A 57,671-nucleotide genomic window follows, 5' to 3' on the forward strand; every position below is an offset into this window, starting at 1 on the left:
AGAGGGTGAGAGTCCCGTAGACGAAAGAGAAGACTGACAGCGAGTATCCAGAGTACCGCCGGACACGTGAAACCCGGTGGGAACATGGGAGGACCACCTTCCAAGCCTAAATACTACCTGATGACCGATAGAGAAGCAGTACCGTGAGGGAAAGGTGAAAAGAACCCCGGGAGGGGAGTGAAATAGTACCTGAAACCTTGTGCTTACAAGCAGTCAGAGCACGTTAAAGTGTGATGGCGTACCTTTTGTAGAATGGTCCGGCGAGTTATAGTCACTGGCGAGGTTAAGCAATTCAGTTGTGGAGCCGAAGGGAAACCGAGTCTTAATAGGGCGTCGAGTCAGTGGCCATAGACCTGAAACCGGGTGACCTATCCATGAGCAGGTTGAAGTTGGTGTAAAAGCCAATGGAGGACCGAACCCACGTTCGTTGCAATGACCGGGGATGACTTGTGGATAGCGGAGAAATTCCAATCGAACTCGGAGATAGCTGGTTCTCCCCGAAATAGCTTTAGGGCTAGCGTTGTGTTAGTTTACCGGAGGTAGAGCACTGAATTGGCTAAGGGGCGATGAGCTTACTGAACCTTATCAAACTTCGAATGCCGGATAAATGGTGCACAGCAGTCAGACAGTGTGAGATAAGTTTCATTGTCAAGAGGGAAACAGCCCAGACCCACAGCTAAGGTCCCAAATGAACGCTAAGTGGAAAACGATGTGGGGTTGCAAAAACAACCAGGATGTTGGCTTAGAGGCAGCCACTCATTAAAAGAGTGCGTAATAGCTCACTGGTCGAGTGACCCTGCGCGGAAAATATAACGGGGCTAAGCGTCCAACCGAAGCTTGGGATGTCTAAGGACATGGTAGGGGAGCGTCGTGTATAGGGAGAAGCATGAGCGAGAGCACATGTGGACAGTACACGAGTGAGAATGCCGGAATGAGTAGCGAGAATTATGTGGGAATCATAATGGCCGAAAATCTAAGGTTTCTTGGGGAAGGTTCGTCCGCCCAAGGTAAGCCGGGAGCTAAGGCGAGGCCGAAAGGCGTAGTCGATGCACATACGGTTGAAATTCCGTAGCCGCCGAAATTGTTAAGCACAGGGACACATAGAGATATCCGAACCCGGGCGTTGGTTGACCCGGGCGCAAGGGACCGAACATCAGTAGGGAAGTCGGAGATGCTCTGTGGCGAGAAAAGCTGTGTGTATTGATTAGGCGCCCGTACCGCAAACCGACACAGGTAGATGAGGAGAGAATCCTAAGGCCAACGGGAGAAGGGTTGTTAAGGAACTCGGCAAATTGACCCCGTAACTTCGGGATAAGGGGAGCCTCCTACGGGAGGCCGCAGTGAATAGGCCCAAGCAACTGTTTACCAAAAACACAGGTCTCTGCTAAATCGAAAGATGACGTATAGGGGCTGACGCCTGCCCGGTGCCGGAAGGTTAAGAGGAGAGCTTAGCGCAAGCGAAGGTTCGAATTGAAGCCCCGGTAAACGGCGGCCGTAACTATAACGGTCCTAAGGTAGCGAAATTCCTTGTCAGGTAAGTTCTGACCCGCACGAATGGCGTAATGATTTGGGCACTGTCTCAACAGCCCGCCCGGCGAAATTGTAGTACTGGTGAAGATGCCAGTTACCCGCAACTAGACGGAAAGACCCCATGGAGCTTTACTGTAGCCTAATACTGAAGATCGGTAATGCATGTACAGGATAGGTGGGAGCCAGCGAAACCCGGGCGTCAGCTCGGATGGAGGCAACCTTGGAATACCACCCTTGTATTGCTGGTTTTCTAACCTGCGGCCATGAATCTGGTCGGGGGACACTGTTAGGTGGGCAGTTTGACTGGGGCGGTCGCCTCCAAAAGCGTAACGGAGGCGCTCAAAGGTTGGCTCAGCACGGACGGAAATCGTGCATAGAGTGCAAACGCATAAGCCAACTTGACTGCGAGACCGACGGGTCGAGCAGGTACGAAAGTAGGAGTTAGTGATCCGGTGGTATGTGAGTGGAAATGCCATCGCTCAACGGATAAAAGCTACCCTGGGGATAACAGGCTGATCTCCCCCAAGCGTCCACAGCGACGGGGAGGTTTGGCACCTCGATGTCGGCTCGTCACATCCTGGGGCTGTATTCGGTCCCAAGGGTTCGGCTGTTCGCCGATTAAAGTGGCACGCGAGCTGGGTTCAGAACGTCGTGAGACAGTTCGGTCCCTATCTGTTGCGGGCGCAGGAGATTTGAAGGGAGCTGTCCTTAGTACGAGAGGACCGGGATGGACAGACCTCTGGTGCACCAGTTGTCGTGCCAACGGCACAGCTGGGTAGCTACGTCTGGACGAGATAAACGCTGAAAGCATCTAAGTGTGAAACTCCCCCTAAGATAAGATCTCCCATCCATTAGGAGTAAGGGACGACAGAGACTATGTCGTTGATAGGTCGGAAGTGTAAGTGCAGTAATGCATTGAGCTGACCGATACTAATAACCCGAGGGCTTGACCTACAAGAACATTGCAGGCAAACCGCCTTGTGAATTCTTCATCCTCTGTTCGGTTTTGAAGGTGCAGACAAACCTTGAGCACCATTAGCTCAGCTGGTAGAGCACCTGACTCTTAATCAGGGTGTCCAGGGTTCGAGTCCCTGATGGTGTACCACCCTTGTGGTGTGCCACGAGGGTTCATAGTTGGTGTTTTTAACGGTGAGGGTTCACCCGTTCCCATTCCGAACACGGAAGTTAAGCTCACCAGTGCCGACAATACTTGTCTGGAGACGGACCGGGAAGATAGGTCAATGCCAACACAGAAGACCGCAGTCATTTGACTGCGGTCTTTTGCTATATTTGCACCGTTTTCCGCGCTGCTGTGATACAATGGCCCTGCCGTGGGATTTCAGACACGGCAGAAGAAAAATGCAGATCCGCTGTAACCTTTTGCATGCAGCGGACTCTTATAGACAGAACATCAAGATGGGAGGGGCAAGGATGGACACGTTCGACGTCATATTTACAACCTACAGTCCGCTCGTGTTCCGTTACCTGCGCTCCCTGTGCGGAGATGCGGCCGTCGCCGAAGAGCTCACGGCGGAGACCTTTTACCGCGCCTACACCCATTTTGATTCGTTTCGCGGCGACAGCAAGCTTGAGACGTGGCTGTGCGCCATTGCGAAAAACGCATACCTCAAGGACTGCCGGCGCAGCGCGCGCACGGTCGGCGCGGACGCGCTTGAGCCCCTGCCGGCGGAGACGGACTTCGTCGAGCGCTTTCTTGACCGCGAGCAGGCGCGGCAGATCTACCGCTACGTGCACGAGCTGGGCGCGCAGTATAAGGAAGTGTTTTTGCTGCGCACGCTCGGCGAGCTGAGCTTCCGCGACATTGCGGACATCTTCGGCAAGTCCGAATCGTGGGCGAAGGTCACGTACTTTCGCGCCAAAAACAAAATCATCGAACGAATGGAGGGATCGACATGAACCCGATTACCTGCGGCATGGCTGCGGATCTGCTGCCGCTCTATCTGGACGGCTGCTGCAGCGCCGACAGCCGTGCGGCGCTCGAGGCGCACATGGACGCCTGCCCGGCCTGCCGGGCGCAATATGCGCAGCTGCGGCGCGACCTGACGCCCGCTGCGCCCGCGGCGGAGGATCCCGGTACGGACGGGATCGCACGCGCTCTGGCGCGAAAAATGCGCCGCCGCAAGCGCTGCCTGCGCGCGCTCTGCGCGGTGCTGGGCGTGCTGCTGGCCGTGCTTCTTGTGTTCATCGGCAAGACCTTCGTGATCCTCGGCCAGCCGGGCGGCGCTGTGTCCGCCGCGCTCCCGGCCGGTGCGACCGATCTTGTCGCGCGTGAGGTCAGCGGCACGGCGGAGGAGGTCGGCGAGCATGTGTTTGCGACCGGAACGGCGCGGCTCGTCGTCTCGGCGGATGCGCTGCCGGATGCGCCCGTGACGGTGCGGCTCTGGCAGGTGCGCGAGACGCGCGAAAATACCATGGTCGCAACGCTCGACGCAAGGCACCGGTCGTGCATCTTTACGAATCTGCCGCCGCAGACGCTCTACGCCGTCACGGTGGACGGCGCGCCGGATGTGCAGCTCACCGTGCGCAGCCGGCTCACGTTCCGGGAGGCGTTTTCCCTCATGCTGCAGGAGCTGTGAGCAGGGGTAGAAATCGGACAGAAATCGCGAAAGCCCCGCCGGAAAACCGGCGGGGCTTTTGGGGTGCTGCGAAAAGAAAGGAATCGGATCAGTATTTCTGCAGCGGGGCGTATTTCTCGTGCAGCGCTTCCTCGCGCTCGAGGTCGGACTCGATGCGTCTGTGGCGTGCGCGGATCTGCTCGTGGGTGTGCATATGCGGCACCTTGTACATGTGGTTCTCCTCGACAGCCTTGAACAGGTACGGGCCGACGAAGGCGGGGTTCATGCCCTTGACGGTGATGTTGCTGTCGAACAGGCGGCGGTAATCCGCAGTCTGCTGTTTATTGCCGAGCTGAAAGACAGTCCGACAACGAGGGTGCTTATCCATGAGAAAAGCTCCCTTCGCCGCCCGGACAGTCCCTAGCCTTTTCTCTGGGAGACGACAAAGGCTTTGAGTGGATAGGGGCTTATGACATTACCGGACGAGCTTCTTGCCGGGACGGACACCGCCAAGACCGAAAGCAAGACCTGACAGGCGCAAATGCCCCCCGAGAGAATTTGAACACCCAACACCTGCGGGTCAAAGATATAGCAGGCCCAGAGTCGAAATTCCGACTCTGAGCCTGTTGAATTCTTGTTGTAATAGATGAAGCGGTGCTAAGGATGCGCAAAACAGATAATAGCACGCATCAGACGATTATGTACTTCAGATTGCTTTGCTCAAAGAGGCTAATCCAGTTTCCGCCTATATCGCTGTCTGTAATTACCATGTCGAAATCTGAAAGATTTGAGAACATGCAGGGACGCATTTTGCCGAACTTCGATGAGTCGACCAGTAGAATTCTTGTGGATGATGAGTTGATAGCCGCCTTCTTGTACATAAATTCATACGGCTCGATGCATGAAAGGTTTCCTTTTGAAGTTACTCCAGCTGCTGCCATAAAGCACTTGTTGATATTCAGTCTGGATATAAGCGCGACTCCTTCGGGAGAATCGAAAAGCTCGGTGTTCCTGTGGTAAAATCCGCCGCCGCAAATGAGAGAGATGTTGCTTCTGTTCTGGCAGGCAACCATAGTGTTCAGAGTGTAGCCCACTACCGTGATGGGAAAGTCCAGATTTAAGTGCTTGAGCATACACTCTGTGGTGGAACCCGTATCTATCAGAACGATATCATTCGGCTCAATGAGCTTGCAGGCCTCCAGACCGATTGCCTCCTTGCTGCCGGACATGCTCTGTCTCTCGTCGTGAATGAAATAGTCCTTCTTTATCTTCGAGCCATCCTGGTTATCATTCAGAATTGCAACGCCATTGATAACGGTGGTATATCCCTGCGCGGACAGCTCGTGCAAGTCTCGGCGTATGGTCATATCCGAGACTCCGATTTCCGAGGCAAGCGCGCTTATGGATTCACCTACTCTGTTTGCCAGGATGGAGAGAATACAGCTGATACGCTCGGGCTTGTTCTTCATATAAGCCTTCTCCTTTTCTGAACGGTATTTAACAAAATGCTCGTAATATTTTTAATTTATAACAAATTTATCACAGCGACAGAGAAAATTCAATAGCAACAAAGGGGAAATGCACCTTGGTTTTAACAAAATTTGCAGATTTGCTGGGATACAGAGGCGCGGTAATACGATTATAAGCCGGATATTTCATCTGAAATGCGCCGAATTTCGCATTATTCTGAGAAAATGTGCGTATTGGCAATCAGATAAATGACTTTTGTTATACAGCAAAGCAAAATGTTAACATGTCAACAAAATGTGTTAACAATTGCTGCCGATTAACAGCTAAAAAGAGCGGATGTTAAAAAAGTGTTGGTTTTATACAAACAAAGAGATGGATATTATGAACTATTCACAAAAAAGTTTTGAAATATTGACGCAAATTTTTCTTTATGTTAACATATGTTACAGGATGAACAAAACTTGTGATAAATAAATATTTTCACAAAAGCTGAAAGGATATATAACATTGAAGAAAGAAGAAGTATACGGACACATTGACCATACGCTCCTCAAGGCGTTTAGCACAACAGAGCAGATTGAAGCCATTGCAGAGGAGGCGCTGAAATACGGCACTGCATCTATATGCATTCCGGCAAGCTTTGTAAATTACATTCACAACAAATATAAGGATGTCAATATATGCACCGTAATTGGCTTTCCCCTCGGATATTCCACCACTTCAATCAAGGTTGCAGAGGCAAAGCAGGCAATTGAAGACGGCGCAAATGAAATCGATATGGTAATCAACATCGGCTGGGCAAAGGAGCATAAGTTTGATGCTGTTACCGAAGAGATCAAGGCCGTCAAAGCGGCGTGCGGGGACAAGATTCTGAAGGTTATCATTGAGACCTGCTATCTGACTGACGAGGAAAAAATCGCACTTTGCAAGTGCGTTTCGGATGCAAAGGCCGACTATATTAAGACCTCAACCGGATTTGGCACCGGTGGCGCAACGCTGGAGGATGTAAAGCTTTTGAAGGCCAATGTTGCACCTTATGTAAAAGTAAAGGCAGCAGGCGGTATGAAGACCAAGGCAGACCTTTTTGCACTCCTTGAGGCCGGTGCAGACAGACTCGGCACAAGCTCGGGCATAAAGCTTCTCAACGAATAATTTGTTGATGGTGATAACTGATGAGTACCCGTTTTCTTCTTGAAGCTAAAAACATAATTAAGACTTTCCCGCCTACTGTGGCATTGAATGATGTTCACTTTTGCCTGAGGCCCGGCGAAATCCACGGCCTGATGGGCGAGAACGGCTCAGGCAAGAGCACGATGTGTTCAATCGTTTCGGGCATTTATCCCTATGATTCAGGTGAACTCTTCCTGGATGGTGAGCCGTATTGCCCTAAGAATATGATTGACGCAGCAGCTAAGGGCGTTTGCATGATTGTTCAGGAGCAGGGGACCTTTGCGAGCACAACCGTTGCGGAAAACATATTCATCGGAAAAGAAAAGCAGTTTCATAACGGCATCAGGCTGGATACGAAAAAAATGGCGAATGCCGCACAGAAGATTCTTGATGAGCTTCAGATGCAGCACATTGACGCCAGAATGACCTGCGGCAGACTTTCCTTTGAGGACAGAAAGCTTGTAGAGATAGCAAGAGCAATGTATTCAGACCCAAAGGTTCTGATAATAGATGAGACGACCAGCGCACTTTCCAAGAACGGCCGCGATATTCTCTACGGCTTGATGGAAAAGATGAAGTCAGAGGGCAAGTCCGTAATCTTCATCTCACATGACATAGATGAGCTTATGGAAAAATGCGACTATCTGACGGTTTTCAGAGACGGCATTTACATTGACGAGGTGCCGAAGGAGAAATTCAATGCCGATCTGATCAAGCAGCTGATGGTTGGCAGAGAAATGGTCGGAGCCTACTATCGCGAGGATTTCAAGCCGAGCCACGAGGACGAGGTTGTCCTCTCGGTTGAGCATATTACGCAGGGAATTGTTACCGATGTCTCGTTCGATGCGTATAAGGGCGAGATACTCGGCATAGGCGGCCTGAACGAGTGCGGTATGCACGAGTTGGGCAAGCTGATATTCGGTCTTGAACCGCGTACGATCGGCGTTACCAGGTATCATGGCGGCGTTGAGTTCAAAAATCCGACTGATGCAATGAAGCTGGGCATCGGCTACATTTCCAAGGACCGCGACAAAGAAGCAATTCTCACAGCAGCAAGCATTCGTGATAACATCTGCCTTCCGTCCCTGAGTAAGCTGCAGAAGGGCATATTCATCACGGATAAGAGAGAGAAGGAGTTTACGAATTCCTACATAAATACGCTCGAAATCAAAACCAGCGGAATGGAACAGCTTTGTATGCATCTGTCCGGCGGCAATAAGCAGAAGGTCGTTATTGCGAAATGGGTGGGCTTCGATGCCTCCGTTCTGATAATGGACTGTCCCACCAGAGGCATAGACATCGGCGTTAAAGCGGAGATTTACCGCATCATGGAAAAAATGAAAGCGGACGGCAGGACCATAATACTGATTTCCGAGGAGCTGCCTGAGCTGATAGGTATGAGCGACAGACTGCTTATCATGAAGGACGGCAAAATCACAAAAGAGTTTCAGAGAAGCAAAGAGTTGTCCGACAGAGATATTATTAATTACATGATATAGGTGATAGGTGCTTTCTAATGAAAACGGATATAAAAAAGCATGAAAACGGCGGGGCAAAAAGCTGGATCAAGGCGCACCTGTCTGACATTATTCCCGTATTAGGCCTCATATTAGTGTTGGTATTCTTCAATGCGGTCAGCGGCGGAAAAGTATTTACAAAGACAAACTTCAACACGCTGTTCAACGAGGCTTTCAGCCTTCTGATTGTTACATACGCATTGATTTTTGTTATGGCGCAGGGCAAAAACGATATGTCCCTGGGCGGCGTTGTGGCACTTGCGGCGGCACTTGCGGCACACGCATCATCTATAAGCGGCAATTTGGTCCTGCCGGTTGCGCTGCTGGTCGGACTGCTGTGCGGCCTGCTGAACGGCTTGATTGTTACGGAGTTTAGAATTGACTCGTTTATTGCTACAATAGCAATGTCCTTCATCCTGAAGGGCTTTGTTGAATTGCTGCTCCAGTCGGGTGTTCAGTCCATACCCATCAAGATGATGATGCTCGATTCTCAGCAGCTTAAAATCACAGTTGCGCTGGTATTCGGTATTATTAGCTTCATACTGTTTAAGTACACCATGTTCGGCAAGCATTGCCGCGCAATAGGCTCAAGGCTGGAAGTCTGCAGACAGTCCGGCGTAAGAGTAAAGCTCGTTCAGTACGGAAGCTATGTGTTCACGGGTTTGGCCTCCGGTCTTGTTGCATTCTTCTTCCTCATCCGCTCCGGTGCTGCTAATATCGGCACGGCAAGCAATTTGGAATTCAATGCGCTGCAGGCGCTGATGCTCGGCGGCGTGCTGATCACAGGCGGCTCGTCCGTTAAGTTCAGAAGTGCGGTAATCGGCAGCATCACGATGGCGGCACTTGCAAATGGTATGACCCTGTGGGGCGTTGAGACACTGACTCAGCAACTTATCAAGGGATTTATATTCCTTATTGTAATTGCGCTTACATTTGAAAGAAAGAGCGTAGAGGTAATCAAGTGAATTTTGTAATTCTCATTACCGGCAGAGTAATGAAAAGAAAAAGGAGAAAAAATATGAAGAAAGTCATCGCCCTCTTGCTGGCGGCAGTTATGGTGTTTGCACTTTGTGCATGCGGCCAGCAAGGCGCTGAGGGGAAAGATCCCGCAGCAAAACTTCCCGAGTTCAAGCTCGGCATCCCCATGGAAAACACCGCAAACCCTGCACAGTATTCCTACCTTGAGAACATGGTTTACCTGTGCGGCAACTTCCCCAACGGCGGCACCGCAGTTGCAGAAGCTGACGACCTGACCGACCCCGATCATATGATTTCCAGCGTTGAGAAACTTATCTCTGCAGGCTGCAATATGATCACCATCTGCCCCTGCAACGACACTATGCTCATCAAGGTTGCAAAGCTTTGCGAAGAGAACAAGGTTTACTGGGCAGTTGCATGGCGCGACATCCTCGACCCCGAGGTACGTGATGTTGTATACGCATCTCCCTACTTCTGCGGCACCGCAGTTCAGTCCGACCTGAACGCAGGCTATGCAGCAGTTAAGGCAATGGGCGAAGCAGGCATGAAGAAGATCGGCCTCATCTCTTTGGACAAGAGCAGCTCCTGCGCAGCACTTCGTGAAAAGGGCATGCAGAAGGCGCTTGACGAGTACGGCATGCAAGTTGTTGCTGAGGCAAGAGACCTCCAGCAGGCAGCTGACGCAGCACAGGCAGTTGAAAGCTTCATCGTTGCAAATCCCGACCTCGACGGTGTTTACATCGCTTGCTCCATGGGCATGAACATCCTCGACGGCACGCTCTCCGCGCTTGAGCAGTACGACCCCGACAACCACATCAAGATCAGCGTTATTGACTTCCTGACCGGACTCGACACCTGCTTCGAGAAGGATAGAATCATTTGCGCACAGGGCGGTATTTACATCCCCGTTCAGATTGCCTGCGGTATGCTCGAGATGAACGCAATCCTCAATGGCGGCCGCCTCGGTGGACAGGCATGGGATGTTCCCATCTCCTTCGGTGCAGTCGGCTCCGCTGAAGAGTTCAAGGATTACAGCAAGTTCTGCGAAGGAGCACTTCCTACTTACACCTTTGAAGAGCTGCAGAACCTGTTCATCACCTACAATCCCGATGTAACCGGTGAAGACATCATCGCTTGGGGTAATGCATTCAACCTCGCCGACATTTATGCTGCACATGCAGACCTCGCAGCACCCGTAAAGGGACCCAACGGCGTTGAATATGTTCCCTTTGCAAAGTAATTGTGTTCAATTAGCCTGAACTTAACACCACACAAATTCCGGGGGGAGGTTTATTCTCCCCCCGGCACTGAAAAAACCGTCACCCATCTCTGCGTTTTTGCTTTATATGTGTTATGAATGACGCACGTTTTCCCCTTATGAAAAGTAATGCAGCAGCTGCATTATTACTGACAATAATCGTTGTTAAAGGTTTACTGTTATGAAGGAAAAAAAGAACAATATATTTATCGTACTTGCCGTACCGGTGGTCATCTTTTTAATTCTGACTGCCTGCATAGATAATTACGGCTTCCATTCTCTGAAGATTGTTCTGTCTCAAGCCATTATCCCTACAACTCTGGGATATGCAATGTGCTTTACCAACGCAATTGGTATGTTCGATCTCAGCTGCGCATCTGCTATGATCATTGCTGCAATGATAGGAGGTTCTCTCGGAAACACAATGGGAATTCCCGGCCTCATCATCGGCTGCATAGCCGTTGGCGTTGTGCTGGGTGTAATTAACGGCACTGTGTACAAGCTGCTGAAGATTCCCTGTCTCATTGTATCTCTGGGCCTGCTGCTCATCTACGAGATACTTGCACAGAAAATCGGTCTCGGCGTCAGCAAGACAATTCCCGCTGATGTCGGCATTATCGGCAAATTCCCCTATAGTTTGATTATATTGGGAGCAAGCGCACTCTTGTTCTATTACATATACAATAAAACCTGCATTGCCTGCCACATTCGCGCGGTAGGTAATGAGGAGCTTCTCGCCAACGCACTTGGCGTCAATGCAATGAATACCAAGTATATGACCTTTGTGCTTGCCGGTATCTTTATCGGCATTACCGCAATCCTGCAGATTTCTTATGCAAACAGCATTACCACGGTTTCTTCCCTGAGGAGTATCTCGATGATATTCCAGCCTCTTATGGGCGTGCTGATTGCATTTGCAATTCAGGAATGGTGCAATCTGACGCTTGGTGTATTCATAAGCCAGTTCACCCTTTCCATGATGTTCAATGCATTGATTGCTCTGGGTGTCCCGAGCAAGATGCAGGATGTTGTGCTGGGTGTTATGCTCATAATCGTAATGGGTATTGCGCTGAACAACAAGCGTATCAGCGGATTCTTTGAAAGAAAAGCAAGAAGAAAAGAATTAATGAAAAGAGCCTAATTGAGTTCAATTAGGCTCTTTCAAAAACATGCGCAAATTGAAAAGAGCATAAAAAGACATAGCTTACAGGCTTTGGCAGAATGAAGCCACGACACACCATCATTTGTAAAGAAGTATGTGCTTACGAAATGTTCGATATTCAGATATAAAATAAAGGAGCGCGATCATGGCATTCAGATATTCTGATAAATATAAGAAATACTCTCTTGATATGCATGTAAATGTAACGAGAGACGAATTCCTTAAGCAGTTTGACCCGGAGGCTCTTGCTAAGGACATTATCTCAACAGGTGCTGAGGCGGGAATGATGTACATTCAGTCCCATTACGGCTATTCCTACTGGCCTACAAAGGTTGGCGAAATGCACCCGGGTCTCATCGGAAATGAAGATGCATTCAAAAGGCTGTACGATGAAATGCACAAGGGCGGAATGGATGTTGATGTATACTTCAGCATGATTTATAACAACTGGGCATATGACCACCATCCCGAGTGGAGAATTAAAGACATAGACGGCCACTATTCGCGCGACAAGGGCAGAAGATTCGGCCTTTGCTGCCCGAACAGCGAGGGCTACAAAAAGTTCTGCAGAGACCAGATTGCAGATTTCACTGAATATGTAGGTCCCTATGAGGCGTTTTTTGCGGATATGACCTTCTGGCCCACAGTATGCTACTGCGACAATTGCAGAGCAAGATGGGAAAAGGAAGTCGGCGGAGAAATGCCGAGAATTGTCAATTGGAAGGACGAACGTTGGAAGCTTTTCCAGCGCAAGCGCGAGGAGTGGCTGCAGGACTATATGCAGTACATCTACGATTCCGTCAAGATGGTCAATCCCGGCGCAGTTGTCGAAATGCAGAACTCCACCATGCCGGGAAGCTGGATGATGGGCGTAACCGAGAATGCCACGATTGCAAGCGATGCAGTTTCCGGCGATTTGTATGGCGGTTTTTCTCAGCAGACCTTTGCCTGCAAAATGTACTACAATATGACGCCCAATCTGCCGTTCAACTATACTACCTCAAGGTGCGAGCCGTCTCTTGACGAGCATACCACTATTAAATCCGAGGTAATGATGAAGCTCCATGCAATGCTGTCATTTATCAATCACGGCAGCAACATATTTGTTGACGCAGTGGATATGACCGGCACATATGAACCGTTGGTGTACAGCCGCCTTAAGAATGTATATGATGATGCGGCAAAATTTGAAAAGTATTTCTCAAAGGGCAAGCCCTGCACGGATATAGGCATATACTTCAATCTGCATGGCAAGTACGACGAGGAGATGCCGCCTATGGACATCTCTGAGAGCAAGAACATCAGCAGGGCAATACCGCATCTTGACAGCAGCATCAATGTCAGCGAAACGCTGCAGAGAGCGCATATACCCTACAGCGTGTATACCAGCTTCCACCCTGAGCAGTGGGGCAAAGCAAAAATGCTTATCGTGAGCGATGCGCCCAATATGAGCAAGGAAAATATGTCTGAGCTGAAGGCTTATGTCGAAGACGGCGGCATAGCGTATATCAGCGGTCACAGCGCACAGCCTCTGGTTGAGGAGATTTTCGGCGGAAAGATCACGGGACGTACCGACGAAACAATCACCTATATTGCCCCCGAGGATGAGGTGGCATCGCTGTTTGGTGAGTACAGCAGAAAATATCCTTTGACAGTGTACGACAGTGCGTATATTCTTGAAGGAGCAACGAACGGCAAGGTGCTTGCAAAGCTGACGCTGCCGTATTCACTGCAGGCAAGCTCATTCCTGGTATGTGCAGACCTCGAGCTTCAGGTGGAAGCGGATCCGAATGACCCGCGCAATGAGAGTGCATCCATGCACTCAGACCCACCCGGAATCGCAACAGACTACCCTGCAATGATGGAAGCAGAGGTCGGCAAGGGCAAGATAATATGGGTATGTGCACCCTTTGAGAACACAAGCCTGACACAGCCCAGAAAGGTATTCACATCATTTGTAAAGAAGTATGTGCCTGAGATGCGCTTCGCTTCAGACGATACGCCGTATGTGGTTGAGTATCAGCTGTGGGAGGATGAAGAGGGCAAATATCTGTCTGCAATCAACCTGCAGTACGCAGATGAGGTTCTGCCGGTATTTGACTTCAATATCTGCATAAGGACGGAAAAGCCTGCAAAGATCACCCGCGTATCAGACGGCAGGGAAATGGGCTTTGAGTATTCAGACGGCAAGCTTGTTCTGCACATTGACAGACTTGACCTTTACGAAATGTTCGATATTCAGATATAATTGTGATAGCTGCAGCGTGTCAGCAAAAGGAGAAAAGCAATGGAAAACAAAAAGATAGTAGTATTTGGCAGCTATGTAACTGACCTTACCGGCAGAACCCCTAAGTTTCCCACAGAGGGCGAAACGGTAATGGGTGTGTCCTTCAAAAGCGGACCGGGAGGAAAGGGCTCCAACCAGGCGGTAGCTGCAAAGCGAGCCGGAGGCGATGTAACACTTGTAACCAGACTCGGTGAGGACGACTTCGGAAAGCTGGCACTTAATTTCTATGACAAAGAGGGAATCGATTCCTCAAAAATCATTGTTGATAAAAATTCTGACACAGGTGCTGCACTGATAATCGTAAACGAAGCGACTGGACAGAACGAAATCATTGTAATTATCGGTGCCTGCGGAGAGTTCAAGCCCGAGGAGGTTCAGGCGCTTAAAGAAACTGTCGCCTCAGCGGGAACGGTTCTCTGCCAGCTTGAAACAAATCCGGAGGCTACCTACAAGGTGCTTGATATGGCAAAGCAGGCAGGTGTGACGACTGTTTTTAATCCTGCACCGGCAAGAAAGCTGCCTGATGAGGTGTTGAACGGCATAGATTACATCACCCCCAACGAAACAGAAGCAGAAATTATAACAGGCATTGCAGTTACCGGTTATGAGAGCGCCTCAAAGGCGGCAGATGTTCTTCTCGGCAAGGGAGTTAAGAATGTTGTCATCACGCTCGGAAACAAGGGCTATTATGCCAAAAATGCACAGTCTGAGTTTACCGGTGCGCCGATTCAGGTAAATGTTGTTGATACAACGGGAGCAGGTGATGCCTTTAACGGCGGCTTTACTGCGGCGCTTGCGGCGGGAATGAGCTTTGAAGCTGCGCTTATATACGGCAATGTAACCGGCGGACTGGCGGTCGAAAAGCTCGGTACAGCACCGGCGATGCCTTATAAAGAAGAGATTATGGCAGCACTGAACAAGTAATTATTTGAAAAGGTGCAGATACTTGAACCTGTATGTTCAGAAATTCAAGGTCTGCACCGATTTTTTGCTGTAGAAGACGAGTATAGGTGAGGTTCGGCGATCCCGTCAAGATTTATGCGCAAATGTATTTGCAGGCTCCGGCTGAATGAAGTCAGCCGGCAATGGGGGCGTCGTCCAGAGCCGCCTCCAAGTGCTTCATGTTCATGTATTTCTTGCAGCCCAACTGGGTGCCCGCCGCGTGGCGAAGTCGGGCGCAGACCAGCATCAGGGCGGAGTTCCCGTCAGGGAATGTCCCCACCACACGGGTGCGGCGGCAGATCTCACGGTTCAGCCGCTCGATCACGTTGTTGGTACGGATGCGGGTCCAATGCTCGCTGGGAAAATCGCAGTAGGTCAGCGTTTCCTCTGTACAATTTTCTCGGACATAGTTTGCTGTCTCCTTTCAGAATGGTGTGTGGTAACTTCATTCTACCAGAGCCTGCATGCTATGTCTTCTTTTATGCGATTTTCAATTTGCGCACCTTATTGTACATTATCTTCCCTCATGCTGCAGGAGCTGTGAGCGGGGATAGAAACCGGACAGAAATCGCGAAAGCCCCGCCGGAAAACCGGCGGGGCTTTTGGGGTGTTGCGAAAAGAAAGGGATCGGATCAGTATTTCTGCAGCGGGGCGTATTTCTCATGCAGCGCTTCCTCACGCTCGAGGTCGGACTCGATGCGTCTGTGGCGTGCGCGGATCTGCTCGTGGGTGTGCATATGCGGCACCTTGTACATGTGGTTCTCCTCGACAGCCTCGAACAGGTACGGGCCGACGAAGGCGGGGTTCATGCCCTTGACGGTGATGTTGCTGTCGAACAGGCGGCGGTAATCCCAGTAGCTGTCGGTGGCGTAGAACGGGTCGCACGGGACGCTGTAGTCGGCCGGGCGGTGATCCTCGCTGTTGTGGATGTTCGTGTGCACATATTCGGGACAGAACACGCTCACACCCATCATGCTGTAGTCGGGGTCGTTCTCGGCGAGGTCGCGCACGGCCTCAGCGATGCAGACGGCGGCATGCTTGCTCGCAAGGTAGGCCGTATTGTAGCGCAGGCCGGTGATCAGGCCGGCGATGGATGCGGTGAACAGGAAGTGGCAGGGCGTGCCCTGCTGCTTGAAGATGGGCAGCACCTCGTGCACGTAATAGGTCAGGCCGAGCACGTTCGTGTTCATGGCCCAGGCCCAGTCCTGAGGCGGATGGTTGTAGACCCAGCCGGCGGTGGCGATGCCGGCGTTGGCGAACATCAGGTCGAGCTGGCCGTACTCCTGCATGACGCGCAGGATGCTGAAGCGGACCTCTTCATACTTTGTGACGTCGGTCTTGATGGTGACGACCTTCGGCGCGCCGGCCTTCTCGCAGATGGCCTTGGTCTCCTCGAGACCCTCGGTGTTGATGTCGATGAGGGCGAGGCGCATGCCGCGCTTGGCAGCCTCTTCAGCGAAGGCGCGGCCGATGCCGGTGGCGGAGCCGGTGATGGCGGCAACTTTGTTCTTGAATTCTTTCATGTCTTGACTTCCTTTCTGTTGTGATATGGTGTGAGTTGACGGGGCTCAGGCGAGACCCGGGAACAGGACGCACATGAGCGTGACGGCGGCGGTACCGACGGTCGTGGCGATGACGGTCGTCACGAACAGGGCGGGGTAGACCTCCTTGAGCTTCATGTGGCACATGGGCAGCAGCATGAGGATGCTGCCCGAATAGGGCATGGAGTCGAGCGTGGTGGCCGCAAACGCGGACACGCGGTGGATGGTGCTGGCCGTCAGACCGAGCGCCTGCAGCTTCGGCGCGATGATCGGCAGCGCGACGAGCTGGCCGGTGGACGAGCCGCCGGTGAGCATGCACATGAGCGCCACAACGACCCAGCAGATGAGGATCGGCGCGATGCTGATGCTTGTGATGGCGGTGATCATGGACTGGAACGCGTCCGTGTTGGTGATGACGCCGGCGAAGCCGCAGATTGCGGCGACGGTCATCGTCATGGGCACGGAGTCGACGGCGCCGCTGTTGAGCATGGCCTTGAGATCCCTGCGGCGCAGCTGCGGCCAGAACAGCACGAGAGACAGCGCGATGGAGCACAACAGGCAGATGTTGATGTTGAGCTTCCAGATGTTGAACAGCAGGAAGAGGACGGCCATCGGAATGAGGGCGACGATCAGCTTCGGCTTGCTGCCTGTGCTGTCATAACGCGGGTCGAGCGGGTGGAGCTCGAAGTGCTCGCCGCGTTTGCGGGCGCGGTTGATGAGCAGGTTCATGATGACGAGGATCGCGGCGATCTCCGCCGCCGCGCCCACGAGACCGGGCACCAGTGCCACATCGGCCGCCGTGCCGAGCACGGTCATGGCGGCTACGTTCGTGACCTGCGGGCTGCCGGGCACGGTCAGCGTGAAGGTGAACGAGCCCGCGCCCAGAATGCCGAGGATGAACTTCTTCGGGATATCGCAGCGCTCGAAAATGACCAGCGCGATCGGGTACATGAGCACGATGACGACGCCGGCGATGATGCCGCCGAGGTTGAGGATGGTGCCGATGACCAGGATCACAGACATGCCGATGAGGTTTTTGCCGGTATTGCTCATGTTCTCCTTGAGCAGGCGGTTCATGACGGTGTCGGCGATGGTGTAGGCGGCGCCGCTCTCCGTGTAGATCTTCGACTGCAGGCAGCCGAAGAGGATCATGAAGAAGAAGCTCTTGACGGCGGTGAACATACCGCTGACATAGTCGCCGACGAGGCTGTCGATAAACGGCAGCGTGTTGCAGGCGATGACGACGCACGCGCCGGCAAATGTGGCCAGATAGACCGACCAGTCTTTATAGCAGAGATAGATAACGATCAGAAAACCAAGGATACAGCCGATGACGCCCAATGTTGACACCTCTTCCGATCGGGATTACACAGATTCGGCCTGCTTCTCGGCCGCATCGAGGGGCTTGCGATCCACCTTCGGGATCAGGTACATGGACACAACGGCGACGCACGAGAGCACGATGCCATAGATGAACGAGGCGGTGTAGCCGCCGGTGGAGGCAACGAGCGCGGCGCTGATGCGCGGCGTGATGAGCGTGCAGAAGATCATGTAGCCGAACAGGGCCACGCCGTAGATGCCGCCGGCGTAGACCGGGCCGTAGGACTTGTTGATCGTGACGGGGTAGACGCTGTTGGTGGCGCCGAAGCCGAGGCCGAGCAGCGCATAGCCGAGGTAGAACATGAACAGCGAGTGCGCGGCGATCAGGCAGATGGCGGACAGGATGCACAGTACGCCGCAGATGCCGTAGACGTGCTTGTAGCTGATCTTGTCGCACAGCGCGCCGAGGAACAGGCGGCTGAGGGTATTGGCGATGAAGTAGATCGACACGCCCAGCGTGGCCGCGCTCAGCGTGAAGCCGGCGTCGGTCATGTACACGGAGAAGCGCGGGAACATGATCATATACATCGTCGGGAAGAAGGCGGTGCACACGATCAGGTGCCAGATGGGACGGGTCTTGAGCGCGCGGCGCACGTTATAGCTCTCGAGCTGGGTCTCCGCACTCGAGGCGGAGCCGGCAAAGCCGGCGGGCGTGTAGCCGACAGGCGCCTGACGGACGCCGAGCGCGCACACGACGCACACGACCAGGGACACGAGGCCGACGATGCGCAGCGTGGAGATGATGCCGGTGGACTGCACGAGCTTCGAGCAGATCGGCGCGAGGAAGGCGGACGAGCCACCGGTGAAGGCCATGCACAGGCCGGAAACGAGGCCGCGCTTGTCCGGATACCAGCCGGTGGAGACATAGGTGGCCACGGTGTAGGCGAGGCCGTTGCCGAGACCCTGCAGGAAGCTGAAGGTCACATACAGCAGCCACGGGGACGACTGCGGCACGAAGCTGCTGGTCAGCGTGCCGAGCGGGAACAGCACGGCGCCGAGCAGCATGGCGTTTCTTGCGCCGATCTTCGACATGAGCGTGCCGCCGATCAGAGCGCCGGGCGTCCAGCACAGCAGCATGGTCGTGCTGACGTTTGCGATGGCGTCTGCGGTCCAGTTAAAGTGTGCTGCCAGCGGGGAAACAAATACGGCTGCAGAGTTGGTCACGCCGGTGATGAGCAAAATCACCAGGCAGCGGATCAGGATTCCAAGGCGGTTGCGATCCATATTCTCGATCGTCTTTTCCATCGAGATTCTCCTTTCTATCATTGACATGGTCCTGCGCTCCGGCAGCCGGGCAGACAGCCGTCCGGAGCGCTCCGCACCGCCGCGACGGACGGCTGCGGAGCTGCGTTCGTGTGTCCCTGCGGGATACACATCGGTTTTGTTCGGTTGTGCCCATTATATTTGCTTGACAGGAAATCGACAATGTTTGCCGTGCACAGTATCCGGTCAAAATTTTGTCATAGAGACCAATCCGCATTTTGCTCCGGAAACCGTTTTTGACGCAAAAAACCGGACCGGCAAGCTTTGCCGGTCCGGTTTTCAGGCTGCGGCCGCCGTCAGAAGGCGACGTTGTTGAGGTAGCCGTCGATCAGAAAAGACAGCTGGAGCGAAAACAGCAGCTCTGTCGTCGAAAGGTCGATCCCGCAGATGGATTCGATCTGTGCGATGCGGTAGTTGACGGTGTTGCGGTGCAGAAAGAGCCGCTCGGAGGTGTGCGCCTTGTTAAAGCCGCATTTGGTGAATACGCGCAGCGTCTGGTAGAGCTCGGCGCTTTTTTCGCGGTCGTAGTGGATGAGCGTGTCGAGCGCGGGATGCCGGATGAAGGACAGCAGGCTTTTGTCCTCGACCTGATCGAGCAGCGCGTAATACACGTAGTCCGAGAAAAAGAAGAGCTTCTGGTCCGAGCGCATCTGCTTGGCCAATTGCAAGGTCTGCAGCAGCATGTTATAGTGGAGTGAAAGCTGGTTGTTGGCCTGAAAACAGTTGCTGATGCCGACGATCAGCCGGTGCCCCTGCGTGTACTGCTCCAGTGCTGCGCGCTGTTCGGGCGTGATGGTGCCGCCGTCCGCCGCTGTCAGCAGCAGCACCAGATCGTTCTTGACCACCGAAAAGGCCGTCTTGCCGAAGATGGCCTGCATATCTGGAATGAGGCGGGATTTGTAGTAGGCCGGCTCCTTATAATAGACCGGCCGGATGATCGCCAGACATTTCTGCTCCGGAAAGCTCAGCTTGGCCAGCTTCATGCGGCGCTCCATGTCCACGTTCTGCGCGCCGGCGAGCATATCGGCAAAGATGTTGTTGAGCTGGGAGGCGCGGTAATCGATCCAGTTGCCGTTGTTGCTTTTGACGATGCGCTCCTTTGCCGAGTTGGACAGCAGCGGGATGATCTGCTGCTCGGCCGCGCTGAACATGCCGGTCTTGCTCACGATGATGACGTAGCCCATCATGAAATTGTCGTAGACGATGCGCGTGCACAGCAGATAGCGCTGCATGTGCTCGCAAAAGAGCGTGAAGGGCTTGTCCGAGAGGGAATACTCGTTTTTGCGCCGCCGGTCCTCGATGTACTCCATTAGAATATCGCTGCAGTATCCCTGCTCGATGCTCCGCATCCACAGCGGGTAGTCCACATAGAAGTTTTTCGTCTTGGCCACGAGCTTTCCCGTGCTGTCGATCACGACGAACAGGTCGCCGGTGACGTCGGTCATTTTGGTCAGCACCCGGTCCAGCTCCGCACCGTTGCAGAGCATATACAGCACCTGTGTATAGAGCTGCTGGTCGGACTGCTGGTAGCTCAGCAGTTCCTTTACGGTCTGAAACAGCACGGCAAATTCACCGCGATCGATCATGGCGCTGTTCGTCAGTCTGTCCGCTAGCTCCGGCGGCAGCGTGCCGTAGTACAGCAGGTTGGTCGGCAGTACGGTGTCCGGTGTCAGCTGCCCCGCGTCGGCAAAATAGAGCGTTCCGGCCTGCACATCGCTCTGACCGGAGGCAAGGATGTTGACGTCCGCCAGTTCGCAGTCGGAACGAATGTCGATGTACATGAGCATATGCGGCTGACTGGCCGAATGCAGCTTTGTGATCAGTTCGGAAAATTTCACGGTCGTGCCTCCTCGGATATACTAAAATTGTTAAAAAAATATTTAACTCAATTATACTACACGGAGGGGTGCGGGCGCAACCGCTGCCGTTGTGCTGTGCGACAAAAAGGCGGCGGGTCGTTGTGCACGGCACACAACGGCGGTCGTTTCCACGTCGGGCAGGATCGTTGTGCACGGCGGCGGGATTGTCTGTCCCGCACAAAATCAAGCTTTTTTTGGTGTTTCGTGCATATGGAAATTCGCAAAACAGATGGTTAAAATATTTGCAAAGGCACGGATGCGGCGGCAGAATCCGCATCCCATGTCGTTCCTGCACAAGCAGACAGCATCGGTTTCGGAATCCTCCAAAGAAAGAGAAGAAACACCTCATGAAGTACGAAAAACTGTTTCAGCCCGGAAAGATCGGCAACCTCGAGCTGCGCAACCGCGTCGTGATGACGGCCATGGGCGCGCTCATGGGCGACTGGAACGGCTGCACCACGCCGGAGCAGATCCGTTTCTATGAGGATCGCGCCAAGGGCGGCTGCGGCCTCATCATTCCGGAATTCACCTCCGTGGACGCCGACAGCGGCCATTGCAACCCCATCCAGCTCGGCATCTATGACAGCCGGCAGATCAAGAGCTTCCAGCTCATCTGCGAGGCGGTGCATCGCCACGGCGCAAAGATCTTCATCCAGCTGCATCACGGCGGCCGCGAGGCGCCCCCGGCCTGCAACGGCGGCCGTCAGGCCATGGCTCCGAGTGTGGAGCTCAACTCCGTCGTCGGCCGCGCGACCATTCTGCCGCGCGAGATGACCATTGAGGACATTGACAACCTGGTCGAGAAGTACGTGCAGGCGGCGGTCAACTCCGAGCTGGCCGGTGCCGACGGTGTCGAGGTCCACGCGGCGCACGGCTATCTCGTGCAGCAGTTTTTGAGCCCTTACACCAACAAGCGCACCGACGAATACGGCGGAAGCATGGAAAACCGCTGCCGCTTCCTCGTGCGTATCCTCACCGGCATCCGCGCCGCCGTCAGCCGTGATTTCGTTGTCGGCGCGCGCATCAACGGCAATGACTTCGTCGAGGGCGGCAACGATCTCGCTGCCTGCACCGAGATCGCCAAATACCTAGAGCCGTATGTGGATTACTTCAATGTGTCCTGCGGCGTGTATGCCAGCGCACCGACCATGATCGAGCCGTGCTACAGCCCCGAGGGTTGGAGAAAGAATCTGGCCAAGACCATCAAGGCTGCCGTGAATGTGCCTGTCATCGCCGTCAACACCATCAAGCACCCCGAGACGGCCGAGCGCTTCCTGCAGGAGGGCGTGAGTGACTTTGTCGGCATGTCCCGCATGCAGCTGGCTGATCCCGACGTGGTCAAAAAGGCCATGGCCGGCCGTGAGGATCTCATCCGCAAGTGCCTTGGCTGCATGAACTGCAACAAGTCCGTCGTCGCGGGCAAGAACCTGCACTGCGCCATCAACCCCGTCACCGGCCGCGCCACGGTCTACGGCGACGAGAACCTGGTCAAGACCGGCGCCGGCCGCACGGTCGCGGTCGTGGGCGGCGGCCCCGGCGGCATGCAGGCTGCGCTCCTGCTGAAAAAGCGCGGTTATTACCCGGTCATTTTCGAGAGCCGTGACCATCTCGGCGGCAGCGCCGTGCTGGCCTCGAAAGCGCCGTGCAAGGGTATGGTGGCCGAGCTCATCGAGACCATGAAGGCCGAGATGAAGGAGTACCACATCGAGGTGCGCCTGAACACACCCGCCACGGTCGAGACGCTGCGCGCGCTCGATCCCTACGGCGTCGTCGTCGCCTGCGGCGGCGATCAGATCGTGCCGAACATTCCCGGTGTGGACCGCAGCAATGTCTACTATATTGAGGACGTGCTCATGGGCCGCGTCTCCTTCGAGGGCAAGAACATTGCCGTCATCGGCGGCGGCCATGTCGGCCTTGAGGTCGCGCACTTCCTGTGCGACAGCAACAAGGTCACGGTCGTCGAGATGCAGAAGGAGGTCGGTGTCACGATCTACCGCACCGCGCGCTACAAGCTGCTGTCCCTGCTCGCCGAGAGCGGCGTGGAGGTCCTGACCGAGCACGCCATTGCCGGCGTGACCGACGGCGCGGTCGAGCTCAAAAAGACCGACACCGGCGAGGTCGTCACCCGCCCGGCCGATATCGTCATCATGGCGCTCGGTAATCGCCCCGACAAGAGCTACGAGCAGCAGCTCAAGGATGCGTTCGACAAGGTCGTCTTTGTCGGCGACGCCAACAAGGGCGGCACGATGGCCGATGCCACGCTCAGCGCCTACGAAAACTGCTGGTTCTTCTAAACCATACTGAATTTTTTATAAAAGGAAGGCTTTATTATGAAAAACAATCTGTTTGATCTTTCCGGCCAGGTCGCGTTCTGCTGCGGCGGTTCCTCCGGTCTCGGCCTTCAGTTCGCCAAGGCAATGGCCAACGCGGGCGCAGACATCGCGCTCGTCGCCCGCCGCACCGATCGTCTGGATGAAAACGCCAGGGAGATCGAGGCGGAATACGGCGTCAAGGTCTATCCGCATTACATGGATCTGCAGGATTCCAAGAGCATCACGGACTGCGTCAGCGACGTCGTCGCGCATTTTGGCAAGATCGACATTCTGGTCAATGCCGCTGGTATTCCGGGCGGCGGCGACCCGGCCACGCTCACGGACGAGTACTGGCTCAACGTCATCAACACCGACCTCAATGGGCAGTTCTTCACCTGCCGCGAGGTCGTGCGCCAGTCCATGAAGCCCAATCAGTACGGCCGCATCATCATGGTCTCGTCCATCCACGGCGTCTGCGGCCGTAAGGGCGTGGACACGGCACCGTATGCGGCGGCCAAGGGCGGCATCGTCAACCTGACGCGCTCGCTCGGCAACTCCTGGGCGCGCGACGGCATCACCGTCAACTGCATCTGCCCGGGCTACTTCCCGACGGAAATGACCGCGGCCTACATCGACGCGCCCTTCTTCCATCAGGCGCACCTCGAGTGCTGCCCCATGGAGCGCCACGGCGAGACCGGCGAAATGGACGGCCTGTGCACCTACTTTGCCTCCCCGGCCTGCAGCTACACCACCGGCCAGATCGTGTGCGTGGACGGCGGCTGGAGCGCCATCTGATCTCTGCCTGATCCGGCTTTCGCCGCGGCGCATAGCGGCGAAGCCGTTCCTCTCCGCGTCGGGCGGCTGTGTATGCCCGGCTGCCCGACGCGTCATGTTTCCCGTATCACCATGCGCATTTCTTCCTTTCATTTTCCCCCCCACTCCATGGCATACGTCCCTTCTTTTCCTTTGCGCGGCAGCAGGTTTTGCTGCCGCGCAAGGCGTTTTGGGGCATTGCGTGCGCGCTTGCGCTGCGCGGCGATTTGTGCTATCCTGCGCGTGAGGTGATACGATGAAAATTCTCATGATCAACGGCAGCCCGCACCCGCGTGGCTGCACTTATATGGCGCTGCATGAGATGGAGCAGGTGCTTCAGGTGGCAGGCGCTGAAACGCAGATCCTGACCGTTGGCGCCGAGCAGGTGGGCGGCTGCACCGCCTGTGGTGGATGCAATGCGACCGGCCGCTGCGTGCGCGGCGGGCTGGTGAACGATGCCATCGACGCGATGGAGACGGCGGACGCGCTCGTGCTCGCTTCCCCGGTACACTATGCCGGGATTTCCGGCGCGATGTCTGCTTTTTGTGACCGGCTGTTCTATGCCGGCGGCAGTTGGGCGAATAAGCCGTGCGCCTGTGTCGTCTCGGCGCGCCGCGCGGGCACGACGGCCGCGCTCGATCAGCTGGTCAAATACCCGATGATCTCGAATATGCCGGTCGTGTCCTCTCAGTACTGGCCGATGGTGCACGGCGCGCGCCCGGAGGACGTCGCGCAGGACGAGGAGGGCCTGCAGACCATGCGCCAGCTTGCGCGCAATTTGCTCTGGCTGCTGCAGTGCATTGCAGCCGGCGATGCCGCCGGTGTCCCGCGCCCGGAGACGGAAGCGCGCAAGTTCACCAATTTCATCCGCTGATCTGCAGCAGGATCACAAAAACAGCCCCCGCAGGCACTGCCAGCGGGGGCTCTTTTGCTCGTTATGTGCGGTGCATTCAGCCGTGCTTTTTCGCGCGGCGCTTGCCGGTCATGTGCTCGACAGTCAGGCACAGGACGGTCGTCGCGGGAATGACGGCCTTCGAATACGGAAAGTCCGGCGCACGATACTGCGCCATGAGCACGCGCAGCGCGCGCTCCTTGTCCGCGTCCGGCACGACCGAGATGCGGCCCTGACCGATGACGCTCTCGTACGTCATGGTGCAGTTGCCGTGCTCATCGTCGAGGATGAGCGCGTGCCCGCGGTCCATCTCGAACGCGACATTCGGATTTTTGGCAATGAGGTCGTACTTCGTGCCCGTGTTTGCGCCGTGGAAGTACAGGCGGACAGTCTCGCCGTCTACCTCCAGGCCGAAGTTCAGCGGCAGGATGTAGGGATACGGCTCGTCGTGCAGGGCGAGGCGGCAGACGTCACACCCGCGCATGACGGTGATGAGCTCCTGAAAATCGGTGATCTCTCGATCGGATCTGCGCATGGGAATGCTCCTTTCTGATTAGCCGACCGGCGGGCCGAGGCGCGCCAGCACGTCCTGAAAATAGTCCGGCAGGGGGCAGGTGAACGTCACGAGTTCACCGGTGCGCGGGTGGAGAAAGCGCAGCGCCCGCGCGTGCAGGCACTGGCCGCTCAGGCCCTTTTCCGGCCGCTTGTGGCCGTAGACCAGGTCGCCGAGCAGAGGGTGACCGATGTGCGCCATGTGCACGCGGATCTGGTGCGTGCGGCCGGTCTCAAGCTCGCAGCGGATGTGCGTGTAGCCGTTGTAGCGTGCGATGACCGACCAGTGCGTGACGGCGCGGCGGGCGTTTTTTTGCGTCACGGCCATGCGCTTGCGATCCGTCGGGTGGCGGCCGATGGGCGCATCGACCGTGCCGGCGTCCTCGCGCAGATTGCCGCAGACGACGGCCTCATACGTGCGGGCCATGGTGTGGTCGGCCAGCTGTGCCGAGAGGGCGAGGTGCGCAAAGTCGTTTTTCGCCGCGACGAGCAGACCGGACGTGTCCTTGTCGATGCGGTGCACGATGCCGGGCCGCCGCTCTCCGCCGACGCCGGAGAGACTGTCGCCGCAGTGGGCGAGCAGGGCGTTGACGAGCGTGCCGTCCTCGTGGCCGGGCGCGGGGTGCACGACCATGCCGCGCGGCTTGTTGACGACGATGAGGTCGTCGTCCTCATACACCACGTCCAGCGGCAGGTCCTGCGCTACCAGCTCCGAGGGAGCGGCGTCCGGCAGCGTGACGACAAACGTGTCGCCTGGCGCGGTCTTATAGTTTTTCTTCACGGGTGCGCCGTCTTTCGTCACCGCGCCCTGCGCGAGCAGCCGCTGGGCGGCGCTGCGCGTGAGCTCGGGCAGAGAGCGCGCAAGGAGAGCGTCGATCCGCTCGGCGCTCTCCTGTGTTTGAATCGTTCGTTGTTCCATTAGAAATCCGAAAACTCCGCTAAAATGTCGTCGAGCGAATAGTGCTCGCCGTCCGCCGGGGCGGTGTCTTTTTCCTTGTCGCTGTCCGCGACTTCCGGTTCGGCCGGCGCGGCGGGCGTGCTGTTGAGATAGGCGAGCAGGGGGTCGTCCGGGGCTGTGTCCGCCGGTTTGACGGCGGGGGCAGCCGCCTTGGGCGTTTCCTGCACCGGTTTGGGGGCGGCAGGCGCTGCCGGGGCCTTTTTCGGCGCGGACGGCGCTGCCGGTGTCACCGGCTGCGCCTGCACGGGCGCGCGATCCCACGCCGCGAACGGGTCGTCCTTCGCCGGGACGGGGGACACGGGCTGCGCGGCGGGCTTTTTCGGCGCAGCGGGCTGCTGTTTCCGTGCGGGCAGATGCAGCTTGTGCGCACGCGCAGGGGCGCCCGGGTGCTGACGGGACTTGCGCGCCTTCTTCGGCGCGGGCTCGCCTTCCTCGCTGCCGTCGCCCCGGTAGAAGATGACGTGCAGGCACAGCGTGATGCCGGCGACGACGATGAAGATATCCGCCAGGTTGAACACGGCGAAGCGCATGAACAGGAAGTTGAACATGTCTACCACGTAGCCGCTGAGGATGCGGTCGATGCAGTTGCCGACCGCGCCGGCGAGCACGAGCACGACCGACCAGCGGCCGACCTTGCCGTGCACGACATTGCGCCGCAGGCAGAACACCGCGATGGCGGCGAACACGACCGTGAAGATGACGAAGATCCAGTGCGGCGCGTGCTGCAGGATGCTGAAGGCAGCGCCGTTGTTGTGGATATTCGTCAGCTCCAGCACGCCGGGGATGAGCGTGACGTGCCCGGTGTCGAGCGGGATATTGAGCGTGACCCAGTACTTCAGGCCTTGGTCAGCGATGAGGATCAGGATGGCTACGATGGCATACCACATAGCGGTTCCTCGCTTTCGGATCAGGATTTTGGGATCGGGATTTTACTCCGCCTTCTGCGCGGCGACGACGGCGGCGCAGCGCGGGCACAGACCGGTCTCGGGGTCGGCCTGCTCGGAGTGCATCCAGCAGCGCGGGCACTTGGTGCCGGGCGCATTGCGCACGGAGATGTGCAGGCCGGGGAAGTTCGTGCCGGTGCCGGTGACGGCATCCTCCGGCACGTCGCCGCCGACGAGGCACTGCGACACGATGAGCAGCTCGGGCAGGTTCATGCTCTGCACGTCGTCGAGCGCGGCTCTGGCGGCATCGTCGTCGGCGCGCAGCGTCACGGCAGCCTCGAGCGGCTTGCCGATGCGCTTTTCGGCGCGGGCGGCCTCGAGCACGCCGTTGACGTCCGTGCGGACGCGGATCAGCTGATCCCACTTGGCGAGCTCGTCTTCGCTGAGCGCATAGGCGTCGAACGGCTGATTCATGACGTTGAGCAGCACGTTGCGCGCGTCGTCCTCGGCGCGGTGCGGCATGGCCAGCCAGATCTCGTCGCAGGTGAAGGCGAGGATCGGCGCGAACATCTTTGTCATGCTGTCGAGGATGAGGAACAGCGCCGTCTGTGCGCTGCGGCGCTTGAGGCCGTTGCGCTCCTCGCAGTAGAGGCGGTCCTTGATGATGTCGAGGTAGAAGCTCGAGAGCTCCACGACGCAGAAGTCGTTGATCGCGTGCGAGACCACATGGAATTCATAGTTGTCATACGCCTTGGCCACGCGGCGGATGAGGTCGTTGAGCTTCGTGATGGCCCAGCGGTCGAGCGGAAGCATATCCTCCGGCGCGACGAGATGCTCGGCGTCAAACCCGTCAAGGTTGCCGAGGCAGTAGCGCGCGGTGTTGCGGAACTTGAGGTAGTTTTGCGTCAACTGCTTGAAGATCTCCTTGGAGCAGCGCATGTCGGCGTGGTAGTCGGCGCTGCCCGCCCACAGTCGCAGCATGTCGGCGCCGAACTCGTTGATGATCTCGGCCGGATCCATGCCGTTGCCGAGGGACTTGTGCATTGCCTTGCCCTCACCGTCGACCGTCCAGCCGTGGGTCAGGCACTCGCGGTACGGAGCGCCCTTGCCGAGCGCGCCGACGGCCACGAGCAGAGACGACTGGAACCAACCGCGGTACTGGTCGCCGCCCTCGATATACATATCCGCCGGCCAGAAGCCCTGGTCGCGCTGCATGGCGGCAACGTGGGTAGAGCCGGAGTCGAACCAGCCGTCGAGCGTGTCGGTCTCCTGCGTGAAGTGCTTGCCGCCGCAGTGCGGGCAGGTGAAGCCTTCGGGCAGGATGTCGGCCGCCGGGCGGTCGAACCAGGCGTTGCTGCCTTCCTTTTCAAAGAGCTTGGCCACGGCGTCGATGCTCTCTTCATTGCACACGGGCTTGTGGCAGTCGTCGCAGTAGAACACCGGGATCGGCAGGCCCCAGCGGCGCTGGCGGGAGATGCACCAGTCGGCGCGCTCGCGGATCATGGCGGCCATGCGCTCTTTGCCCCAGGCGGGAAGCCAGCGCACGTTCTCGCACGCGGCGACGGCCTCCTCCTTGAACGAATCGACGGAGCAGAACCACTGCGGCGTGGCGCGGAAGATGATCGGCTGCTTGCAGCGCCAGCAGTGCGGATAGCTGTGCACGATGTCCTCGGATGCGAACAGAGAGCCGGCTTCCTTCATGTCCGCGAGGATGACGGGGTTGGATTCCTCCGTGGTCATGCCGGCGTACTTGCCGGCGTAGTCGGTGTGGCGGCCCTGATCGTCCACGGGCACGACCATGTCCATGCCGTAGCGCTTGCAGGTCAGGTAGTCGTCCGCGCCGAAGCCGGGCGCGGTGTGCACGCAGCCCGTGCCGGAATCCATGGTGACGTAATCCGCCAGCACCAGGCGTGAGGTCTTGGGCAGGAACGGATGGTCGGCGAGCATATTCTCGAAGAAGTCGCCCGGATGCTGCTCGAGCACCTCATAGCTGTCGAAGCCGCCGATGTGCATGACCTTCTCGGTCAGGGCGTCGGCCATGATATACACCTCGCCGTTCGGGGCCTGCACGAGGTTATACAGCTCGCGCGGGTTGAGCGCGATGGCGAGGTTGCCGGGCAGCGTCCAGATCGTCGTCGTCCAGATGACGAAGAAGAGCTTGCTGTGGTCAACGTTCGGCAGCTTGCCGAGATCGTCGTGCATCGGGAACTTCACGAACACGGTCGTGCACGGATCGTCCTGATACTCGATCTCCGCCTCGGCGAGGGCGGTCTCGTCGTGGGCGCACCAGTACACGGGCTTGAGGCCCTTGTAGATGTGGCCGTTTTGATACATCTTGCCGAACACGCGCACCTCGTCGGACTCAAAGCCCTTGTTCATGGTCTTGTAGGGGTGCTCCCAGTCGCCCATGACGCCCATGCGCTTGAAGCCGGCCATCTGGCGGTCGATGTATTTCTGCGCATAGTCGTGGCACGCGCTGCGGAAATCGGCGATGCTCATGGCCTTGTGGTTGAGCTTCTGCTCCTTGATGATGGCGCTCTCGATGGGCATGCCGTGGTTGTCCCAGCCGGGGATGTAGGGCGTGTAGTAGCCGCGCATGGCGTAGGAGCGGATGATGAAGTCCTTGAGCGCCTTGTTGAGCGCGTGACCCATGTGGATGTCACCGTTGGAGAACGGAGGGCCGTCGTGCAGGCTGAAGCGCGGCTTGCCGTCGTTCTTTTTGAGCATTTCGTGGTACAGGTCCATGTCGTACCAGTGCTGGAGCATCTCGGGCTCCCGCTTGGCAAGGCCGGCACGCATGGGGAAGTCTGTTTTCGGCAGATTGATCGTGGCGTTGAAATCGTTCTTGGACATGGTTCTATCTTTCTCCTCTCAGAGTTGTATTTCCATCAAAAATTGTGCAGGGCGGTACGGCACCGGCCGTCCCGCCCTGGTTGATTGCATGTTCACTCAGCTGTTATGCAGGAAGTGATAAAGCTGCGTGGCGTCATCTGCTGCACTGTCGGCCGCGGTGTCGTCGGTCTCCACCGGCTGCGCCTCCACAGGGGCGGCGGACACGTGGGCTGCTTGCGCAGGCTGCTCGACGGCCGGGGCTTCCGGCTGCGCGGGCTGCTCGACCGGCGCGGACACCGGCTCGGCCGGGGCTGCGCTCACGCTCGCCGGCTGCGCAGCAGGCTGCGCAGCCGCGGTTTTCGACCCGGAGAGCTTATCCAGGTACTCGAGCTGATTCATGCACAGATTACGCACATCTTCCAGAAATTTTGCGCAGGACGTTTTGGCGTTGAGGAGTTTGGCTTCCTCGTTGGCGGTTTCGTGCTGGAGGCCGCCAAGTATTCGGTCGGACGTGTTCTTGGCCTCGCCGAGTATCTTGTCGGCGCGGGCCTGGGCATCGTCCTCTATCTGCTTGCCGACCTTCTGGGCCGACAGTATGGCCAGACGCATGGCGTCTTCGCTGGCGCGGTACTCTTCTATCTTATCGACCAGCACCTTCATCTTGCCCTTGAGCACGGCAACTTCCTTCTGCGCGTTGGCAAGCTCGGTGGCCACTTCTTCCTGATAGTTCTGCACGGCGGCCATGTCGTATCCGCCGAACATCGCTTTTTCAAACGTTTTTTCCCGAATATCCTGAGGAGTCATGTTGGATAATCCTCCATTCTTTCTATAGGTGTACTACACGATAGGCGCTGTCAGAGACAGTATGCCCGGATTTACAGGTGAAACTCGCCCGACTCCATATCGTCGAGCTGGTCGCCCATGAGGTCGACATTGAATGGCGTGATGATATACGTCGCGCTGGCCACGCGGCGGATCTTGCCGTCCTGCGCGTAGGCGACGCCGGACAGAAAGTCGATCAGCCGGCGGGCGACCGCCGGATCGGTCTTTTCCAGGTTGAGGAGCACGGCGCGGCGATCGCGCAGATGCTCCGCGATCTCGGACGCGGCCTCAAACTGCTTCGGCGCAGCGACCACGACCTTGAGCTGGCCGCCGCCGTTGTTGAGATTGACGACCTTGTCGGCCGCGCGGCTGTCGCCTCTCGGCGCATAGCTCGGCGCGGGGCGCTCCGATTCCGACGGCTCGTCGTGCACGAAGGCGCTCCTTTTCGGTGCGGGCGCCGGGCGGCGGGCCGCAGCCGGACGCGCCTGCGCCGGACGGGCCTGTGCCGGGCGTGCCGGCGCGGGCTCTTCCGCGACCGGAATTGCTTCATCCTCATCATCGAAAAACTCGTCGTCGTCATCATACGGACGGGTCATTTTTTTCAGTTCATCCAAAAATCCCATTCGGGACCCCCCTTTACGTGCCGGCGGCTGCCGTGCCGCTGCACTGATCTCTGCGGAGTGTGCCGAGACGGCGCTCAGTGCCGGGAATAATCCCGCGCGCCAAAAATCGACGAGCCGACGCGCACCATGTTCGCACCGGCGGAAATGGCGTCTTCAAAGTCTCCGCTCATACCCATGGACAGAAAGTCCATAAAAACATTATCGTATTTTTTTCTGCCGATGTCAACAAAAAGCTCATGCATTTTCGCAAAATATGCATGATTTCCGTCGGAAGTTTCTGCCACGGGCGGGATCGCCATCAGGCCGCGGACGCGAATATGCGCGCAGCCGGCGGCCGTTTCCAGCAATTCCGGCAGGGCGGCGGGGGCCACGCCGCTCTTGGCGGCCTCGCCGCCGATGTTCACTTCCAGCAGGATGTCCTGCACGATGCCCTGCCCGGCCGCGCGCTTTTCGATCATGGCCAGAAGCTCCGGCGAATCCACCGACTGGATGAGATCGACCTTTCCCACGACCTGCCGGACCTTGTTCGTTTGCAGGTGGCCGATGAAGTGCAGCGGCGCGCCGGTGTAGGCGCCCTGGGCGAGCTTTTCGGTCATTTCCTGCACGCGGTTCTCGCCGCAGGCGTCGATCCCGGCGGCGACGGCCTCGCGCACGCGCGCGGCGTCGTTCATCTTCGTTGCGGCCACGAGCGTGATGTCGGCGCCCGTGCGGCCCGTAGTGCGGGCGGCGGTGTCGATGCGCGCGCGGATGGCGGCAATGTTTTCGGCAATGGTGCTCATAGTGGGTGGCGCCTCCTTATTTCACGACCTGCCCGTTGGACAGGCCCTTGCCGGTGACGACGATCTCGTTGCCGGCGCGCAGGGCGTTGCTCTCCGTGCTCTGGGCGACGAGACAGTAGTCGTCGGTCTGATAGATGATCTCGATCGGTTTTTTCTCCAGCTGCGCCGCCGTGACGACGTAGACGAACGCCTGCCCGTCATCGTCCATATGCACGGCCTTGAGCGGGACGCGCAGGCCGGTGTGCTCGCTGTAGACGACGTCGGCCGTCGTCTTGCGCATGGCCAGCGTGTCGGAAAGCGCCGCGTTGCACGCGAACACGACGGCGACCTTGCCGCTGTCGTCCGGCTCGCTCTTGCTCATCACGGTTGCCGAGACGGTGCCGGTGTAATGCTGCGGAAAGTCGAGCGTGGCGCTGCCGTTCAGGTTCAGGCGGTCGGCGTCGGCCTTGTTCATGACGGAGGCGAAGTACCACTTTTTCGCCGTGACGAGCTTGCCGATCGCGTTGGCGGGTGTGGCAGGGGTCGTGCGCTCGAGCGCGTCCACGCCGTCGGGCGTGAGGTTTTCGAGCATGTCCGGCGTGAGCGATTCGTATCCGTCGGTCGTGGACGTGAACAGGCCCGCGGCCGGGGCCGTGATGCTGCCGCGGCCTGCGCCGGCGTTTTCGAGCTGGTGCAGCTCGGCATTGAGCGCATCGAGGTCGCCCTGCGAGACGGTGCCGGTCGCAGAGCCAAAGAGCAGGGAGCTGAGATCCATGCAGAGGTCATCCAGCTCCGAGGTGCTGCCGGCGGAGACGGCGGCGTTGAGCTGCAGGATGGCGCTGCGCACGTCGCTGTCGCGGTCGGACGCGCCGGAGGCGCTGCCCGCGCGCGAGAGCAGGCTCGAGACGTAGGCGATCTCTTTTTTTAGCTCGCGGGCGCGGCTGGCGCTGTCGAGCGCGGCCTTGGAGTCCACGCCGATGGCGATCTCACCGCCGCTTGCGACCTCCTTGCCGTCGTCCACGGACAGGGACAGAAATTCCTTGTCCGAGGCGATGACCTGCTCCTCGCGCACGACGATGCCGCTGGCCTGTCCGCTCTCGCTGACGGTCACGAGCACCGCCGGGGCGGTGGCGTAGGATTGCTGCGTCGAGCGAAACAGGTACACGCCCAGATACACGAGCATGGCCACGAAGAGCACGAACATGGCGATGTTCGTGAAGGTATTCGTTTTCTTCAAATCCGGCCCTCCTTTCGGCGGGGGGCGGCGGGGAGATCAGCCCTGCAGCTCGAGCGAGACCGGCCGCGCCGGGGCGACCGTCGAGATCGCGTGCTTGTAGATCATCTGCTGCCGGCCGTCGGCGTCGATGAGCACGACGAAGCTGTCAAAGCTGCGTACAACGCCGCGCAGTTGAAACCCGTTCATGAGAAACAGGGTCACGGGGATCTTTTCCCGCCGGATGTAGTTGAGGAATGCGTCCTGAAGGTTCTGTGTCTTTTGCATGATCGCCGCTCCTTTGGCCGGAGCGGATACACATTTATTTATCATAGCACAATCTGCCGCTCCGTGAAATAGTGAATTTATACAAATCCGGTCGAAATGGCAGTTTCCTCCGGATTTGTACAGGCCACTATTCTATACCGCGGCCGGATAAGAATTGCGTCGAAAGGCGGCACGCCCGGTCCATGTCCGGCGTTTTTTCGTGCCGGATCCAGAACAGGTCCGGATCGCGCCGCAGCCACGTGAGCTGGCGCTTGGCATAGCGCCGGGAGGCGAGCTGGATGGCGGCGACGGCGTCCTGCGGCGATGCCTCGCCCCGCACGGCGGCAACGGCCTCCTTGTAGCCGATGGCCTGCATGGCCGTGCAGTCGGCCGGGACACCGGCGGCCAGCAGCGCGCGCACCTCGTCAAACAGGCCCTGGCGCACCATGGCGTCCACGCGCCGGTCGATGCGGTCGTAGAGATCCTGCCGGTCGGCGAAATCGAGCGCGATCTTTGCCGCGTCGTACCGCGGCGGCACGGCGCGGGTCTCGGCGTCGTGCTGCGTGATGGTCTTGCCCGTGAGGATGTAGACCTCCATGGCGCGCACGATGCGCTTCTTGTCCGCGGGGTGGAGCCTGGCCGCCCGCTCGGGGTCGACCTTGCGCAGCTCGCCGAGCAGGCCCTCGCCGCCGATTTCGTCATAGCGCTCGCTCAGCTCCTGCCGCAGCGCGGTGTCGGCCGTGCCGTCGGCGAACGTGCGCCCGGCGATGAGCGAGTCGATGTACAGCCCCGTACCGCCGACGACGATCGGCAGTTTTCCCCGCGCGAGAATATCGTCCACGCAGGCGGCCGCCTGCGCCGCATAGCGCGAGACGGAGTAATTTTCCGCGGGATCGGCGATGTCGATCATATGGTGCGGCACGCCCTGCATCTCTTCCGGCGTTGGCTTGGCCGTGCCGATGTCCATGCCGCGGTAGATCTGCATCGAGTCGGCCGAGACGACCTCGCCGCCCAGGCGCTGCGCGAGCGCCACGCCGAGCGCGGTCTTGCCCGAGGCGGTCGGGCCGGTGATGACGACAATTTTTGGCTGCATCGTGGCAGTCTCCTTTCCGTGAGGGAGAATTCAAAAAGATTATGTTGAAAAGTATTAGAAATGTGTTAGAATGAAAGCACATTTCCCAGTTTTCAAGAAGGTGAACCCATGAAGATCAAAATTTCTGCCGACAGCACGTGCGATCTTTCGCCGGAGCTGATCGAGCGCTACCACATCGGCATCACGCCGCTGTACATCATCCGCGGCGAGGAGACCCTGCGCGACGGCATCGACGTGCGTCCCGAGGAGCTCTACGAGTACGCAAATGTCACGGGCAAGCTCTGCAAGACCGCGGCGGTGAACGTGTCGGACTATCTGGCGTACTTCGCCGCGTGCCGGGAGGAATATGACGCCGTGATCCACTTCACGATCTCGAGCGACATGTCCGCCTGCTACCAGAACGCCTGCATCGCGGCGCAGGAGTTTACGAACGTCTACCCCGTGGACTCGCGCAACCTCTCGACCGGCATCGGCCACCTGGTGCTCGACGCGGCCGAGATGGCCGAACAGGGCATGGACGCGGCCGACATCGCATCGGCGCTGGAGAAAAAGCGCGAGAAGCTCGATGTCAGCTTCGTGATCGACACGCTGGAGTATCTCAAGCGCGGCGGCCGCTGCTCGGCGCTCGTGGCCATGAGCGCCAACCTCCTGCACCTCAAGCCGTGCATCGAGGTCAAGGACGGCAAGATGGGCGTCGGCCACAAGTACCGCGGCAAGCTCGAAAAGTGCTACGTGCAGTACATCGAGGAGCGGCTCAAGGGCCGCGACGACATCGACTGCCATCGCATCTTCATCACGGACTCCGGCTGTGACGAGGCCACGTGGCGGGAGCTCGAGCGTGTCGTGCGCGCGTGCCAGCCGTTCGAGGAGGTCATCCACACGCGGGCCGGCTGCACGGTGTCGAACCACTGCGGACCCGGCTGCATGGGCATTTTGTACTATCACAAGTAAACGAAGCTGTGCAGGCTGACAGGGAGCGCGTTCCGGCGCTCCCTGCTTCTTTTTTAAACAATGCGCTTGAAGAGCTTGTCCAGCTCCCGGCGCGTGAGCGTCACGGCGACGGGGCGGCCGTGCGGGCAGTATTTCACCTCGCCCGCGCACACCGCGTCCGCCAGACGCAGCAGCTCCTCGGGTTCGGTCTGCCAGCCGGCCTTGATGGCAGCCTTGCACGCCACGGTCTTGAGCACCTCGTCGCGCACGGATTGCGCGTCCATGTGCGCGCCGTGGCGCAGCTGCGCGCAGATCTCCTCGAGCGCGGGCAGTGCGTCCGCCGCGTCGAGCTGCGCGGGCACGCCGCGCAGAATGTAATCATTGCGGCCGAACGGCTCGAGCGTGAAGCCGAGCTCCGCGAGCACGTTGCCGTACTGCTGCAGCACGTCGGCATCGCTCGCGTCCGGCGTGAAGGGCAGCGGCTCGAGCAGCGTCTGCGACGGGATGTCGGCAGGGCTCTGCCGCAGGCGGTCAAAGTTGATGCGCTCGTGCGCCGCGTGCTTGTCAATGAGGATGAGCGTCTCGCCCTTTTCGACGAGGATGTACGTGTGCATCGCCTCGCCGATCAGGCGGGCGGGCGGCTCGGCCGGGGGCGCGGCGCTCTCGAGCGGGGAGGGCGTTTCCGCCTCCGGCTCGATGGCGGTCTGCACGATCTGCGCGGCCGGCATAGCCGGCTCGGGTGCGGCCGGTGTGGCCGGCATGGGGCACGCGGGCGCGGAAAACACCGGCGGCGGGGTCACGCGCGGCGCGGCGAAGGCCGACGCCGTCGGCGAGCGGAGCGCGGCCGTCTCCTCCGCCGGGGCGGCGGGGGCATAGGTGCGCGCGGGCGCAAATGCCGGCGCTGCGGGCGCGGCCGGGGCTGCTTTCGGCGCAGCCGGCACGAACGGGTCTGCCTTCGGCGCGGGCGCCGGTCTGGCAGCCGCCTTCGCCAGCGTGGTCACAGGCGCTTTTTCCGCTTCGAGCGCGGCGCGCGCGCCGTAATACACAGCGTCAAACACCGCGCGCTCGTGCGTGAACTTTACCTCGGTCTTGGCCGGGTGGACGTTCACGTCCACGGCCGCACAGCTGAGCTCCACATACAGCACGCACGCGGGGAAGCGGCCCACGAGCAGCGTGTTGCGGTAGGCCTGTTCGAGCGCGGCCTGCAGTGCGGCGGAGCGGATCCACCGGCCGTTGCAGAAGAAGTACTGCTGCGCGCGGCTGCCGCGCCCGGCGGCGGGCGAGGAGATGAAGCCGTGCACGCGCGCGCCGTCGGCCTCGCCCTCGCAGGGCAGCAGGCTCATGGCGAGGTCGCGCCCGAGCAGACTGTAGACGCAGCTGTCGAGCTTGTTGTCACCGGGGGAGAAGAAGACCTCCTCCCCGTCGCGGATGCAGCGCACGGACACGTCCGGCCGGCCGAGCGCGCACCGCAGCGCGGCGGCGGCGCAGGCCGCGCCTTCCGCGCGGTCGGACTTCAGGAATTTGCGCCGCGCGGGCGTGTTGAAAAACAGGTCGCGCACGATCATCGTCGTGCCCTCGGGGCAGCCGGTCTCGTACATGTCCTGAATGTCGCCCGCGTCGAGCGTCATGTGCGTGCCGGATGCCGTGCCGCGCTGCCGCGTCGTGAGCGTGATGTGCGACACGGCGCTGATCGCGGCCAGCGCCTCGCCGCGAAAGCCCATCGTGCCGATGGCCTCGAGCCCCTGCTCGTCGTGCAGCTTGCTCGTCGCGTGGCGCAAAAACGCGATGCCTGCGTCCTCGGGCGCCATGCCGCAGCCGTCGTCCGTCACGCGCAGATACGTCGCGCCGCCGCCGCGCAGCTCCACCGTCACGGTGCGGGCCCCAGCGTCAAATGCGTTTTCCACCAGCTCCTTGACCACGGAGGCGGGCCGCTCCACGACCTCGCCCGCGGCGATCAGATCCGCCAGATGCGGAGAGAGAATTTGAATATCGGGCATCGTTTGCCCTCCTTTAAGTACAGTCCATGGGGCGCGTGCGCCCCGCGCGTATATTATAAAGGATTGTCATTGAAAATTCCACCGCGAAATGCTACAATATTCTATCACACTTCAAATTTTATCCGGCCAGGCCGGACAGGCAGGAGCATCGCATGAGCTATCAGAGAACGGAGATCCCCGAATCGGACATCCAGCACCAGATGGATATCTGCGCGCAGCTGCGCGCGCACTTTACCGCCGGCGGCCGCCAGCCGCTGGCCATGGTCGATACCTACGGCTGCCAGCAGAACGAGGCCGACAGCGAAAAGCTGCGCGGTTATCTGCGCGCCATGGGCTTTGATTTCACACAGGACGAATTCGCGGCCGACGTCGTCGTCATGAACACCTGCGCCGTGCGCGAGCACGCCGAGACGCGCGTGTTCGGCAACGTCGGCGCGCTGACGCATACCAAGGCGCGCAACCCCAACCAGATCATCGCGGTCTGCGGCTGCATGGCGCAGCAGGCGCATGTGGCCGAGAAGCTGAAAAAGTCCTACCGCATCGTCGACCTCGTCTTCGGCCCGCATGAGCTGTGGCGCTTCCCGGAGCTGCTGCGCACCGTCTGCACCGAGCACCGGCGGGTGTTCGCCATCGCGCCGGCGGACGGCAGCGTGGCCGAGGGCATCCCCCAGCAGCGCGACGGCAGCGTCAAGGCATGGCTGTCGATCATGTACGGGTGCAACAACTTCTGCACCTACTGCATCGTGCCGTATGTGCGCGGGCGCGAGCGCTCCCGCCACCCGGACGAGATCGAGCGCGAGGCGCGCGAGCTCGTCGCGGCGGGATATAAGGACATCACGCTCCTGGGGCAGAACGTCGACTCCTACGGCCGCGACCTCGACGAGGACGTGGACTTTGCCGACCTCATCCGGCGGCTCAACGCCATCCCGGGCGACTTTGTCATCCGCTTCATGAGCAGCCACCCGAAGGACGCGACGGAAAAGCTCTTTCGCGCCATGGCCGAGTGCGAAAAGTGCGCGCACCAGATGCACTTGCCCGTGCAGAGCGGCAACGACCGCGTCCTGCACGCGATGAACCGCGGCTACACGCGCGAGAAATATCTGGCGCAGGTGGCGCTCGCGCGGCAGTACATGCCCGATCTTGTGCTCACGACGGACATCATCGTGGGTTTCCCCGGCGAGACGGACGCCGAATTTGACGACACGCTCTCGCTCATCGAGACTGTGCGCTACGACGCGATGTTCACCTTCATCTACTCGCCGCGCGTCGGCACGCCGGCGGCGAAGATGCCCGACCCCTACACCCGCGCGCAGAAGCAGGTGCGCTTTGACGCGCTCGTCGCGGCGGCCAACCGCATCTCGGAGGAAAAGCACCGCGCCTATGAGGGCAGCGTGCAGCGCGTGCTCGTCGACGGGGCCGATGGCCGGGGCGACCATCCGCTCACGGCGCGCACGAAGGGCGGCCGCCTCGTGCATATGCGCGGGGACGCATCCCTTGTCGGCCGGTTCGTGGACGTGAAGATCACCGGAAGCAACACCTGGGCGCTCTATGGCGAGGAGGTATGACGCATGGCGGAACTTACGCCGATGAAGCGGCAATATTATGAGATCAAGCAGCGCAACCCCGACTGCCTGCTGTTTTTCCGGCTGGGTGATTTCTATGAGATGTTCGACGACGACGCGCGCCTGGCCGCGCGCGAGCTCGACCTCACGCTCACGACGCGCGACCGCAATGTTGAGGATCCGGCCGAGCGCACGCCCATGTGCGGCGTGCCGTACCACTCGGCCGAGGCGTACATCGGCCGCCTAATCGCCAAGGGCTACAAGGTGGCCATCTGCGAGCAGCTGGAAGACCCCGCGCTGGCCAAGGGGCTGGTCGACCGCGACGTGATCCGCATCATCACGCCCGGCACAGTCACGGCCTCGTCCATGCTCGAGGAGAACAAATCGAACTACCTCTGCGCGGTGTATCTCAGCGCGCAGTCCGGCGGCACGGCGTTCTGCGACCTCTCGACGGGGGAATTCTGCGCCGCGAACTATCCGGCCGACGCCGTGAGCCATATCCTCAACGAGCTCGGCCGCTTCGCTCCGCGCGAGGCCGTGTGCGCCGACGCGGCGGCGGAAAATGACGACATCCGCACCTTCCTCACCAAGCGCCTCGGCAGTCTGATTGAGGCGGGTGGCGACCGGTTTGAATACATGGCGGCAGCCGCGCGCGTGTGCGAGCAGTTTGGCGTGCAGAGCACGGACGCGCTCGGTCTCGGCGAGGCGCCGGCGGCCGTGTGCGCGGCCGGGGCGCTGCTGGCCTACCTGCACGAGACGCAAAAGTGCGACCTTGGCCACATCCGGCGGCTGGAGCTGCTGGGCGACGACCACTACATGGAGCTGGACTACACCACGCGCCGCAACCTGGAGCTGACGGAAAACCTCCGCTCCGGCGAAAAGCGCGGCAGCCTCCTCTGGGTGCTCGACAAGACGAAAACGCCCATGGGCGGCCGCCTGCTGCGCGCGTGGGTGGAGCGCCCGCTGCTCAGCCCTGTGCAGATCCGCCGCCGCCTCGGCGCGGTGGAGGAGCTGGTGGGCGACAACGTCCTGCGGGGCGAGCTCATCCGCTGCCTGCGCGAGATCGGCGACATGCAGCGTCTTGTCTCCCGCGCGGTGTACGGCTCTGCCAACGGGCGCGACCTGCACGCGCTGGCCCTGTGCTGCGCGCAGCTGCCGAACCTGACAGCGCTGCTGAAGGATGTGCACAGTGCGGCCCTGCGCGATATTGCGCAGATGGATACGCTCGCCGATCTCTGCGCGCGCATCGACCGCGCCATCTGCGACGAACCGCCGTTTTCCGTGCGCGAGGGCGGCATCCTCCGCCCAGGCTACAGCGAGGAGGTTGACCGCCTGCGCAACGTGCGCGACCACGGCGCGCAGACCGTCGCCGAGCTCGAGCAGCGCGAGCGCGAGCGCACCGGCGCGAAAAAGCTCAAGGTCGGCTACAACAAGGTTTTTGGCTACTACATCGACATTCCGAACAGCGCGGGCGTCACCGAGTTGCCGGACGACTATATCCGCAAGCAGACGCTGGTGTCGAGCGAGCGCTATTTCACGCGCGAGCTCAAAGACCTCGAGAACACGCTCCTGACGGCGCGCGAGCGCATCGCGGAGCTGGAGTACACGCTCTTCAACGAGGTGCGCCAGCTCGTCGCGGGCGAGGTCGCGCGCGTGCAGGCGGCGGCGGACGCCGTGGCCCGGCTCGACGCGCTGTGCTCGCTGGCGGAGACGGCGGTGAAAAACCACTACGTCTGCCCCGAGGTCGATCTCTCGCGCATGCTCGATATCCGCGAGGGGCGTCACCCCGTTGTCGAGCAGGCGCAGAAGGACAGTCTCTTTGTCCCGAACGACACGTTCCTCAACGACGCGGACGACCGCGTCGCCATCGTGACCGGGCCGAACATGGCCGGTAAATCCACGTATATGCGCCAGACTGCGCTCATCGTGCTCATGGCGCAGATGGGCTCGTTCGTCCCGGCCAAGAGCGCCGTCATCGGCGTGGTCGACCGCGTGTTCACGCGCATCGGCGCGTCCGACGATCTCGCCGCCGGGCAGAGCACGTTCATGGTCGAGATGAGCGAGATGGCCAACATCCTCCGCCACGCCACGGCGCAGAGCCTGCTCATCCTTGATGAGATCGGCCGCGGCACGTCCACCTATGACGGCATGGCCATTGCCCGCGCGGTGCTCGAATACTGCGCCGACCCCCGCCGCCTCGGCGCCAAGACCATGTTCGCCACGCACTACCACGAGCTGACCGCGCTCGAGCAGACGCTGCCCGGCGTGCGCAACTACAACATTACGGCCAAAAAGCAGGGCGGCACGCTGCTGTTCCTGCGCAAGATCGTCGCCGGTGCGGCCGACGACAGCTACGGCATCGAGGTCGCCAAGCTCGCCGGCGTGCCCGACGCGATCATTACGAAGGCCAAGACCTACCTGCGCGAGCTGGAGTCCGGCGCGACGGAGCTGGCCGCGCCCGCCCACGCGGCGCAGGATGCGGCGCAGATGACGCTCGGCGACGCGGCCGGGGACGAAATCGCCGAGCAGCTGCGCAGCATCGACCTCAACACGATCACGCCACTCGAGGCCATGCGCCTGCTCTTTGAGCTGCAGCAGAAAGCGAGGGGCTGACGTGGAACATCCCAACACGGCGTGGACAGACCCCATGCCGCGCGGCGCGCGCATCGCGGGCTGGGTGTATTTCCCCATCCATGCGGTCGTGCTGCCGCTGACGCTCGGTATGCTGCTCCTGGCGGTGCTCGGTGAGCTGCCGTCGGACGTGACGTGCAACGTTTTGTACTATCTCTGCGGCCTTGTGTTCACGCTCATCGCCATGTGGCGGTTTCTGCGCCGCAGCTTTGACACGATGGTCGGCAGCATCCTGCGCTGCCTCGGCATGATGTTTGCCGCCTACGGCATCGACGTGCTGCTCTCGCTCGTGCTGCAGCTCGGCACGAGCCTCATCGGCGAGCTGCCCGTGCCGAACAACGATGCCGTGACCGGCCTCGCCCGGACGGACTACAAGCGCATGATCGCCGTCGCGGTGCTCATGGCGCCGCTCGTGGAGGAGTGCCTGTTTCGCGGCGTGGTCTTCGGCACGATCCGGCCGAAGAGCCGCTTTTGGGCCTATGCCGCGTCGATCGCGCTCTTCTCGCTCTACCATGTCTGGCAGTATGTGCTCGTGTATCAGGATCCGAAGCTGCTGCTCTCGGCGCTGGCGTATGTGCCGGTGTCGGCCGCGCTCACGTTCTGCTATGAGCAGACGCGCTCGATCTGGTCGCCGGTGTTTTTCCACATGTGCATCAACGCGCTCTCACTCACGGTGCTCGCCGGGTGAGGGCAGAAAAAACCGCCGCTTTCCGAAGAGGAAAGCGGCGGTTTTGAGTTTGTCGGAAAAACCGGAGGTTTTCCAGACAAAAGGCTTGCAGTCTGCTGCGCGCAGAATTTGTGTGCCTGTGGCGCACAAATTCCACACTTGCAGTCTGAGCAGTATTTTCTCTCACGCACATGTCGCGCGAGAAAATGATTGCACTTTTTTGCCGCCTGCGGGCGGCAAACTCTGCGAGGCTTTTTTATACTTCTTTTTTCTCGTACACGCAAAACTGATAGCCCACGCCGTCGTGCTCCGCGCGCGGCTCGGCGGATACGCAGCGCCACGCGGGGTCGGCGTCCAGATCCGGAAAAAACACGTCCGAGTGGGGCGCGGCGTCGATTTTCGTGACGTATACGCGCGTCAGGTGGGGGAACATCTGCCGAAACACGCTGTCTCCGCCGATGACGAAGCAGCGGTCATACTGCGCGGCGGCGGCCGCGGCCTCCGCCTGGGAGTGTACCACCTGCGCGCCCTCGATCACGATGTTCTGCCGCGTGAGCACGAGGTTTTCGCGCCCCGGCAGCGGCCTGCCGCCCGGAAAATCGTCCAGCGTGCGTCGGCCGACGATCACGGCCGCGCCCATCGTCAGCTCGCGGAAGCGGCGGCGGTCGGCCGGGATCACGAGCGGCTGCGTGCCCTTGGCCCCGATGCCCCAGTCGGCATAGACGGCGACGATCGCATCCATGGCTCAGTCCCCCTTACACCGCGATGGGGATCTTCCCCGTGAACTCGCTGTATTCGTACCCCTCGACGCGGAAGCTGTCGCGGGTGAAGGCGTAAAAATCGTGCACGTCCGGGTCGATGAAAAACTGCGGTGCCGGTTTCGGCTCGTTCTGGATCAGCTGCTCGATGACCGGCACGTGGCGGTCGTAGATGTGCGCGTCGGCAATGACGTGCACCAGCTCGCCCGCCTGCAGACCGGACACCTGCGCGAACATGTGCACGAGCACGGCGTACTGCACGACGTTCCAGTTGTTCGCCGCGAGCATGTCCTGGCTGCGCTGGTTGAGGATGGCGTTGAGCGTGTTGCCCGAGACGTTGAACGTCATCGAGTACGCGCACGGATAGAGCGCCATCTCGTGCAGATCCTCGAACGTATAAATATTCGTCAGGATGCGGCGGGAGGCAGGGTTGTGCTTCAGGTCGTAGAGCACGCGGTCCACCTGGTCGAATTCACCCTCGGGATACTGGTGCTTGACGCCGAGCTGGTAGCCGTAGGCCTTGCCGATCGAGCCGGTCTCGTCGGCCCACTGATCCCAGATGTGGCCGCGCAGGTCGTGGATGTTGTTCGACTTCTGCTGCCAGATCCACAGCAGCTCGTCCACGGCGGTCTTCCAGTAGGTCCGCCGCAACGTCAGCAGCGGAAATTCTTTGGACAGGTCATAGCGGTTGACGATGCCGAACTTTTTGACCGTGTGCGCCGGCGCGCCGTCGTCCTCCCAGTGGGGGCGCACCGCCTGATCGGTGTCCCAGACGCCGTGCGTCAGAATGTCGCGGCAGTTGCGGATAAAGACCTCGTCTGCGTAGCTCATCGTTCGGCTCCTTTCAAATAACACTTTGAAACAATAGTTTATCATATTATCTGAAGCGTTGTAAATGGGAAAAAGAAGAAAACGGTGTCTGCTTCGGTTATTTGACAAATGTGGCAAAAATGACGAATAATTTTGTTCAAATTGCGCGCCGGATTTGCCGCACTTTTTGCGCAAAGCCCATCCCAATTTTTCTCATGGGATGCTATAATCAAAACAGCGATACCCCAAATTCAAAAAATGGAGGATATCACATGAAGCACACGAAGAAACTGCTTTCGCTGCTGCTGGTGCTGTGCCTGATCCTGAGTCTGTCGTGCACGGCATTTGCAGCTGACGAGGCAAAGCCGCTCACCGGCAAGACCGTCATCCTGCACTCGAACGACGTGCACGGTGCGATCGACCTGTATGCGGCCATGGCATCCCTGAAGGCAGACTATGAGGCGCAGGGCGCCGAGGTCATCCTGGCCGACGCCGGCGACTACAGTCAGGGCACCGTCTACGTCAGCGTCCATAAGGGCGCGGACGCGGTGACGATGATGAACGCCACCGGCTACGATGTGGCCACCATCGGCAACCATGAGTTCGACTACGGCTATGCCCAGCTGGCGGAGAACATGAAGGCTGCCAAGTTCAAGGTCCTGTGCGCCGACGTGCTCGGCGCCGACGGCAAGACCATTTTCGATGCCAACACCATCATCGAAAAGGGCGGCGTGAAGATCGGCTTCTTCGGTCTCGAGACGCCCGAAGCGCAGACCAAGGCCAACCCGAAGCTGATCGAGGGCCTGAAGTTCCTCGCGGGCAAGGACGGCAAAGAGCTCTATGCCTGCGCGGATGCGCAGGTCAAAGCCCTCAAGGAGCAGGGCGCAGACCTCGTCGTCTGCCTCGCGCACCTGGGCGTGGACGAGAGCTCCGAGCCCTATACCTCCTATGATCTGGCCGCGAATGTGGAGGGCATCGACTTCATCATCGACGGCCACTCCCACAGCGTGATCACCGCCGGCCCGAACGGCGAGGCCATCCAGTCCACGGGCACGGCTTTTGCCAACATCGGCGTCATCACCATTGACAACGCCACGAAGAAGATCGTCGGCAACGAGCTCAAGGGCATCTGGCACAAGGAGAAGGTCGAAGGCAAGGACGTCACCGTCGTTGACTACAAAACGCGCGATGAGAAGGTCGCCGCGGCCGCCAAGGCCATCATCGACCCCATCGACAAGGCCTATGGCGAGAAGTTTGCCGTCAGCAAGGTCACGCTCAACGGCGCGAAGGCCCCCAACGGCAACCGTGACTCTGAGACCAACCTCGGCGACCTGATCACGGACGCCATGCTCTGGAAGATCCGCAGCGACGCCACGATCAAGGTCCCGGTGGAGAACGTGGTCGCCATCACGAACGGCGGCGGCATCCGCGCGACCGTCAAGGCGGGCGACATCACCAAGAAGGACATCAACACCGTGCTGCCGTTCGGCAACACGCTGGCAGTTGTTTACGTGACCGGCGCCGAGTTGCTCGAGGCGCTCGAGGCCAGTACTTTCTGCACGCCGGAATCCCTCGGCGGCTTCCCGCAGGCGGCGGGCGTGACCTTCATGGTCAAGACCTATGAGAAGTATGACGCGAATCCGGATCCCTATCCCAAATCCACCTACTACGGCCCGAAGAGCATCCAGCGCGTGACCATTGACAACGTCAACGGCAAGGCGTTTGACCCGACGGCTACCTACGCTGTCGTCACGAACAACTTCGTGGCCGGTGGCGGCGACACCTACTACGCCTTCGCGGCGGCGACCGACCAGTTCGACACCGGCCTGCCGCTGGACGAGGTGGTCATGGAATACATTACAGAGGTGCTTGGCGGTGTCATCGGCGAGGAATATGCCCTGCCGGGCGACCGCATCGTGAGAGCGGCGTCCGCTGAAGAGCTGGAGGCCCGCGGGACGTTCCTGGAGAATATGAGCCTGCTGTGTGACCTGACGGCGTACACGGAAGACTCCGTCCAGGGCGTGAAGGCGGCCTATGCGGCCTACAAGGCGGCGAAGACGACGGAAGCGGTCGAGGCGGCCACGGCCGACCTGCTCAAGGCCATGCCGAAGCTGGTCTTTGTGCCCAACACCTTCACCGATGCGCAGAGCGGCTGGTACAAGGCGGCTGTCGATTTCGCACAGGCTTCCGGCCTGATGAACGGCATGACCGCGACCGAGTTTGCGCCGAACGTGACGACGACCCGCGCCATGGTCGCGCAGGTGCTCTACCGGCTCGCCGGTTCGCCGACCGTGGAGAGAACGGGCGCATTTGCGGACGTTGCTCCGGGTGCGTGGTATTACGATGCCATGCTCTGGGCCAGCAGCACCGGCATCCTGAAGGGCTATGAGGACGGCACGTACCGTCCGGCGCGGGCCGTCAGCCGTCAGGAGATGGCGACCATCCTCTTGCGCATGGCCGATGTGAAGCTCGGCGCGGATCTGGTCGATGCGGCTCTGGCTGAGATCGCGGACGGCGGCAGCGTCGCTTCCTGGGCGAGAGCGGGCGTGGCGTTCTGCTACCTGGGCGGCATCATGAACGGCGTGGGCGGCGCGCACTTTGACCCGACCGGCATGCTCACGCGCGCGCAGCTTGCGCAGGTGTTCTTCAACCTCTACAACATCGGCATGGATGAAGTCATGAATTCCGGGGAAGATCCGGAGCCGGCTTCGTCGCTTCTGGCTGCGTGATTTTTTGTATATGCATTTTTGGGAGGCTGCTTCGGCAGCCTCCTTTTGATCGCGGGCGGAACGGCTGCGGATGGATTGTGCTTGACAATTTCGGAAAACCTTTTACAATATAGGCGAACCAAGCGGACCGACACAACCAAGGAGGTTTTTGATTATGAACATGAACAAATATCTGGACATCGCACCCGAGGTGCAGCAGGCGCTCGCGGACGGCCGCCCGGTCGTCGCGCTCGAGAGCACGATCATCTCCCACGGCATGCCCTATCCGAAAAACGTCGAGACGGCCCTGCTCGTCGAGCAGACTCTGCGCGACAACGGCGCCGTGCCCGCCACCATCGCCATCCTCGGCGGCCGCCTGAAGGCCGGCCTGTCCAAGGAGGAGATCACCTACCTCGGCAAGGCCGGGCGCAAGGTCGCCAAGGTCTCCCGCCGCGATCTGCCGGTCATCTGCGCGCGCGGTGCGGACGGCGCGACCACCGTTACCACGACGATGATGATCGCCCATATGGCGGGCATCCAGGTCTTTGCCACCGGCGGCATCGGCGGCGTGCACCGCGGCGCCGAGACGACCATGGACATCTCCGCCGACCTCGAAGAGCTGGCGCAGACGCCGGTCATGGTCGTGTGCGCGGGTGCGAAGGCCATTCTCGACCTCGGCCTGACGCTGGAGTATCTGGAGACGAAGGGCGTGCCCGTGCTCGGCTACGGCACGGACGAGCTGCCCGCATTCTACACCCGTGAGAGCGGTCTCGGTGTTGACGCGCGCGTCGACACGCCGGAGGATCTGGCTGCCATCTTCCAGGCGCAGCGCGACCTGGGCCTCAAGACCGGCATGCTTGTCACGAACCCGATCCCACAGCAGTATGCCATGGACAAGACCGTCATCGACAAGGCCATCGATCAGGCGCTCGCCGAGAGCCATGAGCAGGGCATCCACGGCAAGGAGACCACGCCGTTCCTGCTTGCCCGTGTGGCGGAGCTCACCGGCGGCGACAGTCTCGAGAGCAACATCCAGCTCGTGCTCAATAACGCCCGCGTCGCGGCGAAGACCGCCGTCGCCCTCTGCAAATGAAGGGCGGTGCGTGGCTCGTGCTCGCGGTGTCCGCGCTGATGGGGCTCGGCCTCACCATCGGGGCGATCGCCTCGCGCCGGCATATGAGCACCGCCGTCGTCGTGGTGCTGTGTCTCGTCGGCATCGGCATCGTGCTCGTCGGCGCGGTGCTGAGCATCGGCATCGGGGTATTGTGAGCGCGCGAAACTGCATAAGGTAAAAAACACCGCAGGCCGGTCGGCCTGCGGTGTTTTGTGTATTTATGCCTTATTTCTCGTCGCTGGGCTTCGGCTGCGCGACGCGGAAGATCATGCGCGGGGTCTCGGTGCTGGCCTTCGTGTTCGGGGCCACGGACTCGGTGATGAACGAGTTGCCGCCGATGACGGAGTTTGCGCCGATGACGGTCTTGCCGCCGAGGATGGACGCGCCGGAGTAGATCGTGGCGTTGTCGCCGACGGTGGGGTGGCGCTTGCCGGTCACGGCATGGCCGTGGCGCGGGCTGAGCGCGCCGAGCGTCACGCCCTGATAGAGCTTGACGTGGTCGCCGATGATCGTCGTCTCGCCGACGACGATGCCGGTGCCGTGGTCGATGAAGAAATATTCGCCGATCTGCGCGCCGGGGTTGATGTCAATGCCGGTCGCGCCGTGGGCGTACTCGCTCATGATGCGCGGGATGAGCGGAACCTTGCTCTCGTAGAGCTCGTGCGCCACGCGGTAGACGAAGATCGCGTACAGGCCGGGGTAGGAGAAGATGACCTCCTCCTTGCTGCCGGCGGCGGGGTCGCCGTCGAAGTTTGCGGCCACGTCTTTCATGAGCATGGCCTGGATCTGCGGCAGGCGGCACAGGAAGCGGTCGCACACGGCGCTCGTGCGCTCGCGCAGCTCCGTCTCGTCCTTGATCGTGTTGGAAAACGCCAGGTGCACCTGCTCGCACAGGTCGGTGTAGATCTCGCCGAGCAGGAACTCCGCAAACGTCTCGGCCGAGACGTGCGACACCGTGCCGCCCGCGAAATACGCCGGGAAGAACACCTTCTGCAGGTTCTCGATGATCTTGATGATGACCTTGCGGTCGGGCATGCGCAGCTGCTCGCTGTACATGGGCACTTCGGCCGTTTCGTAGCCGTTGGCGATCTGCGCTGCCACGGCGTGCAGCAGACTTTTTTGCGTCATGATGGGGACACTCCTTCTTCTTTCACATAGCGCCACAGGCAAAAAAGCGCAGGAAGCGTTTCGCTTCCTGCGCTGCATGACCATGTGGATGCATGACGGACGTACCTTTTGGGCGCGGCCGTGGACTTACCGGCAGAAAGCGACGCTTCTTTGCGCACGACAACAACAGGCCGTCGGACATGCCGCGACCCGGATGCTGCTGCAGCTGCAAAGACGCATGGCTCAGACTCCTTCCGGTCAATTTTCCCCTCATGAGGGGAATTCCTCTTTCTTGTATAACACGATATGCCGCGCTTGTCAAGAGCGTGACGGCTCAGCGCTTTTTCTTCGGCAGTTTCGTGATGCGGCCGTCGCCGTGGTCGATGTACGTGTTTTCGAGCACGTCGATCGTGCTGCGGCGCCAGTCGGCGATGTATTCCTCGCGCAGCGCCTTGCGCTCGGCCTGTTCCTCGGGGGTCAGGTCGCGCTCGCGCGCGATGCGCGTCAGCTCGCTGATGCGGTCCATCTTTTCCTGTGTCAAGGCTTTGCTCTCCTCTCAGTTTTTCAGGCTGTGCAGCGGGGCGGGGATGCGCCCGCCGCGGGCGATGAAGTCGGCCGCGCTGCAGCGGTTGACCGGCATGACCGGCGCGCTGCCGAGCAGGCCGCCGAACGCCACCGTGTCGCCCACCTGTTTGCCGGGGGCGGGGATGATGCGCACGGCGGTGGTCTTGTTGTTGATCATGCCGATGGCGGCCTCGTCCGCGATGATGGCGGAGATCGTCTCGGCCGGCGTGTCGCCGGGCACGGCGATCATGTCCAGACCGACCGAGCACACGCACGTCATGGCCTCGAGCTTTTCGATCGTCAGGCGGCCGGCCTCGGCCGCGGCGATCATGCCGGCATCCTCCGACACGGGGATGAACGCACCCGAGAGCCCGCCGACGTGGGACGACGCCATGACGCCGCCTTTTTTCACCGCGTCGTTGAGCAGCGCGAGTGCCGCCGTGGTGCCGGGCCCGCCGACGGACTCCAGCCCCATCTCCTCGAGCACGGTGGCCACGCTGTCGCCGACGGCGGGCGTCGGCGCGAGCGACAGGTCCACGATGCCGAACGGCACGCCCAGCCGCGCGGATGCCTCCTGCGCCACGAGCTGGCCCATGCGCGTGATGCGGAAGGCCGTCTTTTTCACCGTCTCGGCCACGACGTCGAACGGCTGGCCATGCACGCTTTGCAGCGCGTGCTGCACCACGCCCGGCCCGGACACGCCGACGTGCACCTCGCACTCCGGCTCGCCCACGCCGTGAAACGCCCCGGCCATGAAGGGGTTGTCCTCCACGGCGTTGGCAAAGACCACGAGCTTGGCGCAGGCCATGCCGCCCTGATCGGCCGTAAGCGCGGCGGCGCGCTTGACGGTGCGGCCCATCTCGGCCACGGCGTCCATGTTGATGCCCGCGCGCGTCGAGCCGACGTTCACGCTCGCGCACACCAGCTCCGTCTCGGCCAGCGCCTCCGGGATGGAGGCGATGAGCACGCGGTCAGATTCCGTCATGCCCTTGTGCACGAGCGCGGAAAAGCCGCCGAGGAAGTTGACGCCGATCTCGTGCGCGGCGCGGTCGAGCGCTTTGGCATACGGCACATAGGACTGCGCGCCCGTGCCCGCTCCGACAAGGGAGATGGGCGTGACGGACACGCGCTTATTGACGATGGGGATGCCGAACTCGGCTTCGATATCTTCGCCCGTGCGCACGAGATCGCCCGCAAGGCGGCAGATCTTGTCGTATACCTTCGTGCAGCTGCGCTCGATGTCCGTGTCCGCGCAGTCGAGCAGGGAGATGCCCATCGTGATGGTGCGGATGTCAAGGTGCTGCTGGTCGATCATGGCGATCGTCTGCAAAATTTCACTGCGGTTGATCATGGTCGTGTCCTCTCAGATGCGGTGCATGGCGTTGAAGATGTCCTCGCGCTGGGCGCGGATCTGCAGGCCGCGCTGTGTGCCGGCCTCGTCGAGCGTGCGGGCGAGGTCTGCAAACGGCACGGTGCACTGCGCTGCGTCCACGAGCATGATCATCGTGAAGTATTCCTGCAATACCGTCTGGCTGATGTCCAGCACGTTCACGCCGTACTGCGCCAGCAGGGCGGTCACGTCGGCGATGATGCCGACACGGTCTTTTCCGATCACGGTTACGATTGCACGCATGGTTTGTCCTCCTTATTGACCGATCGCGCCGAGCTCGTCGAGATCGCGCTCGAACGCGGGGATGAAATGCTCCAGAAAATACTGCACCTCCGGCAGGGGGGATGCCTCGAGCGCCGCGCGCGTCTGCGCCTCGGCGGAGAGAAACTCGTTGTTGCCGGCCTTGCGCTCCTCGATGCACTTGATGTAGGCTGAGAGCTTGTCGGCCGCCTTCACGAGCGGGTAAATGTCGCCGTCCTTATCCTCGGCGAGCACATCGGCATAGGTCTCGCGCAGCTCCGGCGGCAGCATGCCGAGCAGCTTCTGCACGGCCAGATCCTCCACCGCGTGGTAGGCCGACATGATCTCTGCGTTGTGATACTTGATCGGTGTCGGCAGGTCGCCCGTGAGGATCTCCGACGCATCGTGATACAGCGCCGCAGTTGCGAGCGCGTTGACGTCGCACGGCTGGTGGAAAATGTCGCGCCGGATGACGCCGAGCGCGTGCGCCAGCACAGCCACCATGTGGCTGTGCTCCTGAATGTTCTCGGGCAGGGCGTTGCGCATCAGGCCCCAGCGCGCGATATAGCGCATGCGCGAAATGAGCGCAAAGAAGTTGGAATCCATGGTCTGTCCCCTCAAAAACGAAAAATACAGATATGAACACATTTTATCATGCCGTTCGGAGAATGTAAACACGAAAAACTGTTGCAATATCAGGTTTTCCATGCTAAAATACAATTTCGTGCGAACAGAAATCATTTGAAATATGTATTTGCGTTGAGGAAGTGTGCAAAATGGAGAAATTGAGAAACGTCGCCATCATCGCCCACGTTGACCACGGCAAGACCACCCTGGTTGACGAGATGCTCAAGCAGAGTGGCGTCTACCGTGAAAATCAGGAGGTCGTCGACCGCGTCATGGACTCCAACGATCTGGAGCGCGAGCGCGGCATCACGATCCTGGCCAAGAATACCGCCGTGCGCTACGGCGACACGAAGATCAACATCGTCGACACCCCGGGCCACGCCGACTTCGGCGGCGAGGTCGAGCGTGTCCTGAAGATGGTCAACGGCGTCATTCTGCTTGTCGACGCCGCCGAGGGCCCCATGCCGCAGACGCGCTTCGTGCTCAGCAAGGCGCTCGAGCTCGGCCACCGCGTTATCGTCGTCATCAACAAGATCGACCGCCCCGACCAGCGTATCCACGAGGTCATTGACGAGGTGCTCGAGCTGCTCATGGACCTCAACGCGACCGACGAACAGCTCGACTCGCCCATGCTCTTCTGCTCGGGCCGTCAGGGTACCGCGTCCTACTCCCCGGATGTGCCGGGCAAGGACCTGCGCCCGCTGTTCGACACCATTCTGGAGTATATCCCCGCGCCGGAGCAGAACGTCGACGCGCCGTTCCAGATGCTCGTGTCGTCCATCGATTACAATGAGTTTGTCGGCCGCATCGCCATCGGCCGCATCGAGCGCGGCGTCATCCGTCAGAACGAGGAGATCGCCGTGTGCAACTACCACGAGCCGGACGCCCCGGCCAAGAAGGCCAAGGCCGTGTCCATGTATGAGTTCGAGGGCCTGCAGCGCGTGCCCGTCACGGAGGCGGAGGCCGGCAGCATCATCGCCATGTCCGGCATCGGCGACATTACCATCGGCGACACGATCTGCGCGCCGAGCTGCGTCGAGCCGATCGAGTTCGTGAAGATCTCCGCGCCCACGATGGAGATGACCTTCTCCGTCAACGACGGCCCGTTTGCCGGCCGCGAGGGCAAGTTCGTCACCAGCCGCCAGATCCGCGAGCGGCTCTACCGCGAGACGCTCAAGGACGTGTCCCTGCGCGTGAGCGATCTCGAGGGCGCGACGGATTCGTTCAACGTCGCCGGCCGCGGCGAAATGTCGCTGTCCATCCTCATCGAGACCATGCGCCGCGAGGGGTATGAGTTCCAGGTCTCGCCCCCGCGCGTGCTCTACCAGACGATCAACGGCCAGAAGTGCGAGCCGATCGAGCGCCTTGTCGCCGACGTGCCGACCGACGCCGTCGGCGCCGTGATTGAAAAGCTCAGCAGCCGCAAGGGCGAACTGCAGCAGATGGAGCCCATCGGCAAGCGCACGCGGCTGGAGTTTCTCGTGCCGTCGCGCGGCCTGTTCGGCTACCGCAACGAATTCCTGACCGATACGAAGGGCGAGGGCATCATGGCTTCCGTCTTTGACAGCTACGCCCCCTATAAGGGTGACCTCAGCCGCCGCAACACCGGCTCGCTCGTTTCGTTCGAGACCGGCGAGAGCATCACCTACGGCCTGTTCAACGCGCAGGAGCGCGGCCAGCTGTTCATCGGTGCGGGCGTGCCCGTGTATGCCGGCATGGTCGTCGGTGTGTCGCCGAAGCAGGAGGACATCACCGTCAACGTCTGCAAGAAAAAGCAGCTGACCAACACCCGCGCCGCCGGCTCTGACGACGCGCTGCGTCTCGTGCCGCCGCGCAAGCTGAGCCTGGAGCAGTGCCTGGAGTTCCTCGCGGACGACGAGCTGCTCGAGGTCACGCCCAAGAGCCTGCGCATCCGCAAGCGCATCCTCGACCATGAGCGCCGCATGAAGGCCGCCCACGGCAAGGGCGCGAAATAAGTTCGGCCCGTTCCCGCCGCTGTCCGCCGAGACGGCGGCGGGAATTTTGCGCCGCGCGGCGTATGGAGAAAGATTTTTCTTTACAAGTACCGCGGGGTGTGGTATTGTAAAACAGTCCATGTGCCCGGATCCGGGGCTTGCCGCTTTGCAGCGGTGCCTTTCCGCCCGGTTCTGCGCCAGCGGATACGAAAACAAAGAAAGGAAGTCATCACCATGATCACCAAAGCTGAAAAGACCGCAGTCATCGAAGCCAACAAGACGCACGAGGGCGACACCGGTTCTCCGGAGGTTCAGATCGCCATCCTCACCGAGCGTATCCACCAGCTCACAGAGCACCTGAAGGTGCACCCGAACGACAAGCACAGCCGTCTGGGCATGTACAAGATGGTCGGTAAGCGCCGCCGTCTGCTCGACTACCTCGCCAAGAAGGACATCGAGCGCTATCGTGCGATCATTGCAAAGCTGAACATCCGCAAGTAAGTTCGGCTTTTCCGAAGGGTATGAACGTTTGAACGCAGGGGGATAATTTCATATTGTCCCCCTGCTTTTTTCGTTCGCCCCGGCAGCCCATTTTCGGGAGCGCCGCTGCCCAGTATTTGAATCTGCGCCCCATCGCGCATGGGACGTGGATGCAAGTGCTGGCTCTGGCGTTTCCGCCAACAAAAGAAAGGAGCACCAGAACCCATGATTATCACCACGCACAAGCAGTTCCCCAACTACAAGCGCTACGAGATCGAGTATGAAGGCCGTCCCCTCGTCATGGAGACCGGCAAACTCGCAGAGCTGTGCAACTCCGCCGTCCTCGTCAGCTACGGCGAGACGACCGTGCTCGTCACCTGCACGGCCTCCGCCCGCCCGAAAGACGGCGTGGATTACTTCCCGCTGTCCGTTGATTTTAACGAAAAGCTCTACGCCGTCGGCCGCATCCCCGGCAGCTTCATGCGCCGCGAGGGTAAGCCCAGCCTGCCCGCCGTGCTCGCCAGCCGCCTGATCGACCGCCCGATGCGCCCGCTCTTCCCGAGCGACCTGCGCAACGACGTCATCATCGCCTGTGAAGTGCTGTCCGTCGACCGCGACTGCAGCCCGGGGATCACCGCCATGATCGGCGCGAGCGCCGCCGTGAGCATCTCCGACGTGCCGTTCAACGGCCCCATCGCCGGCATCGTCCTCGGCTGGGACGGCGAGAAGTACCTCTTCAATCCCACGCAGGAGCAGCGCAAGACCAACCGCATGACCACCACCATCGCGGCCACGCACAAGAAGATCGTCATGATCGAGTCCGAGGCCGACCAGGTGCCGGATGATGTGATGTACGAGGGCATCGTGCAGGCGCACGAGCACCTGCAGCCCGTGCTCGATCTCATCGACAAGATGGTCAGCGAGATCGGCAAGCCGAAGTTTGAGTATGAGCACGCCTCCTTTGACGAGGATCTGTTCGAGCTCCTGTGCGCCAACGAGATGGAAGGCATGGAGTACTGCATGGACACCGACGACAAGAACGTGCGCGAGGCGCGCGTGAATGAATGGATCGCCGCCGTGCAGGAAAAATATGAAGCCGAGCACCCGGACATGATGCAGTACATGGACGAGATCCTCTACAAGATGCAGAAGAAGATCGTCAAGAAGTGGCTGCTTGCCGGTCATCGTGTCGACGGCCGCAAGATGAACGAGATCCGCCCGCTCGATGCCGAGGTCGGTGTGATCCCGCGCGTGCACGGCTCTGGCCTGTTCACCCGCGGCCAGACGCAGGTGCTGTCCATCGCCACGCTCGCCACGCTGTCCATGTCCCAGAAGCTCGACACCATCTGGGAAGAGGAAGAAAAGCGCTTCATGCACCACTACAACATGCCGCCGTATTCCACCGGCGACGCCCGCGCCGCCCGCAGCACCAACCGCCGCGAGTATGGCCACGGCGCGCTCGTTGAGAAGGCGCTGCAGTGCGTCATCCCGCCAGTCGAGGAGTTCCCGTATGCCATCCGTGTGGTGTCCGAGGTGCTCTCGTCCAACGGTTCCACGTCGCAGGGCTCCATCTGCGGCTCCACGCTCGCGCTCATGGACGCCGGCGTGCCCATCAAGGCGCCGGTCGCCGGCATCTCCTGCGGTCTGATCCAGGACGGCGACGACTTCACCACCTTCATCGACATTCAGGGCGTTGAGGACTTCCACGGCGAGATGGACTTCAAGGTCGCCGGCACGAAGCAGGGCATCACCGCCATCCAGATGGACCTCAAGAACGACGGCCTCAAGCACGAGATCGTCAAGGAAGCGTTCCGTATGACACGCGAGGCCCGCTTCCAGATCCTCGATGAGATCATGCTCAAGGCGATCGCCGAGCCGCGCAAGGAGCTGGCCGATTCCGCCCCGAAGATGATCCAGATGAAGATCAACCCCGACAAGATCCGCGAGGTCATCGGCTCGGGCGGCAAGGTCATCCAGAAGATCTGCGCCGACACCGGCTGCAAGATCGACATCGAGGACGACGGCTCCATCTTCATCGCGTCCGAGGACATCGAGGCCTGCCGCGCCGCGCGCAAGACCATCGAGAACATCGTCTTCGAGCCGGAAGTCGGCGAGCTGTACTACGGCAAGGTCTCCAACATCCGCAGCGACTTCGGCGCATGGGTCGAGCTGGCTCCGGGCAAGGACGGCCTCGTCAAGATCAAGGATCTCGAGTTCAAGCGCACCGAAAAGGTCGAGGATGTGCTCAAGATCGGCGACATGACCTGGGTCAAGGTCATGAATGTCGACGATCGCGGCCGCATCGACCTGTCCCGCAAGGACGCGATGCGTGAAAAGGGCCTGATGTAATTTCGGCACAACTGTGTGGGCGGGGTGCGCATACACCCCGCCCACTTTTCCACGGGGGGACAGCACATTATGTACGAAAAACAGACGCTGCCGAACGGCGTGCGCATCGTCTACGAGCACATGCCGCACGTGCGCTCGGCGGCCATCGGCGTGTGGGTCGGCGTTGGGTCACGGTATGAGTCGCCGTGCGAGGCCGGTAGCGCGCACTTTATCGAGCATATGCTCTTCAAGGGGACGGCACAGCACTCCGCCTCCGAGCTGGCAGAACGCATGGACGCCATCGGCGGCCAGGTGAACGCCTACACCACGCGCGAGGGCACGTGCTACTATGCGCGCGTGCTCGACGAGCACCTCGACCGCGCGGGCGATCTGCTCGCCGAGATGCTCTTCACATCGAACTTTTCCGAGACGGACGCAGATAACGAACGCGGCGTCATCCGCGAGGAGATGGACATGTACGCCGACACGCCGGAGGATCTGGTCACGGAGCGGCTCATCGGCGCCGCCTTCCCCGGCGCGCTGGGGCGGCCGGTGCTCGGACGCCCGGCCACGATCGACCGGCTGACGGGTGCGCGCCTGCGCTCGTTTCAGATCGCGCACTATATCGCGCCGCGCATCGTTATCGCCGTGTCCGGCAGCTTCACGGATGAGAACATCGCGCGCCTCGCCGCGCACTTTTCGTGGCTGCCCGTGCGGCCGGATCTGACCATGCGGTCCGGCAGCTACACCCCAGCCTTCACGCTCAAGCGCAAGGCCATCGAGCAAAACCAGATCAGCATCGGCTTTCCCGGCCTGCCGACGGGGGCGGAGGAGCGCTTCACCATGGCGCT

At 59.9% G+C, this 57,671-nt stretch carries 47 protein-coding genes, 1 tRNA gene, 2 rRNA genes and 1 pseudogene (2 of these 51 running past the window's edge); 26 read left to right on the forward strand and 25 right to left on the reverse strand.

The features are described from left to right. From OGM61_02645 to OGM61_02665, 5 genes are all read left to right on the forward strand, one after another. A 23S ribosomal RNA gene (locus OGM61_02645) occupies positions 1-2,484 on the forward strand; it begins 354 nt to the left of the window's first position. Positions 2,485-2,559: 75 nt separating this feature from the next. Continuing rightward, a tRNA-Lys gene (locus OGM61_02650) sits at positions 2,560-2,635 on the forward strand. Between the two features lie 28 nt (positions 2,636-2,663). Next, positions 2,664-2,780: ribosomal RNA gene (gene rrf, locus OGM61_02655) — 5S ribosomal RNA — on the forward strand. 181 nt (positions 2,781-2,961) lie between these two features. Then, the gene (locus OGM61_02660; protein UYI84985.1) at positions 2,962-3,447 is read left to right on the forward strand and encodes a sigma-70 family RNA polymerase sigma factor; all 486 of its coding nucleotides are present in this window, start codon (positions 2,962-2,964) and stop codon (positions 3,445-3,447) included. Further along, entirely contained in the window at positions 3,444-4,127 is a 684-nt protein-coding gene (locus OGM61_02665) for a zf-HC2 domain-containing protein (protein ID UYI84986.1), read from the forward strand. Before OGM61_02660 ends, OGM61_02665 begins: the two co-directional genes overlap by 4 nt. An 88-nt stretch (positions 4,128-4,215) precedes the next feature. Here OGM61_02665 and OGM61_02670 read toward each other — a convergent pair whose 3' ends face one another. Continuing rightward, complete coding sequence (locus tag OGM61_02670; protein UYI84987.1) at positions 4,216-4,494, reverse strand: hypothetical protein; 279 nt, start codon at positions 4,492-4,494, stop codon at positions 4,216-4,218. A gap of 301 nt (positions 4,495-4,795) precedes the next feature. Then, positions 4,796-5,575: a DeoR/GlpR family DNA-binding transcription regulator gene (locus OGM61_02675; GenBank protein ID UYI84988.1), complete on the reverse strand. Its 780-nt coding sequence runs from the start codon at positions 5,573-5,575 to the stop codon at positions 4,796-4,798. A 508-nt stretch (positions 5,576-6,083) separates the two neighbouring features. Here OGM61_02675 and deoC point away from each other — a divergent pair. The 7 genes from deoC (at position 6,084) to rbsK (ending at position 14,872) form a co-directional block, all read left to right on the forward strand. Then, positions 6,084-6,728 (forward strand): deoxyribose-phosphate aldolase, encoded by a 645-nt coding sequence (gene deoC, locus OGM61_02680; protein ID UYI84989.1) that lies wholly within the window; start codon positions 6,084-6,086, stop codon positions 6,726-6,728. 20 nt (positions 6,729-6,748) lie between these two features. Continuing rightward, the gene (locus tag OGM61_02685; protein UYI84990.1) at positions 6,749-8,245 is read left to right on the forward strand and encodes a sugar ABC transporter ATP-binding protein; all 1,497 of its coding nucleotides are present in this window, start codon (positions 6,749-6,751) and stop codon (positions 8,243-8,245) included. 17 nt (positions 8,246-8,262) lie between these two features. Further along, positions 8,263-9,228, forward strand: coding sequence for an ABC transporter permease (locus OGM61_02690; GenBank protein UYI84991.1), 966 nt, complete (start codon positions 8,263-8,265; stop codon positions 9,226-9,228). 53 nt (positions 9,229-9,281) lie between these two features. Continuing rightward, entirely contained in the window at positions 9,282-10,481 is a 1,200-nt protein-coding gene (locus tag OGM61_02695) for a substrate-binding domain-containing protein (protein UYI84992.1), read from the forward strand. Between the two features lie 199 nt (positions 10,482-10,680). After that, entirely contained in the window at positions 10,681-11,640 is a 960-nt protein-coding gene (locus OGM61_02700) for a hypothetical protein (GenBank protein ID UYI84993.1), read from the forward strand. Between the two features lie 166 nt (positions 11,641-11,806). Continuing rightward, the gene (locus OGM61_02705; GenBank protein UYI84994.1) at positions 11,807-13,909 is read left to right on the forward strand and encodes an alpha-L-fucosidase; all 2,103 of its coding nucleotides are present in this window, start codon (positions 11,807-11,809) and stop codon (positions 13,907-13,909) included. Between the two features lie 39 nt (positions 13,910-13,948). After that, the gene (gene rbsK, locus OGM61_02710; protein UYI84995.1) at positions 13,949-14,872 is read left to right on the forward strand and encodes a ribokinase; all 924 of its coding nucleotides are present in this window, start codon (positions 13,949-13,951) and stop codon (positions 14,870-14,872) included. Positions 14,873-15,023: 151 nt separating this feature from the next. Here the strand turns inward: rbsK and OGM61_02715 are convergent. The 5 genes and pseudogenes from OGM61_02715 to OGM61_02735 all read right to left on the reverse strand — a co-directional run bounded on the left by OGM61_02715 (position 15,024) and on the right by OGM61_02735 (position 20,912). Further along, positions 15,024-15,278, reverse strand: a pseudogene (locus tag OGM61_02715) (transposase). 244 nt (positions 15,279-15,522) lie between these two features. Next, positions 15,523-16,413 carry an SDR family NAD(P)-dependent oxidoreductase gene (locus OGM61_02720; protein UYI84996.1) on the reverse strand — a complete coding sequence of 297 codons (891 nt, stop codon included), beginning with the start codon at positions 16,411-16,413 and terminating at the stop codon, positions 15,523-15,525. A gap of 45 nt (positions 16,414-16,458) precedes the next feature. Next, positions 16,459-17,781, reverse strand: a complete 1,323-nt coding sequence (locus tag OGM61_02725) for a hypothetical protein (GenBank protein UYI84997.1) — start codon at positions 17,779-17,781, stop codon at positions 16,459-16,461. Between the two features lie 15 nt (positions 17,782-17,796). Further along, positions 17,797-19,056 carry an MFS transporter gene (locus OGM61_02730; protein ID UYI84998.1) on the reverse strand — a complete coding sequence of 420 codons (1,260 nt, stop codon included), beginning with the start codon at positions 19,054-19,056 and terminating at the stop codon, positions 17,797-17,799. A gap of 314 nt (positions 19,057-19,370) precedes the next feature. Beyond that, the gene (locus OGM61_02735; GenBank protein UYI84999.1) at positions 19,371-20,912 is read right to left on the reverse strand and encodes a helix-turn-helix domain-containing protein; all 1,542 of its coding nucleotides are present in this window, start codon (positions 20,910-20,912) and stop codon (positions 19,371-19,373) included. A 368-nt stretch (positions 20,913-21,280) separates the two neighbouring features. On the opposite strand from OGM61_02735, the gene OGM61_02740 reads away from it, so the two are divergent. The 3 genes from OGM61_02740 to OGM61_02750 all read left to right on the forward strand — a co-directional run bounded on the left by OGM61_02740 (position 21,281) and on the right by OGM61_02750 (position 24,932). Further along, positions 21,281-23,227 carry an NAD(P)/FAD-dependent oxidoreductase gene (locus OGM61_02740; GenBank protein ID UYI85000.1) on the forward strand — a complete coding sequence of 649 codons (1,947 nt, stop codon included), beginning with the start codon at positions 21,281-21,283 and terminating at the stop codon, positions 23,225-23,227. 36 nt (positions 23,228-23,263) lie between these two features. Then, positions 23,264-24,040: an SDR family oxidoreductase gene (locus tag OGM61_02745; GenBank protein ID UYI85001.1), complete on the forward strand. Its 777-nt coding sequence runs from the start codon at positions 23,264-23,266 to the stop codon at positions 24,038-24,040. 274 nt (positions 24,041-24,314) lie between these two features. Next, complete coding sequence (locus OGM61_02750; protein ID UYI85002.1) at positions 24,315-24,932, forward strand: flavodoxin family protein; 618 nt, start codon at positions 24,315-24,317, stop codon at positions 24,930-24,932. A gap of 76 nt (positions 24,933-25,008) precedes the next feature. Here the strand turns inward: OGM61_02750 and OGM61_02755 are convergent, their stop codons facing one another. The 10 genes from OGM61_02755 to miaA form a co-directional block, all read right to left on the reverse strand. Continuing rightward, positions 25,009-25,485, reverse strand: a complete 477-nt coding sequence (locus tag OGM61_02755) for a pyridoxamine 5'-phosphate oxidase family protein (protein UYI85003.1) — start codon at positions 25,483-25,485, stop codon at positions 25,009-25,011. An 18-nt stretch (positions 25,486-25,503) separates the two neighbouring features. Beyond that, positions 25,504-26,421 carry an RluA family pseudouridine synthase gene (locus OGM61_02760; protein UYI85004.1) on the reverse strand — a complete coding sequence of 306 codons (918 nt, stop codon included), beginning with the start codon at positions 26,419-26,421 and terminating at the stop codon, positions 25,504-25,506. Continuing rightward, positions 26,421-27,347 (reverse strand): signal peptidase II, encoded by a 927-nt coding sequence (gene lspA / locus OGM61_02765; protein ID UYI85005.1) that lies wholly within the window; start codon positions 27,345-27,347, stop codon positions 26,421-26,423. Before lspA ends, OGM61_02760 begins: the two co-directional genes overlap by 1 nt. Before the next feature lie 42 nt (positions 27,348-27,389). Then, positions 27,390-30,197, reverse strand: coding sequence for an isoleucine--tRNA ligase (gene ileS / locus OGM61_02770; protein ID UYI85006.1), 2,808 nt, complete (start codon positions 30,195-30,197; stop codon positions 27,390-27,392). 96 nt (positions 30,198-30,293) lie between these two features. Continuing rightward, a complete protein-coding gene (locus OGM61_02775) occupies positions 30,294-30,980 on the reverse strand; it encodes a DivIVA domain-containing protein (protein ID UYI85007.1) in 687 nt (228 codons plus the stop codon). A gap of 71 nt (positions 30,981-31,051) precedes the next feature. Continuing rightward, positions 31,052-31,621, reverse strand: coding sequence for a cell division protein SepF (locus tag OGM61_02780; protein ID UYI85008.1), 570 nt, complete (start codon positions 31,619-31,621; stop codon positions 31,052-31,054). 74 nt (positions 31,622-31,695) lie between these two features. Further along, complete coding sequence (locus OGM61_02785) at positions 31,696-32,400, reverse strand: YggS family pyridoxal phosphate-dependent enzyme (protein UYI85009.1); 705 nt, start codon at positions 32,398-32,400, stop codon at positions 31,696-31,698. 16 nt (positions 32,401-32,416) lie between these two features. After that, positions 32,417-33,616 (reverse strand): hypothetical protein, encoded by a 1,200-nt coding sequence (locus OGM61_02790; GenBank protein UYI85010.1) that lies wholly within the window; start codon positions 33,614-33,616, stop codon positions 32,417-32,419. A gap of 36 nt (positions 33,617-33,652) precedes the next feature. Next, the gene (gene hfq, locus OGM61_02795) at positions 33,653-33,880 is read right to left on the reverse strand and encodes an RNA chaperone Hfq (protein UYI85011.1); all 228 of its coding nucleotides are present in this window, start codon (positions 33,878-33,880) and stop codon (positions 33,653-33,655) included. A 127-nt stretch (positions 33,881-34,007) separates the two neighbouring features. Continuing rightward, positions 34,008-34,952, reverse strand: coding sequence for a tRNA (adenosine(37)-N6)-dimethylallyltransferase MiaA (miaA, locus tag OGM61_02800; GenBank protein UYI85012.1), 945 nt, complete (start codon positions 34,950-34,952; stop codon positions 34,008-34,010). 108 nt (positions 34,953-35,060) lie between these two features. Here miaA and OGM61_02805 point away from each other — a divergent pair, with 108 nt between their 5' ends. After that, the gene (locus tag OGM61_02805; GenBank protein ID UYI85013.1) at positions 35,061-35,903 is read left to right on the forward strand and encodes a DegV family protein; all 843 of its coding nucleotides are present in this window, start codon (positions 35,061-35,063) and stop codon (positions 35,901-35,903) included. A 53-nt stretch (positions 35,904-35,956) separates the two neighbouring features. On the opposite strand, the gene mutL is transcribed toward OGM61_02805, so the two are convergent. Beyond that, positions 35,957-37,879 carry a DNA mismatch repair endonuclease MutL gene (gene mutL / locus OGM61_02810; GenBank protein UYI85014.1) on the reverse strand — a complete coding sequence of 641 codons (1,923 nt, stop codon included), beginning with the start codon at positions 37,877-37,879 and terminating at the stop codon, positions 35,957-35,959. A 152-nt stretch (positions 37,880-38,031) separates the two neighbouring features. Between mutL and miaB the strand changes: the two genes are divergently transcribed. From miaB to OGM61_02825, 3 genes are read left to right on the forward strand one after another with little or no spacing between them, the layout of a single operon-like run. Then, the gene (gene miaB, locus OGM61_02815) at positions 38,032-39,444 is read left to right on the forward strand and encodes a tRNA (N6-isopentenyl adenosine(37)-C2)-methylthiotransferase MiaB (GenBank protein UYI85015.1); all 1,413 of its coding nucleotides are present in this window, start codon (positions 38,032-38,034) and stop codon (positions 39,442-39,444) included. A 3-nt stretch (positions 39,445-39,447) separates the two neighbouring features. Then, positions 39,448-42,054 (forward strand): DNA mismatch repair protein MutS, encoded by a 2,607-nt coding sequence (mutS, locus tag OGM61_02820; GenBank protein ID UYI85016.1) that lies wholly within the window; start codon positions 39,448-39,450, stop codon positions 42,052-42,054. 1 nt (position 42,055) lies between these two features. Continuing rightward, positions 42,056-42,760 carry a CPBP family intramembrane metalloprotease gene (locus OGM61_02825; protein UYI85017.1) on the forward strand — a complete coding sequence of 235 codons (705 nt, stop codon included), beginning with the start codon at positions 42,056-42,058 and terminating at the stop codon, positions 42,758-42,760. Between the two features lie 235 nt (positions 42,761-42,995). Here the strand turns inward: OGM61_02825 and OGM61_02830 are convergent, their stop codons facing one another. Together OGM61_02830 and thyA are read right to left on the reverse strand one after the other, a co-directional pair. Further along, entirely contained in the window at positions 42,996-43,481 is a 486-nt protein-coding gene (locus OGM61_02830) for a dihydrofolate reductase (GenBank protein ID UYI85018.1), read from the reverse strand. 13 nt (positions 43,482-43,494) lie between these two features. Then, positions 43,495-44,328 carry a thymidylate synthase gene (gene thyA, locus OGM61_02835; protein ID UYI85019.1) on the reverse strand — a complete coding sequence of 278 codons (834 nt, stop codon included), beginning with the start codon at positions 44,326-44,328 and terminating at the stop codon, positions 43,495-43,497. 251 nt (positions 44,329-44,579) lie between these two features. On the opposite strand from thyA, the gene OGM61_02840 reads away from it, so the two are divergent. The 3 genes from OGM61_02840 (at position 44,580) to OGM61_02850 (ending at position 48,284) form a co-directional block, all read left to right on the forward strand. Next, complete coding sequence (locus tag OGM61_02840; protein UYI85020.1) at positions 44,580-47,036, forward strand: 5'-nucleotidase C-terminal domain-containing protein; 2,457 nt, start codon at positions 44,580-44,582, stop codon at positions 47,034-47,036. A 154-nt stretch (positions 47,037-47,190) separates the two neighbouring features. Continuing rightward, positions 47,191-48,108: a pseudouridine-5'-phosphate glycosidase gene (locus OGM61_02845; GenBank protein UYI85021.1), complete on the forward strand. Its 918-nt coding sequence runs from the start codon at positions 47,191-47,193 to the stop codon at positions 48,106-48,108. Next, complete coding sequence (locus tag OGM61_02850) at positions 48,105-48,284, forward strand: hypothetical protein (protein UYI85022.1); 180 nt, start codon at positions 48,105-48,107, stop codon at positions 48,282-48,284. The genes OGM61_02845 and OGM61_02850 overlap by 4 nt, the downstream gene beginning before the upstream one ends. A gap of 70 nt (positions 48,285-48,354) precedes the next feature. Here the strand turns inward: OGM61_02850 and OGM61_02855 are convergent, their stop codons facing one another. From OGM61_02855 to yfbR, 5 genes are all read right to left on the reverse strand, one after another. Continuing rightward, positions 48,355-49,257 (reverse strand): serine O-acetyltransferase, encoded by a 903-nt coding sequence (locus OGM61_02855; GenBank protein UYI85023.1) that lies wholly within the window; start codon positions 49,255-49,257, stop codon positions 48,355-48,357. A gap of 313 nt (positions 49,258-49,570) precedes the next feature. Continuing rightward, on the reverse strand, positions 49,571-49,777 hold the full coding sequence (locus OGM61_02860; GenBank protein ID UYI85024.1) for a DUF896 domain-containing protein: 207 nt from the start codon (positions 49,775-49,777) through the stop codon (positions 49,571-49,573). Positions 49,778-49,792: 15 nt separating this feature from the next. Continuing rightward, the gene (locus tag OGM61_02865; GenBank protein UYI85025.1) at positions 49,793-51,151 is read right to left on the reverse strand and encodes a PFL family protein; all 1,359 of its coding nucleotides are present in this window, start codon (positions 51,149-51,151) and stop codon (positions 49,793-49,795) included. A 12-nt stretch (positions 51,152-51,163) separates the two neighbouring features. Beyond that, the gene (locus OGM61_02870) at positions 51,164-51,433 is read right to left on the reverse strand and encodes an ACT domain-containing protein (protein UYI85026.1); all 270 of its coding nucleotides are present in this window, start codon (positions 51,431-51,433) and stop codon (positions 51,164-51,166) included. A gap of 12 nt (positions 51,434-51,445) precedes the next feature. Next, positions 51,446-52,036 (reverse strand): 5'-deoxynucleotidase, encoded by a 591-nt coding sequence (gene yfbR / locus OGM61_02875; protein UYI85027.1) that lies wholly within the window; start codon positions 52,034-52,036, stop codon positions 51,446-51,448. A 170-nt stretch (positions 52,037-52,206) separates the two neighbouring features. Here yfbR and typA point away from each other — a divergent pair, with 170 nt between their 5' ends. The 4 genes from typA to OGM61_02895 all read left to right on the forward strand — a co-directional run. Further along, positions 52,207-54,033: a translational GTPase TypA gene (gene typA / locus OGM61_02880; protein UYI85028.1), complete on the forward strand. Its 1,827-nt coding sequence runs from the start codon at positions 52,207-52,209 to the stop codon at positions 54,031-54,033. Between the two features lie 213 nt (positions 54,034-54,246). After that, the gene (gene rpsO / locus OGM61_02885) at positions 54,247-54,513 is read left to right on the forward strand and encodes a 30S ribosomal protein S15 (GenBank protein ID UYI85029.1); all 267 of its coding nucleotides are present in this window, start codon (positions 54,247-54,249) and stop codon (positions 54,511-54,513) included. A 204-nt stretch (positions 54,514-54,717) separates the two neighbouring features. Next, positions 54,718-56,841: a polyribonucleotide nucleotidyltransferase gene (locus tag OGM61_02890; GenBank protein ID UYI85030.1), complete on the forward strand. Its 2,124-nt coding sequence runs from the start codon at positions 54,718-54,720 to the stop codon at positions 56,839-56,841. Between the two features lie 69 nt (positions 56,842-56,910). Then, positions 56,911-57,671, forward strand: partial view of an insulinase family protein gene (locus tag OGM61_02895; GenBank protein UYI85031.1) — the 5' portion only. It continues 487 nt past the right edge of the window; only the first 761 of its 1,248 coding nucleotides appear in the window; its start codon is at positions 56,911-56,913; its stop codon lies off the right edge, out of view.

It is taken from the genome of Clostridiales bacterium, from assembly GCA_025757645.1.
GTDB lineage: Bacteria > Bacillota > Clostridia > Oscillospirales > Oscillospiraceae > CAG-103.

Excerpts from the sequence above, each read along its gene's own strand:
- lspA (UYI85005.1), bottom strand. The coding sequence starts at position 27,347 with ATGTGGTATGCCATCGTAGCCATCCTGATCCTCATCGCTGACCAAGGC.
- OGM61_02855 (UYI85023.1), bottom strand. The coding sequence starts at position 49,257 with ATGACGCAAAAAAGTCTGCTGCACGCCGTGGCAGCGCAGATCGCCAAC.
- OGM61_02665 (UYI84986.1), top strand. The coding sequence starts at position 3,444 with ATGAACCCGATTACCTGCGGCATGGCTGCGGATCTGCTGCCGCTCTAT.
- OGM61_02740 (UYI85000.1), top strand. The coding sequence starts at position 21,281 with ATGAAGTACGAAAAACTGTTTCAGCCCGGAAAGATCGGCAACCTCGAG.
- OGM61_02660 (UYI84985.1), top strand. The coding sequence starts at position 2,962 with ATGGACACGTTCGACGTCATATTTACAACCTACAGTCCGCTCGTGTTC.
- OGM61_02670 (UYI84987.1), bottom strand. The coding sequence starts at position 4,494 with ATGGATAAGCACCCTCGTTGTCGGACTGTCTTTCAGCTCGGCAATAAA.
- OGM61_02730 (UYI84998.1), bottom strand. The coding sequence starts at position 19,056 with ATGGAAAAGACGATCGAGAATATGGATCGCAACCGCCTTGGAATCCTG.
- OGM61_02720 (UYI84996.1), bottom strand. The coding sequence starts at position 16,413 with ATGAAAGAATTCAAGAACAAAGTTGCCGCCATCACCGGCTCCGCCACC.
- ileS (UYI85006.1), bottom strand. The coding sequence starts at position 30,197 with ATGTCCAAGAACGATTTCAACGCCACGATCAATCTGCCGAAAACAGAC.
- OGM61_02755 (UYI85003.1), bottom strand. The coding sequence starts at position 25,485 with ATGCGCAGATCCGATCGAGAGATCACCGATTTTCAGGAGCTCATCACC.
- OGM61_02890 (UYI85030.1), top strand. The coding sequence starts at position 54,718 with ATGATTATCACCACGCACAAGCAGTTCCCCAACTACAAGCGCTACGAG.
- typA (UYI85028.1), top strand. The coding sequence starts at position 52,207 with ATGGAGAAATTGAGAAACGTCGCCATCATCGCCCACGTTGACCACGGC.
- OGM61_02695 (UYI84992.1), top strand. The coding sequence starts at position 9,282 with ATGAAGAAAGTCATCGCCCTCTTGCTGGCGGCAGTTATGGTGTTTGCA.
- OGM61_02870 (UYI85026.1), bottom strand. The coding sequence starts at position 51,433 with ATGCGTGCAATCGTAACCGTGATCGGAAAAGACCGTGTCGGCATCATC.
- yfbR (UYI85027.1), bottom strand. The coding sequence starts at position 52,036 with ATGGATTCCAACTTCTTTGCGCTCATTTCGCGCATGCGCTATATCGCG.
- OGM61_02700 (UYI84993.1), top strand. The coding sequence starts at position 10,681 with ATGAAGGAAAAAAAGAACAATATATTTATCGTACTTGCCGTACCGGTG.
- OGM61_02690 (UYI84991.1), top strand. The coding sequence starts at position 8,263 with ATGAAAACGGATATAAAAAAGCATGAAAACGGCGGGGCAAAAAGCTGG.
- OGM61_02785 (UYI85009.1), bottom strand. The coding sequence starts at position 32,400 with ATGAGCACCATTGCCGAAAACATTGCCGCCATCCGCGCGCGCATCGAC.
- mutL (UYI85014.1), bottom strand. The coding sequence starts at position 37,879 with ATGCCCGATATTCAAATTCTCTCTCCGCATCTGGCGGATCTGATCGCC.
- OGM61_02750 (UYI85002.1), top strand. The coding sequence starts at position 24,315 with ATGAAAATTCTCATGATCAACGGCAGCCCGCACCCGCGTGGCTGCACT.
- OGM61_02845 (UYI85021.1), top strand. The coding sequence starts at position 47,191 with ATGAACATGAACAAATATCTGGACATCGCACCCGAGGTGCAGCAGGCG.
- OGM61_02780 (UYI85008.1), bottom strand. The coding sequence starts at position 31,621 with ATGGGATTTTTGGATGAACTGAAAAAAATGACCCGTCCGTATGATGAC.
- OGM61_02705 (UYI84994.1), top strand. The coding sequence starts at position 11,807 with ATGGCATTCAGATATTCTGATAAATATAAGAAATACTCTCTTGATATG.
- hfq (UYI85011.1), bottom strand. The coding sequence starts at position 33,880 with ATGCAAAAGACACAGAACCTTCAGGACGCATTCCTCAACTACATCCGG.
- OGM61_02830 (UYI85018.1), bottom strand. The coding sequence starts at position 43,481 with ATGGATGCGATCGTCGCCGTCTATGCCGACTGGGGCATCGGGGCCAAG.
- rpsO (UYI85029.1), top strand. The coding sequence starts at position 54,247 with ATGATCACCAAAGCTGAAAAGACCGCAGTCATCGAAGCCAACAAGACG.
- OGM61_02675 (UYI84988.1), bottom strand. The coding sequence starts at position 5,575 with ATGAAGAACAAGCCCGAGCGTATCAGCTGTATTCTCTCCATCCTGGCA.
- OGM61_02840 (UYI85020.1), top strand. The coding sequence starts at position 44,580 with ATGAAGCACACGAAGAAACTGCTTTCGCTGCTGCTGGTGCTGTGCCTG.
- miaB (UYI85015.1), top strand. The coding sequence starts at position 38,032 with ATGAGCTATCAGAGAACGGAGATCCCCGAATCGGACATCCAGCACCAG.
- OGM61_02775 (UYI85007.1), bottom strand. The coding sequence starts at position 30,980 with ATGACTCCTCAGGATATTCGGGAAAAAACGTTTGAAAAAGCGATGTTC.
- OGM61_02865 (UYI85025.1), bottom strand. The coding sequence starts at position 51,151 with ATGATCAACCGCAGTGAAATTTTGCAGACGATCGCCATGATCGACCAG.
- OGM61_02685 (UYI84990.1), top strand. The coding sequence starts at position 6,749 with ATGAGTACCCGTTTTCTTCTTGAAGCTAAAAACATAATTAAGACTTTC.
- OGM61_02760 (UYI85004.1), bottom strand. The coding sequence starts at position 26,421 with ATGGAACAACGAACGATTCAAACACAGGAGAGCGCCGAGCGGATCGAC.
- miaA (UYI85012.1), bottom strand. The coding sequence starts at position 34,952 with ATGCAGCCAAAAATTGTCGTCATCACCGGCCCGACCGCCTCGGGCAAG.
- mutS (UYI85016.1), top strand. The coding sequence starts at position 39,448 with ATGGCGGAACTTACGCCGATGAAGCGGCAATATTATGAGATCAAGCAG.
- OGM61_02805 (UYI85013.1), top strand. The coding sequence starts at position 35,061 with ATGAAGATCAAAATTTCTGCCGACAGCACGTGCGATCTTTCGCCGGAG.
- thyA (UYI85019.1), bottom strand. The coding sequence starts at position 44,328 with ATGAGCTACGCAGACGAGGTCTTTATCCGCAACTGCCGCGACATTCTG.
- OGM61_02745 (UYI85001.1), top strand. The coding sequence starts at position 23,264 with ATGAAAAACAATCTGTTTGATCTTTCCGGCCAGGTCGCGTTCTGCTGC.
- OGM61_02850 (UYI85022.1), top strand. The coding sequence starts at position 48,105 with ATGAAGGGCGGTGCGTGGCTCGTGCTCGCGGTGTCCGCGCTGATGGGG.
- rbsK (UYI84995.1), top strand. The coding sequence starts at position 13,949 with ATGGAAAACAAAAAGATAGTAGTATTTGGCAGCTATGTAACTGACCTT.